Annotated in this window: 48 protein-coding genes and 1 tRNA gene (2 of these 49 cut by a window edge); 23 read left to right on the plus strand and 26 right to left on the minus strand. The window is 64.5% G+C overall.

Annotated features, from left to right (window positions below; translation table 11 throughout):
- The 3 genes in view from JJ918_RS07625 to JJ918_RS07635 are tightly spaced (at most 43 nt apart) and all read right to left on the minus strand, a layout consistent with a single transcriptional unit that may run on beyond the window.
- Nucleotides 1–299, minus strand: the start of a protein-coding gene (locus JJ918_RS07625; RefSeq protein WP_291885375.1) for an alpha/beta hydrolase. The gene continues 1054 nt to the left of window position 1, outside the view; 299 of the gene's 1353 nt are visible here — the first part of the coding sequence; its start codon is at nucleotides 297–299; the stop codon falls past the left edge of the window.
- A 43-nt stretch (nucleotides 300–342) separates the two neighbouring features.
- A complete protein-coding gene (locus JJ918_RS07630) occupies nucleotides 343–948 on the minus strand; it encodes a class GN sortase (RefSeq protein WP_291885378.1) in 606 nt (201 codons plus the stop codon).
- A complete protein-coding gene (locus JJ918_RS07635) occupies nucleotides 942–3167 on the minus strand; it encodes a marine proteobacterial sortase target protein (RefSeq protein ID WP_291885381.1) in 2226 nt (741 codons plus the stop codon). The genes JJ918_RS07630 and JJ918_RS07635 overlap by 7 nt, the downstream gene beginning before the upstream one ends.
- A gap of 285 nt (nucleotides 3168–3452) precedes the next feature.
- On the opposite strand from JJ918_RS07635, the gene JJ918_RS07640 reads away from it, so the two are divergent.
- Both JJ918_RS07640 and JJ918_RS07645 read left to right on the plus strand, forming a co-directional pair.
- Nucleotides 3453–4658, plus strand: a complete 1206-nt coding sequence (locus tag JJ918_RS07640) for a pyridoxal phosphate-dependent aminotransferase (RefSeq protein ID WP_291885384.1) — start codon at nucleotides 3453–3455, stop codon at nucleotides 4656–4658.
- Between the two features lie 118 nt (nucleotides 4659–4776).
- A complete protein-coding gene (locus JJ918_RS07645; protein WP_291885387.1) occupies nucleotides 4777–5244 on the plus strand; it encodes a Dps family protein in 468 nt (155 codons plus the stop codon).
- A gap of 401 nt (nucleotides 5245–5645) precedes the next feature.
- Here JJ918_RS07645 and JJ918_RS07650 read toward each other — a convergent pair whose 3' ends face one another.
- The 7 genes from JJ918_RS07650 to JJ918_RS07680 all read right to left on the minus strand — a co-directional run bounded on the left by JJ918_RS07650 (nucleotide 5646) and on the right by JJ918_RS07680 (nucleotide 12167).
- The gene (locus JJ918_RS07650; RefSeq protein ID WP_291885390.1) at nucleotides 5646–6539 is read right to left on the minus strand and encodes a LysR family transcriptional regulator; all 894 of its coding nucleotides are present in this window, start codon (nucleotides 6537–6539) and stop codon (nucleotides 5646–5648) included.
- A 69-nt stretch (nucleotides 6540–6608) separates the two neighbouring features.
- The gene (locus JJ918_RS07655) at nucleotides 6609–7793 is read right to left on the minus strand and encodes a DUF547 domain-containing protein (RefSeq protein ID WP_291885393.1); all 1185 of its coding nucleotides are present in this window, start codon (nucleotides 7791–7793) and stop codon (nucleotides 6609–6611) included.
- 148 nt (nucleotides 7794–7941) lie between these two features.
- Nucleotides 7942–8934 (minus strand): aldo/keto reductase, encoded by a 993-nt coding sequence (locus tag JJ918_RS07660; RefSeq protein ID WP_291885396.1) that lies wholly within the window; start codon nucleotides 8932–8934, stop codon nucleotides 7942–7944.
- Nucleotides 8935–9076: 142 nt separating this feature from the next.
- Complete coding sequence (locus tag JJ918_RS07665; protein ID WP_291885399.1) at nucleotides 9077–9652, minus strand: TetR/AcrR family transcriptional regulator; 576 nt, start codon at nucleotides 9650–9652, stop codon at nucleotides 9077–9079.
- Nucleotides 9653–9705: 53 nt separating this feature from the next.
- On the minus strand, nucleotides 9706–10650 hold the full coding sequence (gene trxB, locus JJ918_RS07670) for a thioredoxin-disulfide reductase (RefSeq protein WP_291885401.1): 945 nt from the start codon (nucleotides 10648–10650) through the stop codon (nucleotides 9706–9708).
- 126 nt (nucleotides 10651–10776) lie between these two features.
- Nucleotides 10777–11214 carry a sulfur transferase domain-containing protein gene (locus JJ918_RS07675; RefSeq protein WP_291885404.1) on the minus strand — a complete coding sequence of 146 codons (438 nt, stop codon included), beginning with the start codon at nucleotides 11212–11214 and terminating at the stop codon, nucleotides 10777–10779.
- A gap of 11 nt (nucleotides 11215–11225) precedes the next feature.
- The gene (locus tag JJ918_RS07680; protein ID WP_291885407.1) at nucleotides 11226–12167 is read right to left on the minus strand and encodes a mitochondrial fission ELM1 family protein; all 942 of its coding nucleotides are present in this window, start codon (nucleotides 12165–12167) and stop codon (nucleotides 11226–11228) included.
- 109 nt (nucleotides 12168–12276) lie between these two features.
- Here JJ918_RS07680 and JJ918_RS07685 point away from each other — a divergent pair, with 109 nt between their 5' ends.
- The 7 genes from JJ918_RS07685 to JJ918_RS07715 all read left to right on the plus strand — a co-directional run bounded on the left by JJ918_RS07685 (nucleotide 12277) and on the right by JJ918_RS07715 (nucleotide 21283).
- Entirely contained in the window at nucleotides 12277–12672 is a 396-nt protein-coding gene (locus JJ918_RS07685) for a BlaI/MecI/CopY family transcriptional regulator (protein ID WP_271188172.1), read from the plus strand.
- Nucleotides 12669–14807: a peptidoglycan DD-metalloendopeptidase family protein gene (locus JJ918_RS07690; protein ID WP_291885411.1), complete on the plus strand. Its 2139-nt coding sequence runs from the start codon at nucleotides 12669–12671 to the stop codon at nucleotides 14805–14807. Before JJ918_RS07685 ends, JJ918_RS07690 begins: the two co-directional genes overlap by 4 nt.
- A 72-nt stretch (nucleotides 14808–14879) precedes the next feature.
- Complete coding sequence (locus tag JJ918_RS07695; protein WP_291885413.1) at nucleotides 14880–15455, plus strand: murein hydrolase activator EnvC; 576 nt, start codon at nucleotides 14880–14882, stop codon at nucleotides 15453–15455.
- A 105-nt stretch (nucleotides 15456–15560) separates the two neighbouring features.
- Nucleotides 15561–16682 (plus strand): PepSY domain-containing protein, encoded by a 1122-nt coding sequence (locus JJ918_RS07700; protein WP_291885416.1) that lies wholly within the window; start codon nucleotides 15561–15563, stop codon nucleotides 16680–16682.
- Nucleotides 16679–16876: a hypothetical protein gene (locus JJ918_RS07705; protein WP_291885420.1), complete on the plus strand. Its 198-nt coding sequence runs from the start codon at nucleotides 16679–16681 to the stop codon at nucleotides 16874–16876. Before JJ918_RS07700 ends, JJ918_RS07705 begins: the two co-directional genes overlap by 4 nt.
- Before the next feature lie 52 nt (nucleotides 16877–16928).
- Nucleotides 16929–19049 (plus strand): TonB-dependent siderophore receptor, encoded by a 2121-nt coding sequence (locus tag JJ918_RS07710; protein ID WP_291885423.1) that lies wholly within the window; start codon nucleotides 16929–16931, stop codon nucleotides 19047–19049.
- 1154 nt (nucleotides 19050–20203) lie between these two features.
- The gene (locus JJ918_RS07715) at nucleotides 20204–21283 is read left to right on the plus strand and encodes a hypothetical protein (RefSeq protein WP_291885426.1); all 1080 of its coding nucleotides are present in this window, start codon (nucleotides 20204–20206) and stop codon (nucleotides 21281–21283) included.
- 61 nt (nucleotides 21284–21344) lie between these two features.
- Here the strand turns inward: JJ918_RS07715 and greA are convergent, their stop codons facing one another.
- Nucleotides 21345–21821 (minus strand): transcription elongation factor GreA, encoded by a 477-nt coding sequence (gene greA, locus JJ918_RS07720; RefSeq protein ID WP_291885429.1) that lies wholly within the window; start codon nucleotides 21819–21821, stop codon nucleotides 21345–21347.
- A 54-nt stretch (nucleotides 21822–21875) separates the two neighbouring features.
- On the minus strand, nucleotides 21876–25136 hold the full coding sequence (gene carB / locus JJ918_RS07725; RefSeq protein WP_291885431.1) for a carbamoyl-phosphate synthase large subunit: 3261 nt from the start codon (nucleotides 25134–25136) through the stop codon (nucleotides 21876–21878).
- Between the two features lie 411 nt (nucleotides 25137–25547).
- Here carB and JJ918_RS07730 point away from each other — a divergent pair, with 411 nt between their 5' ends.
- Nucleotides 25548–26117 carry a DUF2975 domain-containing protein gene (locus tag JJ918_RS07730; RefSeq protein WP_291885434.1) on the plus strand — a complete coding sequence of 190 codons (570 nt, stop codon included), beginning with the start codon at nucleotides 25548–25550 and terminating at the stop codon, nucleotides 26115–26117.
- Nucleotides 26114–26350 carry a helix-turn-helix transcriptional regulator gene (locus JJ918_RS07735; RefSeq protein ID WP_291885437.1) on the plus strand — a complete coding sequence of 79 codons (237 nt, stop codon included), beginning with the start codon at nucleotides 26114–26116 and terminating at the stop codon, nucleotides 26348–26350. Before JJ918_RS07730 ends, JJ918_RS07735 begins: the two co-directional genes overlap by 4 nt.
- Here JJ918_RS07735 and JJ918_RS07740 read toward each other — a convergent pair.
- Both JJ918_RS07740 and carA read right to left on the minus strand, forming a co-directional pair.
- Nucleotides 26324–27841: a peptide ABC transporter substrate-binding protein gene (locus JJ918_RS07740; protein ID WP_291885440.1), complete on the minus strand. Its 1518-nt coding sequence runs from the start codon at nucleotides 27839–27841 to the stop codon at nucleotides 26324–26326. The genes JJ918_RS07735 and JJ918_RS07740 overlap by 27 nt on opposite strands.
- 313 nt (nucleotides 27842–28154) lie before the next feature.
- Nucleotides 28155–29327 carry a glutamine-hydrolyzing carbamoyl-phosphate synthase small subunit gene (carA, locus tag JJ918_RS07745; RefSeq protein ID WP_291885443.1) on the minus strand — a complete coding sequence of 391 codons (1173 nt, stop codon included), beginning with the start codon at nucleotides 29325–29327 and terminating at the stop codon, nucleotides 28155–28157.
- Between the two features lie 380 nt (nucleotides 29328–29707).
- Here carA and JJ918_RS07750 point away from each other — a divergent pair, with 380 nt between their 5' ends.
- Complete coding sequence (locus JJ918_RS07750) at nucleotides 29708–30175, plus strand: GatB/YqeY domain-containing protein (RefSeq protein ID WP_291885446.1); 468 nt, start codon at nucleotides 29708–29710, stop codon at nucleotides 30173–30175.
- Nucleotides 30176–30177: 2 nt separating this feature from the next.
- Here the strand turns inward: JJ918_RS07750 and JJ918_RS17240 are convergent, their stop codons facing one another.
- A complete protein-coding gene (locus JJ918_RS17240) occupies nucleotides 30178–30909 on the minus strand; it encodes a DUF3800 domain-containing protein (protein ID WP_367277666.1) in 732 nt (243 codons plus the stop codon).
- 238 nt (nucleotides 30910–31147) lie between these two features.
- Between JJ918_RS17240 and dnaG the strand changes: the two genes are divergently transcribed.
- From dnaG to JJ918_RS07780, 6 genes are all read left to right on the plus strand, one after another.
- Nucleotides 31148–32986 carry a DNA primase gene (gene dnaG / locus JJ918_RS07755; RefSeq protein ID WP_291885447.1) on the plus strand — a complete coding sequence of 613 codons (1839 nt, stop codon included), beginning with the start codon at nucleotides 31148–31150 and terminating at the stop codon, nucleotides 32984–32986.
- 53 nt (nucleotides 32987–33039) lie between these two features.
- On the plus strand, nucleotides 33040–35142 hold the full coding sequence (gene rpoD, locus JJ918_RS07760) for an RNA polymerase sigma factor RpoD (protein ID WP_291885450.1): 2103 nt from the start codon (nucleotides 33040–33042) through the stop codon (nucleotides 35140–35142).
- A gap of 143 nt (nucleotides 35143–35285) precedes the next feature.
- Entirely contained in the window at nucleotides 35286–35606 is a 321-nt protein-coding gene (locus tag JJ918_RS07765) for a hypothetical protein (protein WP_291885452.1), read from the plus strand.
- The gene (locus tag JJ918_RS07770) at nucleotides 35603–35884 is read left to right on the plus strand and encodes a type II toxin-antitoxin system RelE/ParE family toxin (protein ID WP_291885455.1); all 282 of its coding nucleotides are present in this window, start codon (nucleotides 35603–35605) and stop codon (nucleotides 35882–35884) included. Before JJ918_RS07765 ends, JJ918_RS07770 begins: the two co-directional genes overlap by 4 nt.
- A gap of 272 nt (nucleotides 35885–36156) precedes the next feature.
- Nucleotides 36157–37101 (plus strand): S41 family peptidase, encoded by a 945-nt coding sequence (locus JJ918_RS07775; RefSeq protein WP_291885458.1) that lies wholly within the window; start codon nucleotides 36157–36159, stop codon nucleotides 37099–37101.
- Between the two features lie 56 nt (nucleotides 37102–37157).
- Nucleotides 37158–37580: a secondary thiamine-phosphate synthase enzyme YjbQ gene (locus JJ918_RS07780; RefSeq protein ID WP_291885461.1), complete on the plus strand. Its 423-nt coding sequence runs from the start codon at nucleotides 37158–37160 to the stop codon at nucleotides 37578–37580.
- A 51-nt stretch (nucleotides 37581–37631) separates the two neighbouring features.
- On the opposite strand, the gene JJ918_RS07785 is transcribed toward JJ918_RS07780, so the two are convergent.
- The 3 genes from JJ918_RS07785 to JJ918_RS07795 form a co-directional block, all read right to left on the minus strand.
- A complete protein-coding gene (locus tag JJ918_RS07785; RefSeq protein WP_291885464.1) occupies nucleotides 37632–38576 on the minus strand; it encodes a DUF4349 domain-containing protein in 945 nt (314 codons plus the stop codon).
- 115 nt (nucleotides 38577–38691) lie between these two features.
- Nucleotides 38692–39630, minus strand: a complete 939-nt coding sequence (locus JJ918_RS07790) for a peptidoglycan DD-metalloendopeptidase family protein (protein WP_291885467.1) — start codon at nucleotides 39628–39630, stop codon at nucleotides 38692–38694.
- Nucleotides 39630–40316 carry a hypothetical protein gene (locus tag JJ918_RS07795; RefSeq protein ID WP_291885470.1) on the minus strand — a complete coding sequence of 229 codons (687 nt, stop codon included), beginning with the start codon at nucleotides 40314–40316 and terminating at the stop codon, nucleotides 39630–39632. The genes JJ918_RS07790 and JJ918_RS07795 overlap by 1 nt, the downstream gene beginning before the upstream one ends.
- A gap of 327 nt (nucleotides 40317–40643) precedes the next feature.
- Between JJ918_RS07795 and panD the strand changes: the two genes are divergently transcribed.
- The gene (gene panD, locus JJ918_RS07800; protein WP_291885472.1) at nucleotides 40644–41009 is read left to right on the plus strand and encodes an aspartate 1-decarboxylase; all 366 of its coding nucleotides are present in this window, start codon (nucleotides 40644–40646) and stop codon (nucleotides 41007–41009) included.
- An 85-nt stretch (nucleotides 41010–41094) separates the two neighbouring features.
- On the plus strand, nucleotides 41095–41259 hold the full coding sequence (locus JJ918_RS07805; protein WP_291885475.1) for a hypothetical protein: 165 nt from the start codon (nucleotides 41095–41097) through the stop codon (nucleotides 41257–41259).
- 90 nt (nucleotides 41260–41349) lie between these two features.
- Here JJ918_RS07805 and JJ918_RS07810 read toward each other — a convergent pair whose 3' ends face one another.
- Nucleotides 41350–42057: an SIMPL domain-containing protein gene (locus JJ918_RS07810; RefSeq protein WP_291885477.1), complete on the minus strand. Its 708-nt coding sequence runs from the start codon at nucleotides 42055–42057 to the stop codon at nucleotides 41350–41352.
- Nucleotides 42058–42269: 212 nt separating this feature from the next.
- Here JJ918_RS07810 and JJ918_RS07815 point away from each other — a divergent pair.
- A tRNA-Ile gene (locus JJ918_RS07815) sits at nucleotides 42270–42346 on the plus strand.
- 136 nt (nucleotides 42347–42482) lie between these two features.
- On the opposite strand, the gene JJ918_RS07820 is transcribed toward JJ918_RS07815, so the two are convergent.
- Together JJ918_RS07820 and JJ918_RS07825 are read right to left on the minus strand one after the other, a co-directional pair.
- Nucleotides 42483–43256, minus strand: coding sequence for a LytTR family DNA-binding domain-containing protein (locus JJ918_RS07820; protein WP_291885480.1), 774 nt, complete (start codon nucleotides 43254–43256; stop codon nucleotides 42483–42485).
- Nucleotides 43253–44338: a sensor histidine kinase gene (locus tag JJ918_RS07825; protein ID WP_291885483.1), complete on the minus strand. Its 1086-nt coding sequence runs from the start codon at nucleotides 44336–44338 to the stop codon at nucleotides 43253–43255. Before JJ918_RS07825 ends, JJ918_RS07820 begins: the two co-directional genes overlap by 4 nt.
- A gap of 238 nt (nucleotides 44339–44576) precedes the next feature.
- On the opposite strand from JJ918_RS07825, the gene JJ918_RS07830 reads away from it, so the two are divergent.
- Nucleotides 44577–47609, plus strand: coding sequence for a TonB-dependent receptor (locus JJ918_RS07830; RefSeq protein ID WP_291885486.1), 3033 nt, complete (start codon nucleotides 44577–44579; stop codon nucleotides 47607–47609).
- A gap of 98 nt (nucleotides 47610–47707) precedes the next feature.
- On the opposite strand, the gene JJ918_RS07835 is transcribed toward JJ918_RS07830, so the two are convergent.
- Nucleotides 47708–48115, minus strand: coding sequence for a hypothetical protein (locus JJ918_RS07835; RefSeq protein ID WP_291885490.1), 408 nt, complete (start codon nucleotides 48113–48115; stop codon nucleotides 47708–47710).
- A 236-nt stretch (nucleotides 48116–48351) separates the two neighbouring features.
- Between JJ918_RS07835 and JJ918_RS07840 the strand changes: the two genes are divergently transcribed.
- A complete protein-coding gene (locus tag JJ918_RS07840; protein ID WP_291885493.1) occupies nucleotides 48352–50175 on the plus strand; it encodes an ATP-binding protein in 1824 nt (607 codons plus the stop codon).
- On the opposite strand, the gene JJ918_RS07845 is transcribed toward JJ918_RS07840, so the two are convergent.
- The 4 genes in view from JJ918_RS07845 to JJ918_RS07860 are tightly spaced (at most 43 nt apart) and all read right to left on the minus strand, a layout consistent with a single transcriptional unit that may run on beyond the window.
- A complete protein-coding gene (locus JJ918_RS07845; RefSeq protein ID WP_291885495.1) occupies nucleotides 50172–51722 on the minus strand; it encodes an acetolactate synthase large subunit in 1551 nt (516 codons plus the stop codon). The genes JJ918_RS07840 and JJ918_RS07845 overlap by 4 nt on opposite strands.
- Nucleotides 51723–51765: 43 nt before the next feature.
- Entirely contained in the window at nucleotides 51766–52911 is a 1146-nt protein-coding gene (locus tag JJ918_RS07850; RefSeq protein ID WP_291885496.1) for an alpha-hydroxy acid oxidase, read from the minus strand.
- Between the two features lie 32 nt (nucleotides 52912–52943).
- On the minus strand, nucleotides 52944–56054 hold the full coding sequence (locus JJ918_RS07855; RefSeq protein WP_291885498.1) for an efflux RND transporter permease subunit: 3111 nt from the start codon (nucleotides 56052–56054) through the stop codon (nucleotides 52944–52946).
- Nucleotides 56051–56890: the 3' portion of an efflux RND transporter periplasmic adaptor subunit gene (locus JJ918_RS07860; protein WP_291885501.1), read on the minus strand. Its footprint extends 240 nt past the window's final position; the window shows 840 of its 1080 coding nt (coding positions 241–1080); its start codon lies off the right edge, out of view; the stop codon is at nucleotides 56051–56053. Before JJ918_RS07860 ends, JJ918_RS07855 begins: the two co-directional genes overlap by 4 nt.

Raw genomic sequence — 56890 nt, forward strand, 5'->3', positions numbered from 1 at the left:
CGAAGCCAGTCCTCTCCGCATTCGCCTGTCCGCGCTTCCAGTTCGACCGGTTCGCGTGCGGCCCAGCCATGGCCTGAAACATAGTGGTTCTCGCCATCGCGATAGAGGCGTCCGCTGCGGCCACTCTCGAACCGGTAGCGCAGATTGGGATCGTCGCTGGGCGTCAGGATGAGGCGCGATCCGTCGGACATGGCGTAGGCGCCGGCGTGACAGAATCCTGACGGCGGAGTCCATTCAGCGGCCGCCGGTGCGGCAAACAGAAGGGTGATGGCGGGCAGAAGGGGGCGAAGGCCGGGCATGGTCTCTCCTCTGGAAGCCCGACCATGATGCGTCCGGTGGCGCTTATGGATGCAGACCGGCTGTTTGCAGGTCCCCGGCCGGTTCAGCCCAGACCACATAGCGCAGCGGGCCGGGGGTGACGGCATCGAAGGGCCAGCAGGTCACCAGGGCCAGCCGGGCTGGCCCGCCATTGCCGGTCTCGATGCCGGAGCGGGCCGCCTCGACGATCTCGCTGCCGGTGACCCGGAAGGCGAGCGGCGGTGCGTCCGTCCGTTCGATGATGACGGTCTGGCCCGGTTCGACATGCTGCAGGAAGCGGAAATGCGTATCGCGATGGGCGGCGATCACCGAGATGCCGGGTTCGCCGGGCGTGGCGGACGCCGTGAGCAAGGAGGGGCCGAAGGCCAGGGCTTCGCCTCCGGCCTCGGCCAGCACGATGGCGTGTTCGCCCAGATCCGGAACGGAGAGCCGCGCCACGGGCCAGGTATCGGCCCAGGGCCATGGTGTGGGCGCGGACTCTCCGTCGATCGCACGGGCCCAGGCTCTTGCGAGCAGGGCCTGTGCAATTTCAGCCTTGGCGCCGATCCAGACACCCTGCCCGACAAGGGCGGTGCCGGCGGCAATCAGGGCCAGCGAGGCGGTCTTGGCGAACAGGGTGGGGTTCAGCATGTGGACTGCCTCCGCTGCGCCACCCGCCAGGCCAGGCCGGCGAGGGCCAGCAGGAGGCCCAGCAGGATCAGCCATTCTCGCGGTGTGGCGGTCGCCGGCAGAGCCAGACCCTCGCGTGCCCGCGCATCGCCGGCTGCCGGCGGCGTGCCGGGGGCGAGGCGGTCGATGAGGGCGGGGTCGAGTGCGGCGCGGTGCTGCCGCTCCGGACTGCGGTTCATCACGGCCTCGAAGTCCCAGCCGTGCGGCACCATCAGGGGAACATCGCGTGCGGCCAGAGCCTCGTCCGCCGGCCGCGCGGGCGTCACATCGACGGCCACGAGGCTGGTCAGGCGGGAGACGAGATGAAAGTCGAGCGCGGTCTGGAGGACTTCGGCATTGATAGCTTCGGGGCTGGCGCCCTGGTAGCGGAGCTCCTCGATTGCGCGGATCCGGTTGCGGGCCCACAGCGTGGCGATTCCGTTCGCGGGCCGGGCATCGGACAGGGACAGATCCGCCTGCCACAGGGCCTCACCCATCCGGCCTTCCAGCCGCATGCTGCCGGCCGGATTGTCGAGGCGGGCCGTCATCAGCACCGGTTCGCCATAGTAGAGGTCCGGCAGCGGCGCAGGCCAGATCTCGCTCAGCGCGCCTTCGGGGAAGAGCGCGTCCAGGTCGGTCATCACCGGGCGTTCCAGTGCCGCAAAGAGCGCGTCCATCGCGCCGGCGACTTCAGAGATATCGCCGATATGGGTGAAAGTGCCGCGGCCGGCGCGCGCTGCGCGGCTCATGAAATAGGTGTTGGGGGCCGAACCGATGCCGACCGGGAAGAGCCGCGACCGGCCCAGCCCGTCATGGATGGCGGCGAACAGCGCATCCTCATTGCCGATAGCGCCGTCCGTCAGGAAGACCACCTGGCGCACGCGCGCCGTGTCCTGCGGCGTGGCATCGACCAGGGCGGCCTGCATGGCAGGCAGCATCTCGGTGCCGCCATTGGCGTCGAGGCCGCGAACGAAGCGCCGCGCCCGGTCGAGATTGTCCCGGCTTGCGTCGACCGGCGCAGGAAAGACCTGTTCCATCGTATTGTCGAAACGGATGACGTTGAACCGGTCGCCGGGCTGCATGCGGTCGAGTGCGCTCAGCAGGGCCTGCTTCGCCTGGCGCATGGAGGCGCCCGCCATCGATCCCGAATTGTCGATCACGAACACCGTCTCGCGCGGCCGGCGCTGCGTGTCCGCGCCGAGCATGGCCGGTGGCAGGACCTGGGCGAGAAGATAGGTTTCGCCATTCAGAGTCTGTGTGAAGAGGGCGGCGCTGGGGCGGTCTTCCTCGGCCGGGCGCCAGGTCAGGACGAAGTCGCGATTGGCCGGCACCGGACCGTCGGCGAGCGATATCCGCGCATCGCCATCGCCCAGGTGCTCGACCAGGGTGGCGTGATAGAGGCTGGCGATCTCTCCCGGCACGAAACCCGGCTGCAGGCGGGCGGTGATGGAGACGGGCAGGCGCAGGGCGTTTTCCGGTTCGCCATCGGGGTGCATCAAGGGCGGCGTGATGCGGTGGGCGTCCGGCACTGCGGCCGGACGGTTGCGGCCTTCGGCGACAAATTGCGGTGCATCGGCCGGGATGTAGCGCGGCGTGATCGCCAGCGGCACGCGCAGCTCGAATGTGCCATCGGCGAGGCGGGCCACGTCCTGGTATTCGATCTGGACGATGATGGTTTCGCCGGGGCCGATATTGGCGACCGATGTGGTGAACATGTTGGGGCGTTCCTGCTCGAGCAGGCTGGCGCGCTGGCCGTTCGCCCGGGCTTCCTCATAGATCCGCCGCGCCTGGCGCCGTTCATGGATCTCGCCTTCGATGAAACGGTCGCCGATCTGCATGCGCAGCCGGTCGACGCCGGCATCGGCGGGTAGGGGGAAGACGTAAATTCCCTCGACCCAGGCATCCGACGGGTTCTCGAATCGCTGGGTCACCGTGGCGCGCGCGACCGGGCCGGCAATATCGAGCGCGATATCGGTCGCGACCAGCGGGGCAGGGATGTAGAGCCCCGCATCGACGGTGCGGATCAGCAGCGCGCTTTCCTCCATCTCCGAAAGACGGACCAGGCCGGCGTCCGGCGGGGCCGGCGCGTCGGCCCGGGCTTCTGCCCACAGAAAGAGCGATACGATAAAGACGGCGGCGGCCAGAACGAGCGCGAAACCGCCCTGCGAACCGGACCCGCGGCTGCGGTGTGTGGATGTCATCTGGATACTCCCCGAAACGCGCCGGCCGCCCCGCCTCTGCGAGGGTGCGGCAGGGGGCGGCCGGCCTCCCTGTCCGAGCAAACGCTGGACTGCGATCACGGATGCGGCAGGGCGGGAATGCGGCGATCAGGGGGAAAAGTAGGGCGATTGCGGGGCGGCTGAGCGGCCCCGGCAGCCATGCAAAAACGCTGCGCGGTTTTGGCGATACTGCATGGCTGGGCTATTGGCGGGCCCGGCAAGCCCGACTAGGGTCGTGTCTTCGCATACACGATCCGGGACACTGTCATGACCTTTACGCCCTCCGCTGCGCTGCAGCGCGTGCAACCCTCCGCCACGCTCGCCGTGACCCAGAAGGCCCGCGACCTGAAGGCGAAGGGCATTGACGTCATTTCGCTGGGCGCCGGCGAGCCGGACTTCGATACGCCGGATCACATCAAGGACGCGGCGATCGACGCGATCCGCCGCGGCGAGACCAAATACACGGCGGTCGACGGCATTCCCGAACTCAAGGACGCCATCATCAAGAAGTTCCGCCGGGACAACGGCCTGGAATACACGGCGGCCCAGGTGCATGTGTCCACGGGCGGCAAGCCGGTGATCTACAACGCGCTGCTCGCCTCGGTGAATCCGGGCGATGAGGTGATCATTCCGGCACCCTACTGGGTGAGCTACCCGGAAATGGTGAACCTGGTCGGCGGCACGCCGGTGCCGATCCGCGCCGGCATCGAGAGCCGCTTCAAGATCACGCCGGAACAGCTCGAGGCGGCGATCACGCCGAAGACGCGCTGGCTGATCCTCAACTCGCCCTCCAACCCGACAGGTGTCGGCTATACCGCTGCCGAGCTGAAGGCGCTGGCCGATGTGCTGCTCAAGCACAGCCATGTCTGGGTCATGACCGACGACATGTATGAGCACATTGTCTACGAGGGCTATGAATTCGCGACCATCGCCCAGGTCGAGCCGAAACTTTACGACCGCACCCTGACGATGAATGGTGTGTCCAAGGCCTATTCCATGACCGGCTGGCGGATCGGCTATGCCGGCGGGCCGCAGGCGCTGATCAAGGAAATGGGCAAGGTCGCCTCGCAGACCACGTCCAACCCCTGCTCGATCAGCCAGTGGGCGTCGGTCGCGGCGCTGAACGGCGATCACGGCTTCCTGGAAGCACGCAATGCGGCCTTCCTGCGCCGCCGGGACTTGGTGCTGGAGGCGATCAATGCGTCAGACGGTCTCGTTGCGCCGACGCCGGAAGGCGCCTTCTATGTCTTTGCTGACTGTTCCGGCACGCTCGGAAAGACGGCACCGGACGGAACGCGCATCGAGAACGACACCGATTTCTGCTCGGCCCTGCTTGAGGCAGAAGCTGTGGCGGTTGTTCCGGGTGTGGCCTTTGGTCTGGAGCCGGGTTTCCGGATTTCCTACGCGACGGATGATGCGTCGCTGAAAGAAGCCGGCCTGCGGATCCAGCGCTTCTGCGCTTCGCTGAAATAGGTATAGGCGAAGTTTATGGATGACCCAATTAATCCTCATTTGAATTATGGAGGTCAGGGGCTCATATAAGTGTCGATGCCGCGGCCCGGCCGCACGCGAACCACAAATGGAGAACACAATGAGCATCAATATGGGTCTGTCCGAAACGCAACGCGAAACCATGGCCAAGGCCGTGACGGCCGTTCTGGCCGACACTTACGCGCTCTACTTCAAGACGCACGCCTATCACTGGAACGTCACGGGCCCGCGCTTCCACGATCTGCACGGCCTGTTCGAAGCCCAGTACAACGAGTTGTGGACCGCGACGGACGAAATCGCCGAACGCATCCGCGCCCTCGGCCTTGTCGCGCCGCGCACCTACAACGAGATGGCCGAAGCCGCCTCGATCAAGTCCGGCGGCGAGGAAACCCAGGCCAATGACATGCTGAAGGATCTGGTGAAGGGCCATGAGGCCGTCGTCGCCACGATCCGCAAGGCGCTGTCCCTGGCGGACGAGAATAATGACGAAGCGACGGCCGATCTGCTCGCGCCGCGCGTGACGGCGCACGAGAAGGCGGCGTGGATGTTGCGCTCCACCGTCGGCTGATACGCCAAACCCCATGCCATGGCGCCAGGTTCACTGGCGGAAGAGACACTCCGGAGGCCCCGCTTCCGGGGTGTTTTTTGTTTCGGGCACAAAAAAGCGCCCCGGTCCTGAAGAACCGGGGCGCCAGAGAAGTTTGCGGGCGGGGTAGCCCGAAAAGGGTAGGCGCCGGACCCGAAAGGGGAGGAGACGGGGTCCGGCGCGAAGTGCATACCGTATGGGGAGGAGACGGGTATGCAAAACTCAGATGGGGGATCTGAGAGCGCGACGTCGCCGCCGCGTTGGCAAGGCTTATGCCGCAGTTGCGAAATAGCGACCAGAGCCATGCAGGCATGTCGGCCATGCAGAAACGCGGCAAGAACACATTCTTGCCATGCATTCCGGCCGATTTGGTCACAGTGTGGTCAGCTCTGCCAGCGGCGGGCCTGTTCGATCAGGAAATCGCGGAAGGCGACAATGCGCCGGGAGCCGCGCAGCTCGCTGGGATAAACGAAATAGACTTCGAAATCGGGGCCGACCAGATCGGGCAGGACGCGCTCGAGGCGCGGATTTTCTCGCGCGACATAGTCGGGCAGGGCGGCTATCCCCATGCCGGCCTCGACGGTCTTCATGACGCCATAGATCGTGTTGACCTCAACGACGGCCGGGCGTGGCGGCGCGTCCGGTTCGCGGCCGGCCTTGGCGGCCCAGTCCAGTCCCGGGATCGGGGCCAGCTGTGGCGGGCCGTAGTGGATGATGGAATGATCGTCGAGGTCCTCGGGCGTCTGCGGCCGGCCATGACGTTCGAGATATTCGTGGCTGGCATAGAGGTGCTGGCGCACGGCCAGCAGCTTGCGCTGGACGAGATCGTTCTGCGTCGAAGCCCAGGGACGGATGCCGACTTCGGCCTCAAGCCCGGCGAGGTCGAGTTCGTGATCGTCCAGCATCAGCCGGATACGGATATTGGGATACTGGTCGTGGAATTCCGACAGGCGCGAGGCGAGCCAGATCGCGCCCAGCGCGGTCGGTGCCGTTACCTTGAGTTCGCCGGAAGGTTCGTCGCGGGCGTCATGAACGCGTGCCTCGGCGACGGCCACCTTGCCGTGGATCTCGCGGGCGGCCTCGTAAAGCAGATTGCCCGGCTCGGTCGGGATCAGACCGCGCGCATGGCGGTGGAAGAGGGTGACGCCGAGATCGTCCTCCAGTGCCGCGATCTGCCGGCTGACGGCCGATTGCGACAGGCCCAGTATTTCGGCGGCACGGGTCAGCGACCCGGCCTGTGCAGCGGCGTGGAAGGTTTTCAGCTTGTCCCAGTCCATGCCCTGCGTCTCCCCGGAATCGGCATCTCCCGGGGGCAGTCTATCTGTATGGGCACAAATCGCGAGGTGTTATTCGCTGTCGTCGGGGCTGTCGATCTCGGTTGGCTCAAGCCGGAGCTCATTGCCGTTCTCGTCGGTGGGAATATCGACCGTATAAACCTCGCCGTAGCGGCCCTCGCGCATCAGCTCGATCCGGCGTTCCTGAACGGCATTGAGAAGGACGAGTGCGTTCGACGGCAGTGCTGTGGAGCAGCTTGTGCCGGCAGCGACAATGCCTGATGACGGATCCGGGGAGCCAGAATACATCGTTGCAGCGCCGCCCGGACCGACGCACCGCGTCGAACCGTTGATCAGATCAGCGATGTGCCAGTCCTCGATTGTTGCGTAAACGGGGCGACCCGGGGCCAGTTGTTCGGCTGTATCCGCATTGGCAAATACCGACAGGTGGGCCCGCAGGTCATTGTCGAAGTCGGGAAAGAAGTGCGCAGCTTCCTCATAGAGATGCGAGACGCGCAGTTCGCGCCGGGCAACCTCGACACCGCGCAGTGAATTGATGAATTCCTCGGCATTCCGGTCGAGTTGGGTCCAGACGCTATCCCCATCGAAAGCCGTGCGCGAAATTTCCGGACCGCCGATTGCACCGTTGAAGAAACCGTAGATCACCCGCGGATCATCCCACTGCCGGTAGACGATTCTCAGGCGGATATCGTTGAGGCTGAGGGGGACGCCGGCGATATTGAGAATTTTGGCCTCGAACAAGTTCTCGTTGGTACCGTAGGCCTCCTGCCGATTAACTCGAGTGAGGGGATAGTTGAGCATGATCTGCTCAATCACTGCTACATTATGGAGGTTCAGCCAGTAGGCCAGCTGTTCATTGCTCGACAGCGTGGCCAGATCGACGTGGCCAGGTAGCGATTCGAGGTCCTGCCGGTAGGCCGAAATCGCCTCCTGATACTCATCGGACATCAGATGGTAGGCGACGCGGTTTGCCTCGAACCGATAGCGCGACTCGTTGGCGGTGGAGATCCGGGTGCCCGTATTGACCGCGCGGAGCCGCTCCGGCTCGCGATCCATCACCGGTACGTTCAGGACGATATCATACAGCAGATCAGTCCAGATTTCGTAGTCGACATGGCGGCTTGAGTTGTCATCGTATCGGGAAAACCGGGCCAGTTCGGACGATGAAACCTGCGCGGCAGCGCTTGTCGTTCCGAGCAGTACCGCAGACAGGCCGACCAGAAGTGCGCGTTTCATGTCGTAATCCTCCAAACTAGCGTACTGCATCCATAGGGTGTCGTGGTTTGGCGGGAGCTTACGTACTTATGACTCAATGTTAAGGGGGAAGCGTGACGCGCGCTTCCCCCTTTTTACACACGCGTGTGCAACCGTTAAGAGGGATGCGTCAGGCGTTGATATTCGCCATGCGGGCTTCGGGGTAACGGCCGCCTTTCACATCGTCCGCCAGGCGGTCGAGGCGTTCGGTCTGGGCCTCGCTCAGCTCCACGGCTCCTGCGCCGAGATTGATTTCCAGATTGGCAAGCTTCGTGGTGCCCGGGATGGACAGGATGTCGTCGCCGCGGGCGAGCACCCAGGCCAGTGCGACCTGCGAAGGATGCGCGCCGACTTCGCCGGCCACCGTCTTCACCTCCTCGACGAGGGCGAGATTCGCTTCGAATGCGCCTTCCGCAAAGCGCGGCTGGTGGGCGCCTTGGCGGAAGTCATGCTCGGCCGGTTTGTGGTCGCGGGTGTAACGGCCTGTCAGCAAGCCCCGGCCGAGTGGCGAATAGGCGACAAGCGAGGCGCCGATCTCCCGCACGGCCGGCAGCGGCCCGTCCTCGATATCGCGGCTGAAGATGGAATATTCCGACTGCAGCGCGCTGATCGGATGGACCGCATTGGCCCGGCGCAGCGTCTCGGCAGACGCTTCGGACAGGCCGAGCGCTCGGACCTTGCCTTCCTCGACCAGTTTCGCCATCGCGCCGACGGTTTCCTCAATCGGGCGCTTGAGATCGATCCGGTGCAGGTAGTAGAGATCGACATGATCGGTCTTGAGGAATTGCAGCGACTCCTCGATGGCGCTGCGCATATTGGCTTCAGACCCGTCGACATCCAGGAAGGCGCCGGTTTCCTTGTCGCGCACGGGGCCGAACTTGGTGGCGATCACCACCTTGTCGCGGCGATCGTGGAAGGCTTCGCCCAGCAGGCGTTCATTGGCACCCATGCCGTAAAGCTGGGCGGTGTCGAAGTGATTGACGCCGGCGTCGATGGCAGCGTGCAGCAGGGCAACGCCGTCGCGCGTGTTGACGGCGGGGCCGTAGAATTCCGACAGGCCCATACAGCCAAGGCCGATCGGGTTTACGAAAATGCCGGAATGTCCGATTTCGCGTGTCTGCATGATGGTCTCCCCTGGTGGAGATGAGGTTTGATGGATCGTGAGGCAGCGCAAGTGCGTGTAAATGACGTGAGCGCTCACTCACATATGGGGCGCCCGATGAGAACGCGCAAGCCCTGCCGGTCGTCATAACGGTTCAGGTAGTCTAGCGGTTCAGGCGCCAGGAGTCCCAGGCGGTCTCGATTGCCATGTCGATTTCGGAGGCCGTCCAGTCGCGACCGGCATTGGCCTGTTTGAGCATCGAAACCATGGGCGGGAAGAAGAAGGCGGTCAGCACGGTACCGGGAATATCCTTGATCTCGCCGTGGGCCTGGCCGTCCTCGATCAGCGTGCGGATATGGCGCACGAAACCGTCATGGATCGGCGTGCTGTCGCGGTCCGACAGCGGATATTCCGAAAAGCGCTGGCCATAGGTGAAGGCGGCCGGATCGGCCCGGTAGGCATTCCAGACGCCGCGCCACAATTGCCGGAACCGGTCCCGGAAACTTCCCGAATCATCGGTCTCCGCCATGACGCTGCGGTAGACGGCTTCCTTGATGCCCGAATAGACCGCGACGAACAGGGCGTCCTTGCTGTCGAAATGCCGGTAGAGCGTGCCCTCGGCCACGCCCGCACGTTTCGCGATGGCCGCTGTTGTCGCAGCGGAGAAACCGTCTTCGGCGACGAGTTCCAGCGCCGACCGCATCAGCTTGTCGCGAGTGGAGGCGAGCGGAGCGTTCATGGAGGCAGCAGGCGCGATCGGGGCTCAAAAGTCCAGAGCCCCGACAGGGCGGCCTATTCCTGCGAGGCCAGATAGCGTTCCGCCTCGAGTGCCGCCATGCAGCCCATACCGGCCGCCGTGACGGCCTGGCGATAGACGTCGTCGGTCACGTCGCCGGCGGCAAACACGCCCGGAATGGAGGTTTTCGGTGTGCCCGGCTCGACGACGAGATAGCCGCCATCCTTGGTTTCCAGCTGATCGACGAACAGCTCGGTGGCGGGCGCGTGACCGATCGCCACGAAGAAGCCGTGCGCGGGGATGTCGGTCGTCTCGCCGGTATTGACGTTCTTCACGCGAACGGCCGTGACGCCCAGCGGATCCTCGTCGCCCAGCACTTCCTCGACCACTGAATCCCACACCACCTCGATCTTCTCGTGCTTGAACAGCCGGTCCTGCATCACCTTTTCGGCGCGCAGGCTGTCGCGGCGGTGTACCAGGGTGACCTTGGAGGCGAAATTGGTCAGGAACAGCGCTTCCTCGACCGCCGTATTGCCACCGCCCACGACCACGACTTCCTTGCCGCGATAGAAGAAACCGTCGCAGGTTGCACAGGCCGACACGCCGAAGCCCTGGAATTTCTGCTCGCTCTCAATGCCCAGCCACTTGGCCTGGGCGCCGGTCGCGATGATGACGCTGTCTGCGGTATAGGTCGTGCCGCTATCGCCCTTGAGCACGAAGGGACGGGTTTTCAGGTCGGCCTCGACGATGATGTCGGAAATCATCTCTGTGCCGACCTTCTCGGCCTGCTCGCGCATCTGCTCCATCAGCCAGGGGCCCTGGATGACATCGGCGAAGCCCGGATAGTTCTCAACATCCGTGGTGATGGTCAGCTGGCCGCCCGGCTGCAGGCCCGCGATCAGGACCGGTTTCAGCATGGCGCGGGCAGCATAGATGGCAGCCGTATAACCGGCGGCGCCGGAGCCGATGATGATCAGGCGTTCGTGACGCGTGTCGGACATGGAAAAACCTCTGGTCAGTCTTGCGGGCAGGCCAGTGCCGCTGTGTCTCTTGGATGTAATCGGACCCCTATATAGAGAGTCCCGCCGGACGTGCACGCCTCTCCTGCTGCAGACCGGCCATGCAGGTCAAAGCGGAAGCAGGGCCTGCACCAGCGCCATGTCGCGGCTGCCCGGCCAGCCCATTGTCTCGAATACGGTTTCCGGCGCCTCATCGGTCTGGATCAGCCAGGCGGCATAGAGGTGGGCCGAGCGGGTGCCGCTGCGGCAATGCAGGACGATCCCGCTATCCGGATGGGCTGCCAGCAGGGCGCCCAGCCGCACGGTCAGTTCCGGCGACGCGCCCCAGGGGCCGCCGATCGGCAGCTCGACATATTGCATGCCCCGGCTCGCGACAGCGTCGGCGAGGTCGAAGGGCAGGGCGGCAGTCTCTTCCGGCGTGCGCGAATTGACGACCAGCGCCACACCGTCTTCGGCCCAGTTGTCGAGATCGGCTTCGCGGGGCTGGCTGGCCAGCGCGATATGGCCGTGCCGGCACACGACCGGGTCGTTGGAAAGGAAAGACATGAAAGGGAACCTCATTGCGGTGCGGGCTGCCACCGGTCGATGACGGCGTGCGCCATGCGGCGCGTCTCGTCCAGGGGCGGGTAGGTCCAGGTTTCAAGTGTGCCGAGGAAGGGACGCAGCGCGCCCTGTGCGGCCAACGCTGCGTGCAGACGCGAGAACTTGCCCGGTTTGCCGTCCATCGCCAGCAGGTAGACCGGCTTTCCGGTCGTGGCCGCTTCCAGGATCATGTTGGTGGATTCTTCGGTGACGAAGATCCAGTCGGCGGCGGCCAGGAAGGCGAAATAGGGATTGTCGCCCTCGCCATCGAAGAACCAGACACGCGGATCGGTGCCGAAGCGTTCGGCGAGCCGTTTGCGGATCGCGTCGGGCGTGCGCCGCGACACGGTCGCCATGACGCCGACGCCCTGGTCCAGCAGGCCGGCGATCCGCTCTTCCAGATAGCGGCCGATCTTCGGTGTCATGCGGTAGCGCTTGGAGGCGCCGCCGATCAGCACGGCGGCCCGCGGTGCCGGCAGCGCATCGATCTCGTTTGTGAACCAGGCTCTGGCTTCGTCGAGCTGTGACGCTGCGATGCGGTTGGGCGAGCCGATCATCGACAGCGCATTGTCCCGGCGCAGCCGGTCATGCGCGGGCGCCACGATCAGGTCGAAGCTCGAATAGCGGCCGCGCGGATCCTGGACGTAAACAAAGAAGCAGTCCGGAAAGACACGGCGATGGCGCCGCGCCTCGGCGATGGCAGCGCGTCCGCAACCGATCCACAGATCGGGGTGCGAGTTGGCGGGCAGGGTGACGAAACCGTCCTTGCGTACCGTCACGCGCTCGATCCGCGTCGGTGTGCCCAGTTCGCGCGCGACGGCTTCGGCCAGGCCGAGTGCCTGGTTCTCGATGCCGCGGCGGCCGTCCGAGACGACCCAGATGGTCAATGGCGCAAGTGTGGAAGACGGTTCGGACATGTTCCGACTTAGACGGCGCAGGCGGGATCGCGTCAAGGCCGGTTGACGGGCTGCGCTACACGTGTAACAACGTGCGACATATGTAGCGCGACAAGGCTGGAGTAACCGCATGTCTGCATCACCGCCCTCCCAGGCCGAGCTGGCCGTTCTCAAGCATCTCTGGAATGCCGGGCCGCAGAGCGCCCGCGAGGTGCAGGACGCAATCTCGGCCGATACCGGCTGGTCCTACTCCACCACGCGCACGCTGCTGACACGGATGACCGAGAAGGGGCTCATCCGTCGCAAGGACGTGCACGGCCTGTCGGTGTTCACGGCGAAGGTCGAGAAGGTCTCGATGATGAGCCGGATGATCCGCGAGTTCGCGGCTAATGTCCTGGACATGGACGGCCCGCTGCCCGGTACCGCTTTCGCGTCGAGCCGCCTGTTCAGCGAGGAGGAGGCCGCCGCGCTGACCCGCCTGCTCGAACAGGCCGATGAAGCGGAGCGCGGGGAGGACGAGGCATGATCGGCGGATTGATTGATGCGCTCCTCATCGGCGGTGCTCTGTCGCTGGTTGCCGGCGGCGCGGCTTGGGTGCTGGCCCGCCTGCAGCGGCGCGGTGAGGCGGATACAGACATCGCACTATGGCGCACGGCACGGCTTGTAGCCCTGCTGCCGGTACCGCTGGCGGCCATGATCTATGCTGTGCCGCAGACCGTGACCACCGGCGGCGCAGCGCTGGTTTTCGAGCCGCAATTTACCGAAGTGACAGGTCCGTTGCCGCTTGCGGTCGAGGCGGGCGGGTTGGTACTTCCGGCGCTGCCATCGCTGACGCAAACCGTTCTGGCGCTCTATCTGGCGGGTCTGTTGGTCAGCCTGGGACTGGCGGGCCTGCGCCACCTGGCGCGGCGTCGCATGATCGCGGCCAGCCGCCCGGCCAGCCGCGAGGAACGCCGGCCGCTCGAGGCGCTTGCCGAGGACATCGGCGTGCGTGCGCCGGAGATGCGGGTCGGGCCCGACACGGCTTCGCCCATCCTGACCGGCTGGCGCGGTGTCGTGCTGGTTCCGGCGGCGATGCTGGCGCGCGCCGACGCGCTGCGCTTTGCCCTGGCCCACGAGCTGACCCATCTGCGCCGCGGCGACGAGCGGGATCGCCTGGTCGGTGCCGCGCTGATTGCACTCTTCTGGTTCAACCTGCCGCTCCGCTGGATCGAGCGGGAGCTTAATGCGGCGCGGGAAATCGCCTGCGACCGCGACACGCTGGAGGCGCTGGGGGGCGCACGGCGCAAGGCCTATGCGGCCGCGCTGATCGAAACCATGCGGATCGCGGCGCCGCCGGCGTCTGCTTTCGGCCCTCACGACAGGAGACATCGTGAAATGCGGATCAAGGCCATCATGACTTCAACCGCCAGCCGGCGCGGCCGCGCGGCCTGGCTGGCTGCCACAATCCTCGCTGCCGGACTGCCGGTCGCCGGTGCCCAGGCGCTGATCACCGAACGGCGCGTCGTCGCCGAGCCGGCCGAGCATGTCGCGCCCGAACAGGACGCGCAGGCGCCGATACAGACCGCCTTCGCGGCCCAGCAGGACGAGGACTGGCAGGCCTCCATCGGCCAGCTCTCTGCAATCGTCGATGCGCCCGAGAGTTCAGCTCATGACCGGGCGACTGCGCTGCAGATGCGCGGCCGGGCGCACTATGAACTCGGGCAGGTCGAGGCGGCGATTGCCGATTGGCAAAGCGCGATCGACACGGGCGCCATGGATGAAGATGGCAACCGTAATATGCGCATCAATATCAGCCAGCTGATGATCGCCAATGGCGATGCCGAGGCCGGCGCGGAAGCGCTTGAGGCTGCGCTCGGCGAGGATGAGCCCGATCTGCGCTTCATGCGGATGTTGGCCCAGGCCTATGGCCAGGCCGGCCGCTTCGAGGACGGTCTGGGTTATGCCCGGGCGGTCTATTCCGACGATCCGGCCGAGGGCAATTTCCACCTGCTCTACTATTATCTCCAGGAATTGGGGATGGAACAGGACCTGGCTGAACTGACGGCGTTGCAGGAAGAGCGCGGGACGTCCGGCGAACCCAAGATCAATCGCCGCGAGGCCCCGGTCGCACCGGTGGTGGCCGAGCCCTCGCCCGAGCCGCATCCGGCGCCGCGTGTAGAGCCGGCCTCCGAGCCCAGCCCGGTGCGCCAGGTCCGTCCGGCCCCGCAGGCCGAACCCCGCGCCGAGCCGCGTCCTGTCATGGCCCCGGCCCCGTCGCTGACCCACCGCGTTGCCCATGGCCGGATCAGCAGCCGCTATGGCGATCGTCCGGCCCGTCCGGCGGGCGCCCAGCAATTCCATCATGGCGTCGATATCGCGGCCGAGCGCGGCACGCCGATCGTGGCACCGGGACCGGGCGTTGTCGTTCATGCCGCGGCCGGGTTCAACGGTGAGGCCGCCTGGGGCAATACCGTCGCGATCGATCACGGCAATGGCTGGCAGACGGTCTATGCCCATATGGAAGGGTTTGACGTCTCGGTCGGCGACCGCGTGTCGTCCGGCCAGCAGATCGGCCGTGTCGGCTCCACCGGCCGCTCGACCGGACCCCACGTCCATGTCGAGCTGCACCAGAACGGCCAGCGGATCGATCCGGCCGAGTATCTTCCGGGCTTGCGCTAGCGTCCGGTCTGCACGCCGTGCTGTCATGGTGTAGGATGTGCTACATCATGGCAGCATGGATAGGACATAGGGATGCCATTGGCGCATCATTCATGTCACACAGTTTTACTCGGCACGCTGGGCCTGCTGGCGGCCTGCGCGCAGACACCGCGGCCCAATGAGACAGAGGCGACGTTTCCGGCCGGGATCGCCGTGCCCGGCGCGGAAACCGGGGAAGCCGCGCCCGCGGCAGCGGCGGGGAGTGTCCTGTTCAGCTATCCCGTCGTGTCCGGCATCGTCTATTCCGGGTTCGGCGCCGCGCGCAGCAGCGGTCGGTATCATTCCGGCATCGACATCTCCACGCAGTACGGAACCCCGGTCCGGGCGGCCGGCGCCGGCGAGGTGATCCATGCCGGTTTCGGCTATCAGGGATCGGCAGCCTGGGGGCGTACGGTCGTGATCGATCACGGCCAGGGCTGGGTTACGCTCTATGCCCATCTCTCGGCCGTCCATGTAGCAACCGGCGACCATCTCGACGGTGGCGAGCATATCGGCGATGTCGGCACGAGCGGCAATGCGACCGGACCCCATCTGCATATCGAAGTGCGGCAGGACGGGATTGCCCGCGATCCCTCGCGGCATATTCCGGGCATTGGCAGCGGTTCCTGAAGCCCTGCGACAGGATGGCGCTGTGCGCGCTTGCTTGCTGCGCGGGCCTGAGTACAGTATGCGGAATGCGACTTAGTTGCATTCTCCGGCGGTGCCCAGGCGCGTATGTCCCAATCCACCATCCAGATCTGGTCCTGGCTGCACAAATGGTCGAGCCTGGTGTGCACGCTCTTCCTGCTGATGCTGTGCGTCACCGGTCTGCCGCTGATCTTCCATCACGAGATCGAACACCTCACAGGTGAGGAGTACGTCATGCCGGACCTGCCCGGCGATGACGGGCTGGAAAGTCTCGACACGGTGCTTGCCGAAGCGCTGGCCTCGCGGCCCGGCGAGGTCGGCCTGTTCATGAGTTTCGACGAGGACCGGCCGGTGGTGAATGTCACCTCGGGCCCGGCCTATGACGCGCCGGAACGGCAGATGACGCTGATGTCGCTGGACTGGCGCTCGGCGGATTTTGTGCCGCCGCCGGTGGAAGAGGGGATCATGGCGGTGATCCTCCAGCTGCATATCGACATGTTCCTGGGCCTGCCGGGAAAGTTCTTCCTGGGAGCGATGGGCGCGCTCTTTGTCGTCGCCATCGCGTCCGGCGTGGTGCTCTACGCCCCCTTCATGCGCAAGCATGATTTCGGCACGCTGCGGGTGTCCAGAAGCCGCCGGGTGAAATGGCTCGACTGGCACAATCTCCTCGGCATCGTCACCCTGGCCTGGGCGAGCGTGGTCGGGCTGACGGGCGTCATCAATGCCTTCTCCGAACCGATTACCGCGACATGGCAGGCGACCCAGCTGGGCGAGATGACGGCAGGCTATCGCGAAGCCGAACCGCCAGCCGAGCTGGGCTCGATCCAGGGCGCGATCGATGCGGTGACGACAGCGGCGCCGGGCATGCGGGTGCAGTTCGTGGCCTTCCCGGGCGGGCTCTACTCAACCGATCATCACTATGCCGTCTTCCTGCAGGGCGCGACGCCGCTGACCAAGCGCCTGCTGACGGTCGGCCTGGTGGACGCGGTGACCGGCGAGCTGACCGATATCCGCCCCATGCCCTGGTACATGCAGGCGCTGTTGCTCTCCCAGCCGCTGCATTTCGGCGATTATGGCGGGCTGCCGATGAAAATCCTCTGGGCGCTGCTCGATCTGGTGACGATCGTCGTGCTCGGCTCGGGCGTCTATCTGTGGCTTGCCCGCCGCAAGCGGCCGGTGCGCACGCTGATGGCGGAGGCCGAGGCATGAGCCGCGCTGCCGCCCCGCCCCGCCGCCGCAGCCTCGGCGCGATCTTTGTCATGCCTGCGCTGATCGGCCTGTTGAGCCTGATCGGTCTTGTCAGTGCGCTGGCCGGTGACGGTTTCAGCGACGTCCTCTCCTGGGCCGGCCTCGCCATGCCCCTGATCGCCATCGTCTGGGCCCGGGCCCGGCGGCGGCAATGACCTCTCCAAAGCAAACAACCTCCCCCAAGAAGAAGACAGAAAGCTCACACCCATGACCTTCCGCTCCCTCTGCCTCGCCGCGACCGCCATCGGTGCCGTTGCCGCAGCGCCCGCTTTCGCCCAGACCGCCGATGAGGATGTCATCGTCGTCACGGCGCCGGACTATGTGCCGCTCGGCTCGGAAGAAGCCAACAAGACCGGCATGCCGCTGATCGAGACGCCGCAATCGGTCTCGCTGATCTCGCGCGACCAGATCGACCTGCTCGACTGGAACAATCTCTCCCAGACCGTGCGCTATGTGGCCGGTGTGACGGGCGAGAATTACGGCCCGGACATGCGCGTCGACTGGCTGACCATGCGCGGCTTCGAACCGGTGCAATTCCTGGACGGCACGCGCGGCTCGATCGGCTCGATCGCCAATACCGGCCTCGATCTCTATGGCGCGGAAGACGTGCGCATCCTGCGCGGCCCGTCGGCAGCGCTCTACGGCCTCACCCCGCCGGGCGGCCTGGTCGATATCGTCTCGCGCCGTCCGCGTGAGGAATTCGGCGGCGAGATCGGTGTGGAAGTCGGCAATCAGGATCTCTGGCAGATCAATGGCGACGTCACCGGCGCCCTGTCGGACACGGTCTCGGCGCGCCTGACGGGTCTCTACCGCGAAGGCGGCAGCCAGACGCGCGGTGTCGATACCGACCGCACCTATATCGCGCCGGCCCTGACCTGGCAGGCCTCGCCGCGCACCACGCTGACCCTGCTGGCCTATTATCAGGATGACGGCATCTATGGCGACGGCATGGGCTTTTTCCCGTCCCAGGGCACGCTGACGCCCAATCCGAACGGGCCGATCCCAGTCGACGCCAATCTGGGCGAGACCAGCTATAACCGTTTCGAGCGCGAGCATTACGGCGTCGGCTACGAGTTCTCCCACGAATTCGAGGGCGGCATCACGCTCACCCAGAACCTGAAATACACGGATCTGGAATCCATCCAGCGCGGCATTGGCGGCAATGGTTTTGTCGATGCCGACTTCGACGGCACGCCGGACGATTACCGCACGGTGAGCCGCTATTCCTTCTCCTTCGACGAGGATGTCGACACGCTGTCGGTGGATACGCGGCTGGCGGGCACCTTCACCACCGGCGCGATCGAGCACGATCTGACCGGCGGTCTGGACTGGCGCGAATACGACTATATCGGCGCCTCGGCCTTCTCCTTCGCCGGCATCCCGACCATCGACATCTATAATCCGGTCTACGGCCACACCATCGCCGACCTGCCGACCGCGCCCTTCGACAGCACCCTGCAGCAGCAGACCGGTCTCTACCTCGTCGACCAGGCGCGGCTGGACAACTGGATCGCCACGCTGACCGTGCGCCATGACTGGGTGAAGACCGAACAGCGCCTGGCCGGTATCGACCATGACGATGACGACACGTCCTGGACGGCGGGCCTGGCCTACCGGTTCGACAATGGTCTCGTGCCCTACGTCTCCTGGGCGAGCAGCTTCCAGCCGGCGGCCGGTTCCGACCGCAATGGCGTGGCCTTCGACCCGACGCGCGGCGAACAGGTGGAAGCCGGTGTGAAATACCAGCCGGATCTGGGGCCGGACACGCGTGTCCTCGCGACGGCGGCGGTCTATCGCCTGGTGCAGGACAATGTGCTGACGCCGGATCCGCAGAACGCCGCGGGCGAGAGCTTCCAGGTGCAGACCGGTGAAGTGGAAGTCTCCGGCTTCGAGGTCGAATTCGTCGGCCGCTTCCGCGAGCGTCTGAGCCTCAATGCCGCCCTGACCTGGACTGACAGCGAAGTCACCCGCTCCAACGGTCCGGACCTGGGCGCCGAACTGCCGGTCGTGCCCAGCTTCCAGGCCTCCGCCCTGGCCGACTACACGATCCAGGAAGGCCGGCTTGCCGGTCTCGGCGCCTCGCTGGGCGCGCGCTTCATGGCTGAAAGCGCCGGCAATCTGCCGTCCGCCTTCACGCCGGAAGTCTACACCAACCCGTCCGTCACCCTGTTCGACGGTTCGGTGCATTATGACTATGCCGACTGGCGTGTGGCGGTCTCCGGCTCGAACTTGTTCGACGAGACCTATGTCGCGCGCTGCTATTCTGCCGTGAACTGCTTCTACGGCGCTCCGCGCACCGTGCGCGCCAGCGTGACGCGGCGGTTCTGACAAGACGTTGCTGCAAGCGCGTCACCTCTCGCCGTGTGCGTGAGGTGACGCGCACCGGACCGTCATTCCGGCGAAAGCCCGGCCTTGTGATCTGGGTCCTGACTTTCGTCAGGATGACGGTTTGTGGGGGAGGCTTTCTTCCCCATTTCTTGAGGAAGTGGGGCGATGCGGCGTCCGGCTGAGCCCCTGAGGTGGAATTCCGGCATGTGGTTGTAAGGGGGTGGAGCGGGAGGGCCCGCGTCTTTCACCAACCGCGCGTTTCTCCCGGCACGCTCCGAACCGTCATTCCGGCGAAAGCCGGAACCCAGGTCGCAGAGCGAGGCGGGGCCTTTCCTGGAAGAGGCAGGCCATATGATCTGGGTCCTGACTTTCGTCAGGATGACGGTTTGTGGGGTGGCGTCTTTCTTTCCCATTTCATGGGGAAGTGGGTCGATGCGGTACCCCTGGTCCGGCTGAACCCCTGAGGCGGAATTCCGGCATGTGGTTCAAGGGGGTGGAGCGGGAGGGCCCGCGTCTTTCACCAACCGCGCGTTTTTCCCGGCAGGCACCGAACCGTCATTCCGGCGAAAGCCGGAACCCAGGTCGCAGAGCGAGGCGGGGCCTTTCCTGGAAGAAGCGGGCCATATGATCTGGGTCCTGACTTTCGTCAGGATGACGGTTTGTAGGGGTGGCGCTTTTTCTTTCCCATTTCATGAGGACGTGGGGCGATGCGGCGCCCTTGACCCGGCTGAACCTCTGAGGCGGAATTCCGGCATGTGGTTGTAAGGTGATGGAGCGGGAGGGCCCGCGTCTTTCACCAACCGCGCGTTGCTCCCGGCACGCTCCGAACCGTCATTCCGGCGAAAGCCGGAACCCAGATCGCAGAGCGAGGCGGGGCCTTTCCTGGAAGAAGCGGGCCATATGATCTGGGTCCTGACTTTCGTCAGGATGACGGTTTGAGGGGTGGCGTCCTTCTTCCCCATATCGTGGGGAAGTGGGCCGATGCGCAGCATCGGGTCGATGGGGGCCGCCGCAGGCGGCATTCCGCTTTCGCTGCGCGCCAGTGCTCTGTGACCAATGACTTCCGCGGCAGCGGCACTTCTAGCGGCAATCAAGGTCTTTCGACGAGACGGTAGGTGAAGGCATGATTGGTTTCGCGCTCACCGTTGGTGTGTATGCGTTTGCAACGAAAGGGTGCTTTGTTGCATGGTTTACCAAGTCGGCATCCGATGCGGGGTGCCAATAATTTCCATTCAGCTACGCTGGGTGAAGTGCGAGGTGCTGTTGTGGGTGAATCTGTTGAATGTCCTATCTGCGAAGGTCGCTTCTTTGGACGTTGTTACGAGCACTCCTCGGATATTGATGGAAGAGCGTTCGAGTGTGATGCCTGTGGACGGTTTACTCTATCGCGAACAGCTTTGAGCGTGCGTGTGAGGAGTCTGAATTCAGTTGAAAGAGCTGCGATATCGCACCGTATTCAGATCGCGCAGTCTGAAAACTATATTCCCAGAATAACAACGAGTTGGTTTGACGACGATAGTGTGGAACTTCGTCTACCTTCTCCGATCGAAAGGGCTAGGAATTTAATTGAAGTTGTGGGTTTGCACGTTCTTTCAAACGGTAGCCATCTATCTGAATTGAGCCCAAGAGACTTTTCAAAAATTGGTTTCTTCGATTTCTTAGATGCAGAAAATATTTTTCGAGAAACTAGTTCAAGGAATCTTTTAAAAGGCCAACTAGTACCTGATTCAGATGGAGATTTTTATCATCTATCAGAGTTGAATTTAACTCTAGATGGTTGGGAGGAATTTGAAGAATTGCGCTCGGGGCTTCGAGCTGGGAAATACGCGTTTGTAGCAATGAAATTTGGAGATCTAGAACTTGAAGTCCTTGTGTCTACGTTTGTAAAACCGAAGGTTCTTTCAGAATTGGGATACCAAGTCGTAGACCTACGGGACGTTGCTAGAGCGGGTATAATTGACAATTTGCTCAGAGAACAAATTCGTGATGCGGCATTTGTGATTGTCGACTTAACGCACGACAATTCTGGGGCCTATTGGGAGGCTGGTTATGCTGAGGGGTTGGGAAAACCAGTAGTGTACATTTGCGAAAGTGCAAAATTTGATGCCGCCAAGACACATTTTGACACCAATCACTGTATGACAGTTGTGTGGTCGAAAGGAAAAGAGGAGGAATTCTCGAGATCGCTAATCGCGACCATTCGAAGATCCCTCGGGTTGTTTCCGACACAATAGCTTGAACAAAGAACGATGTAATCAGGGGCGGGCTACGTCTTAAAATGGTGACGCGAAACGCCTAGCCGCCCCAGCTCACATTCATGATCTCGTAGCTCTTCAGGCCGCCCGGGGCGTTGACCTCGATGACGTCGCCCACCTCCTTGTTTATCATCGCGCGGGCGATGGGGGAGGAGATGGAGATCTTGCCGGACTTCACGTCGGATTCGTCGTCGCCGACGATCTGGTACGTGGCTTCCTCTTCGGTGTCCTCGTCCAGCACCGTGACGGTCGCACCGAACTTCACCGTGTCACCCGACATCTTGGCGATATCGATCACCTGGGCGCGCGCCAGCTTGTCCTCGAGTTCCTGGACCCGGCCCTCGATATAGCCCTGGCGTTCCTTGGCCGCGTGATACTCGGCGTTTTCCGACAGGTCGCCGTGCTCGCGCGCTTCGGAAATCGCGGCGATCACCGCCGGACGTTCGACGGATTTGAGATGTTTCAGCTCTTCGTCGAGGGCTTTATGCCCGGCGACGGTCATCGGGATCTTGTTCATACGACCACTTATCTTCGGGAGTGGAAGGCAGGCTAGCCTCCACGAAGTTGACCATCAAGAGTAGGTCTGCAGGGCCACAGGTTCAAGCGCTCCTTCATCGATCCGGCGCAAGGACAGGATTGCGGCGCGTGCGGCCGAGGCTGTCGTGTAGCACGGGATGCGCATGTCCAGGGCCGTACGGCGGATCGAATAGCTGTCCAGATGCGACTGGCGGCCCTCGGTGGTGTTGAAGATCAGCTGGACTTCGCCGTTCTTCATCAGGTCGACAATATGCGGCCGGCCCTCGAACACCTTGTTGACGCGGGTCACCGGCACGCCGGCATCCTCGAACACGGTGGCGGTGCCCGCGGTGGCGAGAATCTTGAAGCCGAGCATCACCAGAACGCGCGCCGGCTCGACCATCGCGGCCTTGTCGCCCTCGCGCAGCGAGATGAAGACGCCGCCCGAGCGCGGCAGTTTCACACCGGCACCCAGCTCGGCCTTGGCGAAGGCGGCCTCGAACATGGTGTCGATGCCCATCACCTCGCCGGTGGAACGCATTTCCGGGCCCAGAACCGGGTCGACGCCGGGGAAGCGGGCCCAGGGCATCACCGCTTCCTTGACGGAGATGTGTTTCGGTGCCGGATCCTTCAGGCCGAAATCCTTCAGCTTGGCGCCGGCCATCACCTTGGCGGCGATCTTGGCGACCGGCTGGCCGATGGCCTTGGCCACGAAGGGCACGGTGCGCGAGGCGCGCGGATTGACTTCGAGCACGTAGATCTCGCCGCCCTTTACCGCGAACTGCACGTTCATCAGGCCTTTCACGCCGATGGCCTTGGCCATGGCGACGGCTTCCGCCTTCAGCTCGTCGACCATTTCTTTCGAGAGCGAGTAGGGCGGCAGCGAGCAGGCGCTGTCGCCGGAGTGGACGCCGGCTTCCTCGATATGCTGCATCACGCCGGCCACCCACACATCCTCGCCGTCGCAGATCGCGTCGACATCGACCTCGTCGGCATCGGTGAGATAGCGGTCCAAGAGGAGCGGGGACTTGCCGGAGACGTGCACGGCTTCACGCAGATAGCGGTCGAAACTGTCGATCTCGCGGATAATCTCCATCGCCCGGCCGCCCAGCACATAGGAGGGGCGCAGCACCAGCGGGAAGCCGAGCTTCTCGGCTTCGGCGCGCGCCTGTTCTTCGGAGGAGGCGATGGCGTTGGGCGGCTGTTTCAGGTTCAGCCGGTCCAGGAGGTCCTTGAAGCGCCAGCGGTCTTCGGCCAGGTCGATGGCGTCCGGCGCGGTGCCGAGGATCGGCACGCCTTCCGCTTCCAGCTCGCCGGCGATCTTCAGCGGGGTCTGGCCGCCATACTGCACGACCACGCCCAGCAGCTCGCCCTTTTCCTGTTCCTTGGCGATCAGTTCGAGCGTGTCCTCGAGGGTCAGCGGCTCGAAATACAGGCGGTCGGCGGTGTCATAATCGGTCGAGACGGTTTCCGGATTGCAGTTCACCATGATCGACTCGATGCCCATCTCGCCGAAGGCGAAAGCGGCATGGCAGCAGCAATAGTCGAACTCGATGCCTTGGCCGATCCGGTTCGGGCCGCCGCCGAGGATGATGGCTTTCTTCGCATCCGAAGGATCGCTTTCGCAATCCGCCGTCTCGCTGCCGAAGGCCGGCATCTCGTAGGTGGAATACATGTAGGGCGTCGCGGCGAAGAATTCGGCGGCGCAGGTGTCGACCCGCTTGAAGACCGGGCGCACGCCCAGGGCGCGGCGCGCCTTGCGCACATCGGCTTCCTCGCGCTTGACCAGCTTGGCCAGACGGGCGTCCGAGAAGCCCATGGCTTTGAGATTGCGGAAGCCTTCGGCGGTTTCCGGCAGCCCCATTGTGGCAATGTCTTCCTCGGCGTGAACGATCGCCTCGATCTGGCGCAGGAACCAGGGCTCGTACAGCGAGGCCGCGCGCACTTCCTCGACGCTCAGGCCTTCGCGGAACGCCTGGGCAATCACGCGCAGACGGTCCGGCGTGGCCACCGACAGGGCGGCGCGCACGGCTTCCTTGCGGGCATCCTCGCTGGCGGCTTCCTCGACACCGGGGATATCGACCTCGTCGAAACCGGTCAGGCCGGTTTCCATCGAGCGCAGAGCCTTCTGCACGCTTTCATGGAAGGTGCGGCCGATCGACATGGCTTCGCCGACCGACTTCATCGACGTGGTCAGGCGGTTGTCGGCGCCGGGATATTTCTCGAAGGCAAAGCGCGGGATCTTCGTGACGACATAGTCGATCGTCGGCTCGAAGGAGGCCGGGGTGGCGCCGTCGGTGATGTCGTTGGCGATCTCGTCCAGCGTGTAGCCGACGGCCAGTTTGGCGGCGACCTTGGCGATCGGGAAGCCGGTGGCCTTGGAGGCCAGCGCCGAGGAGCGCGACACGCGCGGGTTCATCTCGATGACGACCATGCGGCCGTCTTCCGGATTGACGGCGAACTGTACGTTCGAGCCGCCGGTCTCCACACCGATCTCGCGCAGCACGGCCAGCGAGGCCGAGCGCATGATCTGGTATTCCTTGTCGGTCAGCGTCAGGGCCGGCGCCACGGTGATCGAGTCGCCGGTGTGCACGCCCATCGGATCGATATTCTCGATCGAGCAGATGATGATGCAATTGTCCGCCCGGTCGCGGACGACTTCCATCTCGAATTCCTTCCAGCCGACAATGCTCTCCTCGACGAGGATTTCATCGACCGGCGAGGCATCGAGACCGGTTTTGCAGATCGCCTCGTATTCCTCGACATTGTAGGCGATGCCACCGCCCGTGCCGCCCAGGGTGAAGGAGGGGCGGATGATCGCCGGCAGGCCGATCTCCGGCAGCACGGCCTCGGCCTCGGCCATGGTGTGCACGGTGCGCGAGCGCGGGCTTTCCAGGCCGATCTTGTCCATCGCGGCGCGGAAGCGTTCGCGGTTCTCCGCCTTGTCGATCACGTCCGCCTTGGCGCCGATCATCTCGACCCCGAACAGGTCCAGCACGCCGCGCTTGTTCAGCTCCAGCGCGCAGTTGAGCGCGGTCTGGCCGCCCATGGTCGGCAGCAGCGCGTCGGGGCGTTCCTTCTCGATCACCTTGGCGACCATTTCCGGCGTGATCGGCTCGATATAGGTCGCGTCCGCCAACTCCGGATCGGTCATGATCGTGGCCGGGTTGGAATTGACCAGGATGACCCGGTAGCCCTCGGATTTCAGCGCCTTCACCGCCTGAACGCCGGAGTAGTCGAACTCGCAGGCCTGGCCGATCACGATGGGACCGGCGCCGATGATCAGGATGGATTTGATGTCGGTGCGTTTGGGCATCAGCGCGGGCCTTCTTTGTCGTGCGCGCGCGCCCGTCGCGGCGTTCCCGGTCGGGATGCCGTGCAGGCGCGTCGGTTTTGGTGCTGAAGCGGGTACCTAACGCGGAATCGGAGCGAAGGCGAGGGGGAAACTGAGGGATTCGGTGCGTTAGGTGGTAACGGACTGAATTAAATATGAAATAGCCCGCATTTTGGGGCGGACAACCGCCGCGGCCGGCGGGTATCGGCAATCGGGAGAAACTGGTCCGGCCGGGCTCTGGTGTGTGAGAGAAGGCGAGACCCGGTCAGTCAGGCACGAACCGCAACGGCTGGGGGTATGGGTTGATACGGTGGTGCTCCCGATTGCCGATATCTGACGATTCAACTAATATCGGAAAAAATTCAAGTGAAACTTTAATTCAGGATGCAGTTCGTGACCGATAATGCGCCCGCCGCACACCGCAATGATGCCCGTATCCGCGGGCTGAGCCGCTTTCTCGCCATCGCCACGCTGGTGCTCATGGCCCTGCAGCCGCTGGTGGTCTGGGGGGCATGGATGCTGCCCGACCTGTCCGGCATGCTGGAGCGGCCGGTGCCCGGCAACGGGCTGGGCGGGCCGTCGCTGGACTGGTTCATCCTGCCTGTACGCCTCGGTGCTGCGGGCATTGCCACCGTCCCGGTCGTGATCACGCTGTACGGGCTGTGGGGCTTGCGCGGCCTGTTCACCGAGTGTGCGCAGGGGCGGTATTTCTCGGCCGAAGCCGTGACGGGCTTCCGGCAGTTCGCCCTGGCAAGCCTGGTGAATGCGCTGTGGTCGCCCGTCGGTCATACGGTGATGGGCGTCTATCTCTCGGTCGCCAACCCGCATGTGCCGAACGCGCTGGAAATCGCCTTCTCCTCGCGCGATGTCCAGGCCATCGGCCTGGCGCTGCTCTTCTTCCTGGTGGCGCATATCCTGGCAGAGGGCCGCCGCAAGCAGGAGGAGCTGGAGCTGATCCTGTGAGCGATGAGGACGAGACCCTGCCCGGCGAGATCATCGTCCATCTCGATGTCTGGCTGGCGCGCCGCAAGATCCGCTCGAAGGACCTGGCCGACCGGATCGGTGTCAGCGAACAGGCCCTGTCGATGATCAAGACGGGCAAGATCAAGGGCGTGCGCTTCTCCACCCTGATCGCCCTGTGCGACGCCCTCGACTGCCAGCCGGGCGATCTATTCGAGTTCCGGCGCAAGCAGTGACAATTCCCGCCACAGCATGGGCTGGATGTCGCTGCGGGTTCCTGCGACCCGGTCCGACACCATCCAGTGCGCGCGTTCGTGCAGCAGCGGGATGATGGCGGTCTCCTCGAACAGGCGCGCTTCGGCCTGCTGGTAGGCGAGGGCGCGGGCGGCCGGGTCGGTCTCGCGCCGGGCGCGGGCCATGGCGTCGGCGAACGCCGAGTCCTGCCAGTTGAAATTGTCGGCAAACCCGCCGGGCGCGAACGGGTCCAGCATGAAGAAGGGATCGGCCTTCAGGCCGCGATTGAAGCTGGCGACGGCGACATCGTAATCGCCGGCATCGACGGCCTGGTAGAGATCGGTGGCATAGGTCACGAAGATCTCGGTCTCCACACCGGCGCGCTGCCAGTCGTCCGCCACGGCAAGGGCGATGCGCTCATTGTCGCCCGGCGTGGTGCGGATCTGCAGCGGTCGGCCGATCTCCAGCGCCGGGCTTGCGCCCGCGGCTCCGGCTTCCGGATCGATCACCGGCACGACATGGCGCGTCGGACTGGCCGTGCCGGCAAAGAATTCCTCGGCGATGAAGCCGCGATCGATCGCCCCGGACAAGGCGCGGCGCGTTTCGGCCGCGGCCAGCGGTGCGCGGGCGTGATTGAGCTTGAGATAGCGCAGGATCGGTGCGTCGAAACTGCGGAAACGTTCGCCCAGCCGGTCGCGCAGGAAGCCGATCTGGTTGGCCGGCGGCTGGTCGGCCAGGTCGTAATCGCCGGCCCGGAACAGGCGCACCCGTGTGGCGGCATCCTGCACCGCATCCAGCCGGATGGCCGGGATCGCCACCCGCGCGGCGTCGTAATAGGCGGGGTTGCGGGCGAGGGCGAGATGCAGCTGGCTTTCGCCGGTCAGCGTGTAGGCGCCGGCCGTGACCAGGTTTTCCGGCCGCACCCAGTCGGCGCCATGGCGTTCGATGACGTGGCGCGGGAAGGGATAGAATTCACGCATCAGGACGGGCAGCAGGCCCAGCGGATCGGTGAGACGGAACTCGACGCTCCGTTCGTTCAGCGCGGTGACCCCCATCGCCTCGGGCGGCATCTCGCCGGCCAGCACCGCGCGGGCGTTTTCGATGGCGAAGAAGTCGCCCAGCCGGGCAAAACTCTGGGCGGGATCGACCAGACGCCGGGCCGACCAGACGACATCCTCGGCAGTCAGCGGATGCCCGTCCGACCAGGTCAGCCCGTCGCGCAGATGGAAATACCAGAGCCGCCCGTCTTCGCGGAAGGTCCAGCTTTCCGCCAGCCCCGGCGCGACGGAGCCGTCCGGCGCATACTCGGTCAGTCCGGCGTGCAGCTGCTTGTAGGCAAGGGCCGCCGAGGCGAATTCGCCCCGCGCCGGGTCGAGACTGTCGGGCAGGTTCGTCGTCGCGACGCGCAGCAGCCCGTCCGGCGGTGCCGAGCGGCTGCAGCCGGTCAGACCTGCAGCAACGGAGGCAGCGAGAAGTGTACGTCGGTTGAGCATCACAGGATGATGCTGTGATGCGCGCCGGGCAGCCAGCCCTTTTTGAACCTGCGCTCAGCCGGCGGCGTCGATGCTGTTTGCTCGCTTCCCTACGCCGCCGTCACCCTGGCGAAGGTCAGGGCCCAGTTCGAAAACCTGGATTGAGCCAGACTTGGCGCAAAAGCGTCCTGAGACCTGGATCCTGACTTTCGTCAGGATGACGGGTTGTGGTCGGGGTCAGGAATATGACCGGGGGAATTTTCGAACTTCGCCGGGGTGAGCGCTCCGCCGCCTTGCACGCGGTGGCGCCTTCACCCGGTCGTGGGGAGAAGGCTCAGGCTTCAGCCTTTGCCTTCAGCTCGCCGACAAACCGGTCGAACACGCCGAAACTGTCTTGCGGGCCCGGGCTGGCTTCCGGGTGGTGCTGAACGGCCCAGACGGGCTTGTCGGTCAGCTTGAAGCCGGAATTGGAACCGTCGAACAGCGAGACATGGGTTTCAACCGCGTTGGACGGCAGGGTCGAACCATCGACCGCGAAACCGTGATTCATGGAGACAATCTCCACCTGGCCGGTCTCGTGGTTCTTCACCGGGTGATTGGCGCCGTGATGGCCCTGGGGCATTTTTGCGGTCTTGGCACCGAGCGCGAGCGCCAGCATCTGGTGGCCCAGGCAGATGCCCAGGGCCGGGATGCCGGCCTCGATGACGGCCTTGATGGTCGGCAGGGCATACTTGCCCGTCTCCGCCGGGTCGCCCGGACCGTTGGAAAAGACCACACCATCGGGATTGAGGGCTTTCACCTCGTCGATGCCCGCCTTGCCCGGCAGCACCGTGACGCGGGCGCCCGCGCCGGTGAGCAGGCGCAGGATGTTGGCCTTCACGCCATAGTCGAGCACCACGACGCGCGGACCGTCTTCCGGTCCGGCGGCATAGCCCTCGCCGAGTACCCAATTGCCTTCGCTCCACTCGCCGGCGGCTTCGCGGGTGACGTCGGCGGCAAGCTCGCGGCCTTCCATGGTCGGCGCGGCAGCAGCAGCGGCCTTGAGCGCCTCGATATCGATATTGCCGGAGGGATCATGGGCGATGGCGCACATGGCCATGCCCTTCTCGCGGATGCGGCGGGTGAGGGCGCGCGTGTCGATCCCGGTCACCGAGACGATGCCGCGCGTGCGCAGCCATTCCTCGAAAGAGGTCTCGGCGCGCCAGTTGGCCGGCGGGGTGATCGCAGCGCGGGACACCATGCCGACGGCGGCCTTGCGGGCCGGATCGCTGGCGGCTTCCTCGTCTTCCGCATTGGCGCCGACATTGCCGACATGCGGGAAGGTGAAGCAGACGACCTGTCCGGCATAGGACGGGTCGGCCAGGATTTCCTGGTGGCCGGTCATCGCCGTGTTGAAGCACAGCTCGCCGATCGCGGTTCCGCTTGCGCCGGTCCCGTGGCCCAGGAAGACCTGTCCGTCTGCAAGGGCGATAGCGCCTGTGGCCTGCGTCGGATCGGGCTGCGACATGGGGCTCTCCTGCCTTGCGGGGACGCGGGTCGGGCGGCCGGGGAATCGGCTGCATCCTGACGTCCGGATAAACGGGCGCTTCGCTAGTCTCTTCGCTCCGCCGGGTCAATACCGCAAGTCCGGTTCCCGGCCGGATCGATCAATCTTTATGACTGCGGGTCGATGAGGGGTTGATTATTATGCGGCGAGGGCATATTCCCCCGGCCCTTGTTTCAGAGGCTGCAAGGCCGAGGATGAGCAGACAGTCAGGAACGCATCTGCGGACAACGGACCCGGACGCTCGAAACAAATGGCGCTTCCCGGAGGCGCGCGAACACTTTTTCACACCGGAGATTTCGTGACGGGTTGCCAAAGGGCACCCAGAATGGACCAGTTACATCATGTCTCTTCGTGACCGTATCACCGACGAACTGAAATCCGCCCTCAAGGCTGGCGACAAGACGCGTCTGTCGACGCTCCGCCTGATCTCTGCGGCGATCAAGGACCGTGACATCGCGGCGCGCGCGGAAGACCGCTGCGCCGGCTGCGAGGACACGGAAATCATGGCCATCCTGCAAAAGCTGGCCAAGCAGCGCGACGAAAGCGCCGAGACCTATGAAAAGGCCGGCCGCCTGGATCTCGCCGAGGCCGAGCGCGGCGAAGCGGAGATTGTCCGCGAATTCCTGCCCAAGCCGATGGACAGCACCGAAATCGAGCACGCGGCCCAGATCGTCGTCAGCGAACTCGATGCCTCCGGCCTGAAGGATATGGGCCGTGTGATGGGCGAGCTGAAGACCCGCTATGCCGGCCGCATGGATTTCGGCCAGGCGGGCGCCAAGGTGAAGACGCTGCTCGCCGGCGCGGCCTGAGTTCATCTTTGCCTGCACGCATGGCAGTTACATACGGCGTCTTTGGGGGTGTGGTGCACCAGACCGTGTACCACACCGCCCTCAGCGTCAAATTTACCTGAAATACAATCGAAGTACTGGGACTCGCCATTCTCGTAGTAGCGCCGCATCGCGTGCGCGATCAAATCGGCAAACTGGATCATCCGTGTAGATTTGCTATCTACGAACATAGGAACGTCACACAAGTTGTAGAGTTGTCCCCACTTGTGTCCTATGGATCGAAAGTCCCGCGCCAGAGATTGCAGGGATGTTTCGTATGAAGACTTATCAAGAACTATAAGTCCGCGTTGTGTATCCCCTTTTTTGTGCAGCCGACCCAGATACCTGTCAAAACGGTTGCACATATGTTCAAAGGCAAATTCCATGGGGTCGTCCGGCGAGACTGCGGCTTTGTGTATCGCCGCGGCAAAAATGCGGACGTTATTTGACGATCCCAATATGTTCAGGGCGTCCTTGTAGGCGCTAATGCGAGGTTCTTTGTTGATCCCTCGCCAGTGTCGCTTTCCGCTGAGTATGTCTGTCCCTCGAAATTCAATTGACTGAGGGGAGTCGGGCCAAATGCGCTCTGCCAGCATATCCAGTCGCTGCGAGAGCCAGTGAGGCATCCGCTCGAAGACGGTCAGCCCGGCCAGAATGATGTGAGTGTCGCTCGGATTACCGACCGACCCTGAATCATCCAGATATAATATGTGCATATGAAGAAAAAGGCGGCCGAGCGCAGCAAGCGCTGCAACGATCTGCTAAGGCAAATCTCTCAACCGCACCTCCTAGTTAGACCCGGAGTGAGTAAATATCAAGTTGCTCGAATATGCGTGTTTATTGCTGAAAATGCAAGCTTGGGTAGAATTTCGATGAAACGAAGAGTGACGCCGGAAGCTTTCGGGCGCATCATGTCCGGCTGTGACAACGGACGGGTGAGGCAAACGCTTTCAGATGCGGCTGGGTGAGGATTTCATCGACGAGATCAAGGCGCGGGTCCGCCCGTCGGACCTGATCGGCCGCACCGTGCAGCTGAAACGCCAGGGCCGCGAATTCGTCGGCCTGTCGCCCTTCAAGAAAGAACGTACGCCGTCGTTTTTCGTCAATGACGACAAGCGCTTCTACCATTGCTTTGCCAGTGGCAAGCATGGCGACGTCTTCACCTGGCTCGAGGAAATGGAAGGCCTCTCCTTCATGGAGGCGGCGGAGCGGCTGGCCGGCGAGGCCGGGCTGCGCCTGCCAGAGCCGGATCCGGAAGCTCACGAGAAGACCGTCCACCGCAAATCCCTCGTGGAATGGATGGAGGTGGCCCAGGCTTTTTATCTGCGGGCCCTGCGCCAGCCGGAAGGCGAGGCGGCGCGGACCTATCTCAAGGGGCGCGGCCTGACCGGTCAGGACTGTGTGCGTTTCGGTATCGGCTTCGCCCCTGACGGGCGGACGGCGCTGAAGGACGAGCTGGTGACGGCCGGGGCGCCGGTCGAGGACCTGGTCGAGTGCGGCCTGCTGATCCAGCCCGATCACGGTTCGCCCTATGACCGGTTCCGCGACCGCATCATGTTCCCGATCCACGATCCGCGCGGCCGGCTGGTCGCCTTTGGCGGCCGGGCGCTGAACAAGGACGCGCGGGCGAAGTATCTCAACTCGCCCGAGACGCCGATCTTCCACAAGGGTTCGGTGCTCTATCGCTATCCCGAAGCGCGCAAGGCGGCCTCCGATCCCAAGCAGACGATCCGCGGCCTGATCGTAGCAGAAGGCTATCTCGACGTGATCGCCCTGGCGCGCGCCGGGCTGGACCATGGCGTGGCCCCGCTGGGCACGGCCGTCACCGAGGACCAGATCCAGCTCTTGTGGCGCGCCGGTGGCGAGCCGGTGATGTGCCTGGACGGCGACAGTGCCGGCCGTGGGGCGGCCTTCAAGGCGGCCGACCGGGCGCTGCCGCTGCTGCAGCCGGGCAAGACGCTGCGCTTTGCCTTCATGCCTGAGGGCAAGGATCCGGACGATCTCCTGCGCGAGGAGGGCGCCAATGCGCTGCGCGCGGTGTTCACCGAGACCCGTTCGCTGGCCGATCTCCTGTGGGAGCGCGAGGTTCATGCCGAACCGCTCGACGATCCGGATCGCCGGGCCGGCTTCCGCAGGCGGATCCGGGGGCTTGTTTCCCAGATCGCCGATACCGATATACGCGAAGAATACCGGCGTGAGTTCGACCAGCGCATGGACGCGCTGTTCGGCGGCCGGCCGCAGCAGACGCGGCGGACCTCCGGAGCTTACGGGCGGAAAATGCCGCCCATGCGGGCCAGCGCCGAACTGAAACGCAAGACGCAGGCTGCAGGCCGGCAACCGGCCGATCATCTGGCGCGTCACCTGCTTCTCGCCGCGATCGATTACCCCGATATCGCGGTCGACCAGGTGGAGACATTGGCGCTTTTGCGCCTCGGTTCGCTTGACTCACTGCGCGACGCCGTTTTAGACGCCTGCTCTTCTGGGCAGTCTGTGCAAACCGACACGCTTAGGGCCAGATTGGCCGAAGCCGGATATGCGGCAACGATGAAGCGGTTGGACGGAGAGCGCGGCCCCATGCAGGCGGCACTGGGCGGAACGGAGGCGTCCTTCAAGGCACGAACACAGGCTTGGACGCGCCTGGCAGCAGCCTATATGGAACGAAGCGAGGCACAGCGCCGGCGCGACGAGATACGCGCACGGCTGAACGAAGAAATTGGCAGGGACGATTCCGAGAGTGTGCGGCGGCTGGTCGAGGCCTGGCGCCGGGAAACCTCGCGATCGGAACCGTCCTGACACGGAACACATTCCAATTGTGCGCACTGGGCAGCGCGACAAGGGACGAATAAATGAGCAAAACGGCCGAAGCCAACGACGCATCGGAACCCCAGGACGGTCCGCTTCTGGACCTGACGGACCAGTCGGTCAAGAACATGATCAAAACCGCGAAGAAGCGCGGTTATGTGACCCATGACGAGCTGAACGCCGTTCTGCCGAGCGAGGAATTTTCCTCCGAGCAGATCGAGGACGTGCTCGCGCAGCTGTCCGAGATGGGCATCAATGTCGTCGACAGCGAGACCGACGTCGACGATGACGGCGACAACGCCAAGGCGAATGCCTCCGGCGATGACGATGACAGCGACGATGACGAGGACGAGAGCGACAGCCGCTCCGTCGCGGCCGCCAGCGGCAAGGCCGCCGTGGTGGGCCAGAATACCGGCTCGTCCGCCGACCGTACCGACGACCCCGTGCGCATGTATCTGCGCGAGATGGGCTCGGTCGAGCTTCTCTCCCGCGAGGGCGAGATCGCGATCGCGAAGCGCATCGAGGCCGGCCGCAATGCGATGATCCGCGGCCTGTGCGAAAGCCCGCTGACCTTCGAAGCCATCATGGTCTGGCGCGACGAGCTGCAGGAAGGCCAGGTCCTGCTGCGCGACATCATCGACCTCGACGCCACCTATGGCGGCCAGCAGGCCGAGGGTGAAGAGGGCGAGGACGGTGAGGGCGAAGCCGAGGGCGCAGCCCCCGCGGCAGCGCCGGCCGACCCGCAGGACAAGTCCGGCGACGAAGACGAGACGTCTGCCAAGAAGTCCTCCCGCGACGATGACGACGAGGATGAGGACGACGAGGACTCTGAAGGCTCCGGCGATGACGACGAGGATGATGATGACGAGGACGACGGTGCCTCGCTCTCCCTGTCGGCGATGGAAGCCGAGCTGCGCGACGGCGTCATGGAGACGCTGGACTCGATCGCGTCCGACTTCGCCGCTTTCCGCAAGCTGCAGGACAAGCTGGTTGCCGCCCGTATCGAGGGCAAGGACCTGACCAAGCAGAGCCGGGAAAAATACGAGGGGCTGCAGAACTCCATCGTCACCCAGCTCAATACGATGCACCTCAACAATGCGCGTATCGAGGCTCTGGTCGAACAGCTCTATGCGATCAACAAGGAACGCATGTCGCTGGAAGGCAAGCTCTTGCGCATGGCCGACGCCCATGGCGTGCCGCGCGCGCAGTTCATGGACAGCTATTTCGGCAATGAGCTCAATCCGGACTGGCCGGGCTCCATGGGCGGCACGTCCAAGGCCTGGGACCGCTTCATCGATCGCGAAGCGACCGATGCGGGCAAGATCCGTGATGAGCTGGCCGATCTGACCCAGCGCGCCGGCGTGCCGATCGAGGATCTGCGCCGCATCGTGCGCACCGTTCAGAAGGGCGAGCGCGAGGCCCGCGTGGCCAAGAAGGAGATGGTCGAGGCGAACCTGCGCCTGGTGATCTCCATCGCCAAGAAATACACCAATCGCGGCCTGCAATTCCTGGATCTGATCCAGGAAGGCAATATCGGTCTGATGAAGGCTGTCGACAAATTCGAATACCGCCGCGGCTACAAGTTCTCGACCTATGCCACCTGGTGGATCCGGCAGGCGATCACCCGCTCGATCGCCGACCAGGCGCGCACCATCCGTATCCCGGTGCACATGATCGAGACGATCAACAAGATCGTCCGCACCTCGCGCCAGATGCTGCACGAGATCGGCCGCGAGCCGACCCCGGAAGAACTGGCCGAAAAGCTCGCCATGCCGCTGGAAAAAGTGCGCAAGGTGATGAAGATCGCCAAGGAGCCGATCTCCCTGGAAACGCCGATCGGCGATGAGGAAGACAGCCATCTGGGCGATTTCATCGAGGACAAGAATGCCGTCCTGCCGATCGATGCCGCCATCCAGGCCAATCTGCGCGAAACCACGACCCGCGTGCTCGCCTCGCTCACCCCGCGTGAGGAGCGCGTGCTGCGCATGCGTTTCGGCATCGGCATGAACACCGACCACACGCTGGAAGAAGTCGGACAGCAATTCTCGGTGACCCGCGAACGGATCCGCCAGATCGAGGCCAAGGCCTTGCGCAAGCTCAAGCATCCGAGCCGTTCGCGCAAACTCCGCAGCTTCCTGGACAATTGATCCGCCGAAGGCGGATCATCCCGGACCCGTTCCGGGATCCGGACGCAACACGCTCAACGAAAAGCCGGCCTTCGGGCCGGCTTTTTTTGTTGGCGCCGGCCTGTCCAATCGACTTCCCGGGACTTCGGCCCTAGAGTTTAGCGATGAACGCCAAACTCCGTGCGATTGAGGTCGATGAGACGACGGCGGCGCTGCTCGAGGCCCGAGCCGCGGCACGCAATCTCACCGTGGCAGAGCTATTGGCTGACCTGGCCGCCAGCGAAGCAGGTTTGCCGGCAGACCTGGCTGAGCAGCGGGCGGCCGGAACAGGACCCTGGTCGCCGGAAGTGCTGGCCGAGGATGAGCGCAGACTGCTGGCCTTCCGCGAGGTGCGCAGCGGTGCTGACTGGAGCGATGTCCGGGACTGGATGGAGAGCTGGGGGCGTCCGTCTGAAGACCCTGCTCCGAAGGCTCGCAAGCTTTGAAGGTCAGGGTCTCAGGGGCCGCGCTGCAGGATATAGCGCGCCTGAGGACCTTCCTCTCCGACCAGGCCGCACCCGCGGCCCCGCGAGTGGCGGCAGTGATCGTGTCGGCGATCGAAAACCTGTCGACCTTCCCGCGACTGGGGCGAACATCGTCCGGGAATATCCGCGAACTCTTCATCCCCTTCGGACAGGCCGGCTATATCGTCCGCTATGCCATCTTTGAGAATGCGGAAGAGATCGTGATCCTTCGCGTGTGGCACGGCCGGGAGGCGCGCTGACTTGGCTGCAGGGGCAGAGGAGCAATTCCGGCGTCTCTAGTCCTGTTCCGCCTGTATGCGCGATCTGTCGACCTGCCTGTCTGTGATCGTGCTGACCAATCGCGAGGAAAGCCCTGAGGCCCTGTCGCCCATGGCGATCGCCTGGGCTGCCGCTCATGCCGTGGATGAATAACTGCCGGGAATAGCCCGACCTCTCCAATCCGTAAGTCCGCCGTCACTGCCCGGACGGGTGTCCGTCTGCCAAATGGACACAGGCTGAGGGAGGACATGTGATGCCGGATATCCGGGCAGTTTTGCTGGCAGTGAGCACTGCGAGCGTTCAGGTGGCGGCGGCGCAGGCGGAGGAGCCTGTTGCGTATCGCTGGTCTGCGGCGCTCGAGGAAGTCGCGGTCTATCTGGAAGACGATTACATCTACGCGCAGACCGGTGCGGCCATGGCGCGCCATCTTCGCGAGAATGGCGGCGAATACGATCAGGCCGCCGATCTGGACGCGCTTGCGCAAGCGCTGACGGGAGATCTCTACGATATCGCTCAGGACCACCATTTACGCCTGTGGACCCAGGGCAGCCGTGCCGCACCGTCGCGAGCGCCGATGTCCCGCGAACAGATCGAGCATTGCCGCACGGCCTCGATCGAGCACCGCTGGCTGGCGCCGGATATCGGCTATATCCAGTTTCCGCGCTTCCGGTCCGAGCCGGAGTATCTGGCCGGTTTCGATGCCGCGATGGAGACGCTGGACGGGGCGGATGCGATCATTCTCGATCTGCGCGCCAATTGCGGTGGTGACGAGATGGCGGTGCGCCATCTCTCGACCTATTTCTTCGATCAGCCGACCCATCTGGTGAGTTCGCAGATCGGCGATGGCGAGCCGCGCGAGCGCTGGACGCTGGATACCGTCCCCGGACCGCGCCAGCCCGCGGCCGCGCTCTACATCCTGGTCGACAATGGCACGTTCTCGGCCGCTGAATCCTTCAGCTTCGGCATGCGTGCGACGGGCCGTGCGACACTGGCCGGCATCCCCACAGGCGGTGGTGGACATTTCGGCGCAACGGTCGAGCTGGACAGCGGCATGCGGATGTTCCTGCCGATCGGCCGTACTTTCGATCCGCGCACAGGCGAGGGCTGGGAGGCGACGGGGATCATGCCGGACGTCCGGACAGACACGTCGGATGCAGCGCTCGATGCGGCGGTGGCGGACTTCAGGGCCGCACATTGAAGACTGGTGCCGGGGGCGGGCTTGCTCTTGTGGCGTGAGCGCGCGACAAACAGGCCATGCCCCTGCACCGCATCGCCATTCCCACCACCGGTCCCGGCCTCTACGAATTCTCCGGCGAGGTCGATAATTTCGTACGCAAAGTAAATCCCGCGGAAGGGGTGTTGACGGCCTATGTTCGGCATACTTCCTGCTCGCTGGTGATCCAGGAAAACGCAGACAGCGACGTGCAGCGCGACCTCGCCGAATTCTTCCGGCGGCTGGTGCCCGATGCCGACGATCCGTCCATGTCCTGGCTGTGGCACACCACGGAAGGGCCGGACGACATGCCGGCCCATATCAAGGCCGCGCTGACCCAGACCTCGCTGGGCATCCCGGTCGAGGATGGCCGCCTGCTGCTGGGTACATGGCAGGGGATCTATCTGTTCGAACACCGTCACCGCCCCCACCGCCGCGAAGTGGTTCTTCACCTCGCAGCGTAAGGGATGCGGGGAGGGCGAGGGACATGTACCTCCGGTACGTGTCCCTCCTAGCTAGCCTGCCGCCTGTTCGGCCTTGCGCTTGCGCCACAGGCTGCGCAGCCAGCGGCCCAGCAGCCAGAAGACCGGCACGATCACGATCAGCCAGGGCAGGGCCGAGGCGATGAAGGTGATGACATTGGCCAGGCCCGAGGCAAAGTTGCCGGCCAGATTGCGCAGCGCCCGGCCCAGCGGCTCGAAGGCGCCGCGGCTGACCGGCTCGATGAGTGAGGTGTAGTTCAGCGTCAGGTCCGACATGGAGACGCGGCCCCGCATGACACGCAATTGCGCCTCGGCACCCTCGATCTCGCCCTGCAGACGAGCCAGTTCGCGCTCGACACTGACGAGTTCCTCCACGCTGGCGCCGGGACGTTCCAGGAGGGCGGTGAGGCGGGTGCGCAGGGTGCGTTTGGCGGTCAGACGCGCTTCGGCGTCATAGATCGAGGCGGTCAGATCGTCGGCCGACTGGGACTGGTGCATGATGCGGCCGCCGGCGGCGTCGATCTCGCCGGCCAGCCCGTCGCGGAAATCCTCGATCCAGTCCGGCACGGCCCGCAGGGAGAGCGAGCCCGCCGAGCCGCGATCGCCCTGGGCATAGATATTGGCATTGACGACCTGGCAGGCTGCTGGTCCGGCATCGAGACAGGCCTGGCGATGCGCCTCGATCAGCGGCTCGGTCGCCTCGCGCGGGGTCTCCAGCTGGTAGTTGTAGCGATAGGCGATCAGGCGCTCGGTAATCGCATCTGCACCGCCGCCGGCAGGCTGGGGCTCGGCCTCCATCATGGCGGGCGGTGGTGCTGCGCGCTCGCGGGTGATCCGGTTGCCGGAAACGGTGATGGCGTCCTCGTCGTACAAGCCCAGTTCACTGACGGCATAGCCGTCGTTTTCGTATCGATCGGCCCCCTCGCACGCTGTCAGTGCCAGACCGACAGCGAGAACTGCCCAAACGCGTGATGTCATGATCCTGTCCTTTTCTCCCCAAGGGCGCCTCGCCCGCGGGACATGATGAGAGAAAACGGGGCCGAATTCAGGCGCGTAGCCTTCGCGCCGCTTCCCACTTTTTGCTGAAAATGCTTCAGCCACCATTCGCGGTGAGGAGGCGCTCATAACTGTCCACCAGCGCCAGATAGGGCGGCACATTCGTGTTCTGGATCTCGCCGCCGGTATCGACCGCCATCTTGATCTCGAAATGCAGGTGGATGGTGGTCGCCGTGCCGCCGAACTCGTTGGACACATAGCCGATCCGCTCGCCCTGGCTGACCCGGTCGCCGGCCTCGACCAGCAGCGTGTCCTTTTCCAGGTGGAGATAGGTGTAGCGCACGCCGTCATCGCTCATCAGGCGCACCGAATAGGAGCCGATCGAGGTGATGGTGCCGTCGGCGACGGCAACGGCCCAGTGGATCGCATCCTGGCAGGTGGCGGGGCGGATATCCTGGCCCTGATGGCCGGTGCCGGACGGGCACATGGGCGTGCCATAGCCGCGGGTCTCGCAGAAATTGTCGCGCCAGGCATAGGCGTAGTTATTGGCATTGCACTGTCCGCCGCCCGGGCCGAGATAGCCGCCATGTCCGTAGACCTGGCTGTTGGCATAGGCCTGGCCGGCCTCCATGGGAAAGCGCATGGCCGGGGAATAATTGATCTGCAGCGTCTGGCCGGTGCCGCTGTCGGCCACGAGATCGCCGGCGGGCATCCAGCTGAATTCGATGCCGGCCTCATCCTCCGGACCGGGCGGGAGTTCGGGATAGGGATCGGGTTCGGCGGGCGGGATGTCCTCACCGGGCGCCGGCGGGTCTTCGGGCTGGGGCAATTCGTCCGGCGGATCGGCCGGTTCGGGATCGGTCGGGACCGGTTCTTCCGGTTGCGGATCGGTTTCCGGGTCAGCCATGGGCGTCTCCTCTGCCATCGGGTCCGGGGCCGGCGGGGGCAGGCTGGCCTCCCGGGGCCACCAGATCATCGCCGCGACCCCTGCGGTTGCAACGGCAGCGGCGAGCGTGAGTTCCGCAGCGCGCGACATCACTCCTCTCCCGGTTCGGGGCTGCCGGCGGCGATCATCAGCGCGTCGGCGAGCTGGCGGACATAGGTTTCGGAGGTGCAGCGCGTGTCGGTCCCGGGCTCCGCGCATTCCACGGTGACGGAATAGGCGGCGCCATAGCGGTTGAAGGACAGTTCCCGGCCATACTCGGTCTGGCTGACGCGGTAGCCCGCCGGGTCGGCAGCGCGCAGCCGGCGGCGGCTGGCCGCGTCCGGTGTCACGGCATGGGCGAGGCGGGTGCCGAACACCTCAATGAGAATGTCCGGCCCGGTAATCGACAGGGTGTAGAAATCGGCCTGCGGGAAGAGGCGGGTCACGGCGCTCTCGCCTAGGCCGAGTGCGGCAGATGTGGGAATGAGGACCGGCAGGCGGGTCGCCGTCACATTGGCGGCGCCGTCATTGACCGGCTGGGGGAAGCGCTGAACCTGCCGCACGGCAACGGTCTGGGTATTGAATTGCGTCTGGGTGCGGGCATCTTCGCGCGCCGCGGTCCAGTTGATGGGCATGGTGCGCGGTGCATCCGGGGCGGCCGGCTGTTGCTGCTGTTGCACGGCGGCGAGGCTGGCCGTGCGTACGGGTTCGGCAGGCGGCCGGGTCTGTGCCGACAGGCCGAGCGAAGCGGCCGCCAGTGTCGCGATACCGGCAATACGTCCCAGGCGAGGTTCCATATCCAGCTCCCCTTTGGCGGAGTATAGCGCAGTTTTGCAGCCTGTGCATGAACCTTCGATGAGGGGCGCCCCGGTCGGAGACGGTTGTCGCGACGGTTATCACGAATGAGCGGGTTTCATGGCTTATGAGTGCCCTTGCGCCGGGCCGACCGGTATGATGGAGCCAGTTGATCGAGCGCCAGCATGTTGGGTGAAATCCGGTCCCGGGCACAACCGGTGGCGGTTCCGCGCAGGCCTGAATGCCGCAAATCCGGTTTTCGCCGTTGAAATTCCGGCCCGGCGCACGTATGTGCAGTGCAGCAACCTCTGTGTAGTCAGGAGAGCGCGATGCGCCTCACCATGATGAAATGCAAGCTTCACCGTGCGGTCGTCACCCAGGCGGACCTGCACTATGAAGGCTCCATCTCCATCGACCGCGATTATCTGGAAGCCGCCGGCATCCTGCCCTACGAGCAGGTCGATGTGCTGAACATCAATAATGGCGAGCGGTTCACGACCTATGCCATCGAGGCGCCGCGCGGCAGCCGCACCTTCGGCATCAATGGCGCTGCGGCCCGTCTGGCCCAGCCGGGCGACCGGATCATTGTCGTCGCCTATGCCGGCATGGATGCGGCCGAGGCCGAGAATTACGTGCCGACCGTGGTGTTGTTCGACGAACACAACCAGGTCGTCTCCAAGCCGAAAGCGGCCTGATCGCGCGGTCCTGAATACAACCTTCGGAACCGCACGGCCGACTGCACGTTTCTCTTTCGTCACTAACGGACGGAAGGAGCCAGTCATGCGTGCATTGAAAAGCCGGAATATCCTGCTCTACGGCGCGGTCGCCGGTCTCCTGATCCTGTCGGCAGGTCTCGCCTATGCGCTGTGGCAGGAGCAGCAGAGCGAGACGATCACCTTCGAATTCGGCGGCGAACGCATTTCCGTGGAAGCCGAGGGCGGCTAGGCGCACCAGCGCCGACCCTGCACCGGAACACAATAAAGCCCGGGCATCGTGCCGATGCCCGGGCTTTTCATGTCTGGCGGCAGGCCGTGCCTATTCGGCGATGCAGAAGTCGGCATTCACCGAGGCGTTGAGCGTCAGCTGGCCGGCGGCGACCGGCGTTGCGGCCATGTCCTCGGCAAAGCTGGCGCGCATCATCACCGGCTGCGGCGAACCCATATGCGCCTCGCCCATGCGGCGGATACCGCACAGTTCGAAACCGGCCGCGTCGGCAAACAGTTCGGCCTTGGCCAGCAGGTTGGCGATCGCCTGGCGGCGCGCCTCGTCCATGGCGTCCTCGGTATTGTCCGAGCCGAAGGTGACATTGTTGATATTGTTTGCACCGGCCTCGACCATGGCGTCGATCACGGCGCCGGTCCGGTCGGTGTCCGTCACCTTCGCGGTGACCGTGTTGCGCGCTTCATAGCCGATGATGTTCAGCTCGATCTGGCCCGGTTCACGGCGGTCCGAATAGACCGGCGAGACCGAGAGCTGCGAGGTCTGCATGTCGTTTTCGGCAACCCCGGCCTCGCGCAGCGCGGCGAAGACCGCGGCCATCGCCTGGGAATTGGCGCGCATGGCGGCCTGGGCGGTATCGGCGCGGCTGACCACGCCGGAGCTGACCTGGGCATAGTCTGGCGCGAGCTGGACTTCCGCCGTTGCCGACAGCGACAAGGTGGGTTGCGGCTCCTGGATCTGGGCGAAGGCCGAACCGGCCGTCAGGGCGGTCAGGGCGGTGGTGGCGATAAGTGCGCGGAACATGGGTGTCCTCCTGTGATTTCGATGTCTGGCGCCAGACTAACACTGCCGCAGCTGAGTGAAGCCTGAATGGCATCGGCCCAATTCGGCCATCAAGATTGCAACGTCTTAATGCGCACGCGGTTTCCCGGAAACGACATCCAGATGCGACCGCCTGCGGCCACATCTTGGCGAGACACGCACAACCCGGTATCGAGAGACTACGCCGATACGGCGGGCCTGTAGCTCAATTGGTTAGAGCCGGCGGCTCATAACCGCTTGGTTGGGGGTTCGAGTCCCTCCGGGCCCACCACCCTTCGCCCTGCGGGCTTCGGGTGGCAAGCCACCCGAAGCCCGCACTTGGGGCGAAGAGGTGCCCCGCCGAAGCCTTGGCGAAGGCGGGCTTGCTTGCAACACGCTCCACACCACCCGCTGGCAGAACCCTGTTTTCAGGATGATGCCGCGACATCGATCGCGTCGACGAGCCGGCCGTAGAAGCGGCGGCCGACGGGGATTTCCTCGCCGCTGTCGAGTGTGACGAGACGCAGCCCGGTATCGCGGGAGACGGCCTGGATGCGGTCGAGATTGACGATGTGCGAGCGATGGATGCGTTGCAGGGCGGTGCCTTCGAACGCGGTTTCAAGCCGTGCCATGGTTTCTCGCACCATGTGACGGTCGCGGCCGGTATGGATGAAGGCATAGTCGCGGCAGGCTTCCACGTGCCGGATGTCGGAAATGGGAATCCGGATCGTGCGCCCGCCGACATTGGCCCAGTAGACCGGCTGTTCCGGCGTTTCCGGCGGATGCGGCGTAACGGAATGCAGCCGCAGGGCGGCGCTCTCCACCGCCTGCATCAGCGGGCGCAGGGACAGCCGTGAACGGGCCCGTTCTATGGCGCCGCGCAGGCGGTCGGGATCGACCGGTTTGAGGACATAGTCGATCGCCTCGATATCGAAGGCGTCGACGGCGAACTGGTCGTAGGCGGTAATGAAGATGATCAGCGGGTTTCCCGCCTGTTTCAGTTCGCGCGCGAAGGTCATGCCGTCCATCTGCGGCATTTCGATATCCAGGAGTACCAGGTCGGGCTGGCGCGCTTCGCACAGATGCATCGCCGAGGCGGCCGACCGCGCACTGCCCACGATTGCAGTTGCCGGAATGGTTTCGATCATGCGGCGCAAGCTGGAGATGGCGAGCGGTTCGTCGTCAATGATGGCGATCTTCATTCTGCGGCCTCCCTCAGGACCGGAAACGGAAGTGTCAGGCGGCATTCGAACGTGCCGGCTTCCGGGCGGTCCGTTTCCAGCGATGCTTCTCCGGCGAACAACAGATGCAGGCGTTGTTTGAGATTGCGCAGACCGACGCCGGAATGGCGTTGCGGATCGGCCGGGCGCGGCGCGTCCGGCAATCCGTCATTCCAGATGCAGATCATGACGCCCTGCAGCATGCTGTTGATCCTGATGCGGGCGCTGACCGGAGCGAGGGCGTGCGCCACGCCGTGCTTGACGATGTTCTCGACGAGCGGCTGAAGCGAGAAGCGCGGCAGGGTTACGTCGCCCAGCCCCGGCTCCACGGACCAGTCCACATTCAGACGATCGGAGAAGCGCAGTTTCTCGATGGCCAGATAGGCCTTGGCCGCGTCGATCTCGTCGTTCAGCGTCGCCAGGGGTGAGCCTTCACCGTTCAGGCTGCGCCGCAGGAGATGGCCGAGATGGATCACGGCATGGCGGGCATCCGGCGCCCGGTCCAGCACGATCAGCGAAGCGACCGTGTTGAGCGCGTTGAACAGGAAGTGCGGATTGATCTGGCTTTCCAGAAAGGACAGGCGCGTCTCGAACTGGGCGCGTTCCAGCATCAGGTTTTTCTGCCGCTCCTCGGCGACCTGGTGCTGTGACAGCATGAACAGGCTGGCGCCCAGCCAGATGCCATAAGTCCAGATGGTGTTGCCTGTCAGGCTGAGGCTGAAATAGAGCAGGACGAGTTCGAGCGTGAGCGGCTCGGTTTCCTTGGTCAGGAAACTCACGATCGAGTCGAAACCGGCATAGGCCAGCAGGGCCGCGGCCGCGGCCAGCCAGGCCAGCTTGCTCTTCAGCCCGCGGCGCACGAACACCGTGAAACAGGCCTGCTCCACGACAATTCCGAACGAGACGCTGGCAATGATCTTCAGATAGGTGACCCGTGTGATGTAGACGTCGAGCAGATGGGGCAGCACCACCAGCGACAGAAGCTGGGCCAGCCCGAGGACGACAACGAGGATCACCCCGAATATGCGGATCCTCAAGACAGGGTTGGACAGGCTCTGGGGCACTCAGGCGCTCCGGTAAGCGGATAACATCCTGAGATTATTTGACCCGGCGAACCTTACGGATGCCATTCGTCGCGGTTTTCATTCGTTCATCGCAAACACGGAGCCGTGATCGACCGGATCGTATTCGCGGTCGCATCCCCCGCTGCGCGCGTCGCAGACCCCGCGATATCCGTCGCATCTCCCGCCCGGGCCGTGATGCCCGAAAACCGAACCGGCGGGGCATGAAGAGGGGATAATAATGAAGAGTTTCAAGCGAGCCTGTCTGGGCTCAACCGCCTATGCGCTGGCCGTCGTGATGGGGGCAGCTGTTGCTGTTCCCGGCGTCGCGACCGTCGCGAGCGCACAGGACTATACCAGCGGCGGTGTCGTCGGCACGGTGGTTGACGCGAATGGCAATCCGGTCTCGGGCGCGAGCGTGACGCTGCGTTCGCAGGCCCAGGGCTTCAGCCGTGAGCTGTCCACCGACGCCAGCGGGTCTTTCCGCGCCACCCTGCTGCCGCAGGGCAGCTATGATGTGACGATCAGCGCGCCCGGCTTTGCCGATATGGCGGACACGGTCGTGATCCGGGTCGGTGGCCTGTCGAACTATACCTTCAACGCCGTGGAAGCGAGCGACACCGAAACCATCGTGGTGACGGGCACGGCCGTGCAGCAGCTGCAGTTCCAGCAGACCACCTCGGGTCTGAATGTCGATGTGGAAGACCTGGTCGCCACGCTGCCGGTCGGCCGGAATATCGAGTCCATCATCCAGTTCGCACCGACCGTCGTGGCCAGCGATAACGACTTCCGCAGTGTTGGCGGCGGCGGAGCCGGTGCGACGGCCGTCGGTGGCGCCTCGGCGGCGGAGAACGCCTTCTACGTCAACGGTCTGAACATCACCAATTTCGACACCTATCTGGGTGGTGCGACGGTGCCGTTCGATTTCTACCAGACGGTTGAAGTGAAGAATGGCGGCTATCCGGCCGAGTTCGGCCGCGCGACGGGCGGCGTCATCAACGCCGTGACCAAGTCGGGTACGAACGAGTTCGAATTCGGCATTCACGGCAACTGGTCGCCGGACGCCCTGCGTTCCGACAGCCCGGACACCTATCTGTCCCGCAACTCGCTGGATGAGAACGAGGCGATGGATCTGATCCTGGAAGCCGGCGGGCCGATCATCCCGGATCGCCTGTTCTTCTACGGCCTCTATCAGCTCCGCGACACGAGCAACTCGAATGCATCGATCGCCAACGGGACTTTCGACGTCGTCGAATCCGACGATCCGTTCTTCGGCCTGAAGCTGGACGGGTATCTGACCGATAACCATCACTTCGAGTTCACCTATTTTGACACGACGCGGGAGACGACGATGAGCTCCTACGCCTTCGACGGTGTCGATACGGTGGGAACGGATGTCATCGGCACCACGGTCTATGAAAATGGCGGTCCGAGTTATGTTGCCAAGTATACCGGCAACCTCACCGACAATTTCACCATCTCGGCCGCCTATGGCGTCAGCGAAGATCGTCACTCCGAACTCGCATCGAACCCGGATGCGCCCTATGTCGTCGACCAGCGTTCCGGCACCGCCGTGCGTGTTGGCCCGCAAACTTCGGGCAATAACGACTTCAACGAAACCCGGCGGGAATTCTACCGGATCGACGGCGATGTCTTCTTCGACTTCATGGGGGCGCACCACCTGCGCATCGGCTACGAGAATGAACGTCTGTCGCTGGAGCACCTGCTGGCTCGGACGGGCGGTGCCGACTGGCGCGCTTACACCGTGTCTGCGAGTACAGCCAGTATCTACGGCCTGCCTGAGGGTTCCGAGATCATCCGTTCGACCGTCGGCCGGTTCGGTGGATCGGTGGAAGGCGAGAACCAGGCCTTCTACATCCAGGACTCCTGGGACGTCACCGATCGCCTGAACCTGCAGATCGGTGTCCGTAACGACCACTTCCTGCTCGAGAACCTGATCGGCGAAGTGCCGGTCGATCTCGACAATAACTGGGGTGCGCGGGTCGGTTTCAACTATGACGTCTTCGGCGACAGCGGAACGCGTCTCTACGGTTCCTACGGCCGCTACTACATCCCGCCGGCGCTCAATATGAGCTTCCGCGGGGCCGACCTGTTCGTGCGCGAGTACTTCGAGCTCCTGTCGCTCGATACCACGACGGGTGAATTCGTGCTCGGCGATGTTCGCACGACCGACAATTCCGGTGTCGCGGCTCTGGGCGCGAGTGCCTGTCCGGACGGCGCGATCTCGCCGGCGGGAACGACGTCCTGTCTTGTTTATGGCAATGGTTCGCAGGAACCGGCGATCTCCAAGACGTCGCGTGACCTGCGGGCAACCTATGAGGACGAGTTCTCGATCGGTATCGATCACGACCTCAATGACGACTGGACCATCGGTGCCCGTGCCACCTGGCGGACCCTGGGCGATGTGTCCGAAGACGTTGCCATCGACGATGCCATCATCCGCTACTGCCAGGACAACGGCATCGCCGGTTGTGAGGACATCTGGTTCGGCGACTACCAGTACGTCATCATGAATCCGGGCGAGGCGATCGACGTCTACACCCGCGATCCGCTGCCGGGTCAGTCCGAACGCACGATCATCCACCTCACGGAAGAACAGCTCAACCTGCCGACCGCCGAACGCGATTATGCGGCGCTCGAGCTGAGCTTCGAGCGGGCGTTTGACGGCGTGTGGGGTCTGCGCGGCTCCTACGTCTGGTCGACATCCTATGGCAATTACGAGGGCACGGTTTTGTCCGATAATGGCCAGGACGATGCCGGTACGACGATCCTGTACGACCACCCGGGTCTGACGGATAACGCCTATGGCTACCTGCCGAACCATCGCCGTCACCAGTTCAAGGTCTGGGGCAGCTACCAGCTCTTCGACGACCTGCTGGTCGGTGGCAATCTGTCGGTAACCTCGCCGCGCCTGTACGGGTGCCGCGGTCTTCACCCGACAGAAGCCTCTTCGGCCGCCTACGGTGCTGCGTCCTGGTATTGCCAGGGTGTTGCCTCCCGCCGCAGCTCGGAGTTCGAAAGCGACTGGGAAACCCGGCTGGACCTGTCTGCGCGCTATGCCGTGCCGATGGGGGACAACCGGGGCGATCTGGTGCTGCGGGCGGACGTTTTCAACGTGCTCGGCCTGGAAGCGGGCGTCGACTACAACGAGAACGGCGATACTGCGGCGGGCACGCCGGATCCGAACTATGGCGCTGTGCGGTACTATCAGGCACCGCGTTCTGTCCGGATCGGTTTCGACTGGACCTTCTGACGGGTCTTGGGGGAGCTGACGGGAAAGGCGGGCTTTTCGGAGCCCGCCTTTTTCATGTGCGGCGATGGCACTGCCGCCGTTCCGGGAGCGGAAACCGTCTAGATTGCCGTGACCGCTTTCGCATCGTTGCGGCAGCCATCCCTGCCGGACAGCCATTCGCGCGCGGCGCCCTTGCTGGAGAAAAGTTCGGCGGTGCCGCCCTGACTGCGGATATTGCTGGCCGTCCGCTCCATCAATTCGTGCTGGTTCGCCAGGCAGACCAGGGCCGTGCGGTAGCCGGCCAGCGCACGGGCCGTCGCGCGGGCCCGCATCTCCAGCTCGGTCGGATCGAGTATGTATGCCGCCAGGCGGACATCGCAGAGGACTTTGGTGACGGGCATGCGGGATGTCAGCGCCTGGAAGGCGGCAATCACCGGCGGACGGGTTTCGTGGAATTGTTCGCCCGACGCATAGATCTCCATGGTGTCGCCGATCGGGCGGAGTTCGAAACCGTCCTCGGTATACATCCATCCTCCAATGCCCTGGCTCGCGTTCCCGGAGCAGATCGAATACCTGAAACCTCCCCGACAGCGTCGGCGGACAATCTTGCCGAGGCGTTAAGCCGGCCTTTATAGGATATGAACCTTCCGGCGCTCCGGCGGTCTGCGTCAAGGCCGGGTGTGTCCGCGCAGCGGTCCAGCGTCGGGTTGTATGCCTCTTGTTAACGCCAGCCGGGCTAGTACGGCGGCAAGGAGGCGCTTGCATGTCTTGGCAATGGATAGACAGGCTGGTCGGAGCCGATCCGCGCCTGGATCTGGAACACGCGGTGCGCTGCCGCGTGGCCGCCGCCTTCACGGTCGTTTTCTGCCTGATGGGGCTGGTCAATGCCGCCATGCTGGCGCTGATCGTCGACGGCCGTCCGGGCATGGCGCAGCTGGCTGTCGGTACGGCCTTTCTGGCCGCGATCGTGGGCGGTGTCGGCCTGCGGCTGCGCCGGCCGAACCTGACCATCGCGATGATGCTGGGTCTGTGCGCGCTCGCGCTCGGGGCTGCGGCCTTCGCCAATCGCGGGTCCTTTCCGCCGGCTTCGCTCTATCTGCCCGGCATTATCCTCGGTGCCTACATCGCCTGGGGACGCCAGGCCGTCTTCATCGCAGTACTGCCGGTGGCCGCCTATTTCGGCTACGTGCTGTGGGAGGCCGGTCGCAATGATGGCAGCCTGCTGGCGTTCAGCCCTGGCGAAATGCTGCACATTCTCGTCGCCGCGTCGGCTTTCTCCTGCGGCTGGATCGTCCTGTTCGGCACGAGTTTCCGCTCTGCAGCCCACGATGCGCAGCAGGCGCTGGAAGAATACAATGCCAAGCTGGAAGCCGCCCTGGCGACCGCACGCGAAGCGAACCGGGCCAAATCCGAATTCATCGCGAACATGAGCCATGAGGTGCGTACGCCGCTCAATGGCGTACTCGGCATGACCAGTGTCATGCTGCAGGATGCGCGCCTCTCCGAGGAGCAGAAGCACTCGCTGAAACTCATCGATGCGTCGGGCAAGTCGCTTCTGGAACTGCTCAATGACGTGCTGGACCTGTCCAAGATCGAAGCCGGCGGGCTTGATCTGGAGGAAGGCGATTTCGATCTGGTTGCGCTGGTGCGCAGCACGGTCGAGCACTGGCGCCTGCAGGCGGGCGCGAAGGGCGTCGATCTGGTGTTCAGCAAGGACGGTATCGGCGAGCGTTTCAACGTGCGCGGCGATGCGATGCGGGTGCGCCAGGTTGTCAACAATCTGCTCTCGAATGCGGTGAAGTTCACGCATCGTGGCGGTATCACCGTCGTGCTGTCGCGACCGGACAGCGAGAACGGTGCTGTGATCCCGGTGCGGATCAGCGTGCGCGATACCGGTGTGGGCATTCCGCGGGACAAGCACGATCTCATCTTCGAGGCCTTCACCCAGGTCGACGCCTCGACGACCCGGCAATATGGCGGTACCGGGCTGGGCCTGGCGATCTGCCGCCGCCTGGTGCGCCAGATGGGGGGCGATATCGGTGTGGCGAGCGATCCGGGACGCGGCGCGACCTTCACCGTCGACCTGCCTTTTTCCGCCGGCAGCCAGCCCGTGCCGAAAGTCGTCTCGGCGCCGGCCGAACCGATCTATCTCGACAAGCCTGTCCGTATCCTCGTGGTCGACGACGTCCTCACCAACCAGCTGGTGCTGCGCGCCATGGTGCAGCAGGTCGCCAGCGGCGACGGGCTGGTCATCGAATGCGCGTCCAGCGGCCGCGAAGCGGTCAACAAGGCAACGTCCGAGGCCTATGATATCGTGCTGATGGATATCCAGATGCCCGAAATGGACGGCGTCAGCGCCATGCGCTGTATCCGCGAAACGCGCAAGTCCGGCCGCGCGAGCATTGTCGCCGTCACGGCGCTGGCGTCCGAGGATCATCGCCGCGAGTTCGAGGCCGACGGTTTCGCCGCCTACCTGCCCAAACCGGTCGAGCTGGGAACGCTGCGCTCGGTCCTCGCCCGCCTGCTGGCAGCGGCGGAAGAGGACGAGGCGGCGGAGAAGCCCGGTGCAGCCGCCCCGAAACGCTAGATTTCCGCTACGATCAGCTGCGGTCCGCCTTCGGCGAGCGCGGCTTGCAGGGCGTCGTCGAATTCGCCGGCGGTCGCAGCCTGGCGAGCCGGAACGCCGAAGCCTTCTGCCAGTTTGACCCAGTCCATCTTTGGATTGTCGAGCGACAGCATCTGCTGTGCTGCCGGCCCCGGTTCACCGGCGCCGACCCGGGCCAGCTCCACATTCAGCACCAGATAGGAGTGGTTGGCGAAAACGACATTGACGATGTTCTGCTTCTCCCGCGCCTGGGTCCACAGCGCCTGCAGCGTATAGGCCGCCGCCCCGTCGCCGCACAGGGCGAAGACCTGGCGGTCCGGACAGGCCATCGCTGCACCGACCGCCTGCGGCATGCCCGAGCCGATGGCGCCGCCGGTCAGGCACAGCCAGTCGTGACGCGGCCCGTGTTCGATCCATGGGAAAACGCCCATGCCCGACGTCGTCGCATCGTCGCAGATCACCGAGTCTTCCGGCATGTGCCGCAGGAGCGAAATGCCGACATAGCCCGGATTGAGCGGCGCTGCCGGATCAACATCGGGAGCACCGGATTGCGGCGGCAGCTCCGGTTGGGCGGTCGCCGCGAGCTGGTCGGCAAGGCTCACCAACGCTTCCTGAATGTCACTGGACGCGTCGCCCAGTGTGACGGTTCTGGCGCCAGGAGGTGTCAGTTCGCCCGGCTGGTCGGGATAAGCGAAGAAGGCGACCGGCGGTTTGGAGCCGGCGATCACGAGAAGGTCGGTGCCGGCCAGTTCCTCAAGCGCCTGCTCGCCGAAATAGGCCAGCCGTTTCGGTGACACCCGGCCATGCCCGCGGGCGATACGGGGCACGAATGTGTCCATGAATAGTTTCGCACCGGTCGCCTCGGCAATCCGGCCGGCGGCTTCCAGCCCGGCATCCAGACAGGCATCATTGCCCAGCAGGATGACCGGTGCCTTTGCGGCTTTCAGGGCATCCGCGATTTCAGCGACGGTATCGGCAGGCACCGGTATCGCTGCGGGCGGTTCGATGGCGGGCAGGACGTCCGGCTCGGCGTCCGACCAGGCGCAGTCGGCCGGCAGGATCAGACTGGCGACCCCGCGCGCAGGACCATAGGCCTGACGCACGGCTTCGACGGCCATGGCGGATACTTGGGACGGTTCGCGCACCGTGCCGACCCAGCGTGACATGGGGCGGCAGACGCCCTCGACATCGCTGGTCAGGGGGGCATCGAGTTCCAGGTGATGGCGGGCATGGTCGCCGACAATGTTGACCACGGGCGCATGGCCGCGCTGGGCATTGTGCAGATTGGCGAGGCCATTGCCGACGCCGGGGCCAAGATGCAGCAGGGTGCAGGCCGGCTTTCCGGCCATGCGGGCATAACCGTCGGCGGCGCCGGTGGCCACGCCCTCGAAGAGACACAGGACCGACCGCATCCCCTCGATCCGGTCGAGCGCCGCGACCATGTGCATTTCCGAGGTGCCGGGATTGGTGAAACATACGTCCACGCCCTGATTGATCAGGGTGCGCACCAGGCTTTCCGCTGCAAACATCGAGACTTCCTCCAACCGTATATCGTCTTGTCTTTTGATCGTTTTAGCGCGGCTTGCGCACAAAGTCCGGGGTCAGCGCGTCCAGCCTTGTGACGCCGGTCAGCGCCATGTCGCGCCGCAGGGCGCTGGTCAGAATGTCCAGCGCGCGGGTGACACCGGCTTCGCCGGCGGCGCCGAGACCGTAGAGATAGGGCCGCCCCACCGCGACGGCGCGCGCGCCCAGCGCCAGGGCCTTCACGATGTCGGTGCCTCGCCGGATACCGCCGTCGAGAATGACCTCGGCCTGGCCGCTGACGGCGGCCACGATATCGGCCAGCGTATCGATGGTCGCCGGTGCCGTATCCAGCTGGCGTCCGCCATGATTGGAAATCCACACGGCGTCCGCCCCAGCATCGACGCAACGCCGGGCGTCATCGGCCCGGCAGATGCCCTTGATCGCGAACGGACCACCCCAGGCTTCCTTCATCCAGGCCGCGTCCTTCCAGGTCACCGAGCGGTCGAACTGGGTGTCGAGAAACTCGGCAATGCCCATGTCGCGGGTTTCCAGATCGACCCAGTTGGCCGTGGAGATTTTCGATGTCGTAGCGATGTCCCAGAGATAGCCGGGCCGGGCGAGGACCTGGCTGACGGTCTTGGCATTGATTTCCGGCGGAACGGAAAAGGCGTTGACCAGATCGCGCTCGCGATTGCCGGCAACGGGCACATCGACGGTGAGGATCAGGCCGGTAAAGCCGGCCTTGCGCGCGCGTTCCAGGGCCTGTTCGACCAGGCCGCGATCCTTCCAGACATAGACCTGGAACCATTTCGGTCCGTCATTGAAGCGGGCGATGTCCTCGATCGTGGTCGAGGCGAGGGTGGAGAGGCAATGGATCAGCCCGGCCTTCTTCGCCGCACGCGCGACCGCAGCTTCGCCCTCGCGCGGATGGAAAAGGCGTTGCACCGCGGTCGGGGTGACGATGATCGGGGCTGAGCAGGCATCGCCCATCACCGTGGTCGCCGTGTCGATCTCGGAGATATCGACGAGCGATTTGAACAGAAGTTCGTAGTCGGCAAAGCGGCGGTTGTTGGCGCCGAGGGTGAACTCGTCGTCCGCCCCGCCATCGATATAGTCGAAGACCATGCGGGGCAGGCGGCGCTGGGCCTCTCGGCGCAGCGCCGCGATATTGTGGGCGTTTTCTATCCGGCTCATGGGCGGGAGCGTTGTCCCGCCCGCACCGGCCGTCAAGCGGGCTGTTCGTCGCGCCTTGTCCGGCGAATGCCGAAGAAGAGGGCGTAGAGCACCGGCACCGCGATCATGGTCAGGATCGAAGCGAAGGTCAGGCCGCCGATAATGGTCACCGCCATGCCCTGGAAGAAGGCGTCGGCCAGAAGCGGTGTCATGCCCAGGATGGTTGTGGCGGCCGCCAGCAGGACAGGCCGCAGGCGGCTGACCGAGCCGTCACGGACAGCTTCGAACCGGTCGGCACCGGCGGCGATCCGCATGTCGATCTCGTCCACCAGCACGATGGCGTTCTTGATCAGCATGCCCGACAGGGAGAGGAGGCCCAGCAGCGCGGTGAAGGAAAAGGCGACATTCGTGGCCAGCAGGCCGATCACCACGCCGTTCACCGCCATCGGCACGACGGCCCAGATGATCAGCGGCTGGCGCACCTTGGCGAACAGCATGAAGGAGATGGTCAGCATGGCGATGAAGGTCAGTGGCAGCTGGCTGCCGAGCGACTGGTTCGCCTCCATGGCGCTTTCATACTCACCGCCCCATTCCAGGGTGTAGCCGGGCGGCAATTCGATCGATTCCACGATCTCGCTGAAGCGGACAAAGCCCTCCGCTGCCGTTTCGTGCGGCTGGGGATTGGCGCGCACCGAGATCGCCCGTGTCCGGTCGCGCCGCTGAATGAGGACATCCTCGAAATCGACGTCGAAACGCGACACGACCTGGTCGATCGGGACATAGGCCGATTGCTGCGAACTCCAGACAAGCCGGTCGCCCAGATAGGTCTCGCCGGCACGCTCCACAGCAGGAGCGCGGGCAATGATCGGGATGAGTTCCTCGCCCTCGCGATAGACGCCGACCTGCGAGCCTTCGGTCGCGAACAGCATGGCATTGGCGACATTTTCGCGGGTCACGCCGATGGTGCGGGCGCGTTCCTCGATGATGACCGGATTGATCACCGGTGCCCGGCTGCGCCAGTCGGTGCGCAGGTCAATCACATTGCCGCGGACATGCAGTTCCTCGACGATCCGGTCAGCGATGGTGCGCAGCATGCCGGCATCCGGGCCGAGGATGCGGGCTTCCAGCTTGGCACCGGACGGCGGACCGAAGACGATGCGGTCGATCCGGATCTGCACGTTCGGATGGGTATCGCGGACATGGGCCAGAATACGGTCGGCCAGGGCCGGGATCTCGTCGCGATGCTCGGTGCGCACAATGACCTGGCCGTAAGCCGTATTCGGCTGTTCGGAGTTATAGGTGAGCATGAAGCGCGTCGCGCCTGAGCCGACGAACGTGTCGTAGGCCAGGGTTTCCGGCTGCTCGCCGATGAAGGCGCCGATATCGCGCATCGTCGCGGCCGTCGAGAGAATGTCGGTGCCTTCCGGTTCCTCGACATTCACATAGAACATCGGCGTGTTGGAATCCGGGAAGAAGGAGTTCTTCACGGAGCCGAAGCCGGCATAGCACACGACCGTCACCACGATCAGGCCGGCCAGGACCAGCCAGCGCCGTGCAAGGGCCGGTTCCAGGACACCGCGATAGAAGCGGTACATCCGGCCGGAATAGAGCTCGGCGTCGGTTTCGGGAGCGTCGCCGCGCGCCAGTGCTTTCTGGCGCTGGGCATGGAAGAGGTGGAAGCCGATCATCGGCACCACGGTGACCGCGATGACCCAGCTCAAGAGAAGCGAAATCGCGATGACGGCGAAGAGGGAGAAGAGGAATTCCCCGGTCGCGTCCGGCGACAGGCCGATGCCGGCAAAAGCGAGGATGCCGATCACGGTCGCGCCCAGCAGCGGCCATTGCGTTGACTGCACCGCCTCCTCGGCGGCATCGAGGCGTGGCTTGCCGCGCATCACGCCGGTCAGCATGCCCTCGGCCACGACGATCGCATTGTCGACCAGCATGCCCATGGCGATGATCAGCGCGCCCAGCGAGATACGCTCCATCTCGATGGCGAACATGTTCATGAAGAAGATGGTGCCGGCAACGGTCAGGAAGAGGGCCGACCCCACGGTCAGCCCGGCGCGCCAGCCCATGAAGACGCACAACACGCCGACCACGATGGCAATCGACAGGCCGAGGCTGAACAGGAAGCTGTTGATCGCCTCATCGACCACGATGTGCTGCTGGTAGATCGGATGCAGCTCGACGCCGACCGGCAATTGCGATTCCAGCTCGGCAAGGCGCGCTTCCACGGCATGACCGACATCGACGATATTCGCCGTCGACAAGCCTGCGACGCCCAGCGTGAAGGCACGGGTATTGTTGTGATAGATCAGCTGTTGCGGCCGTTCCTCACGGGCGCGGGACACCTCGGCGATGTCGGACAGGCGGATCGCCTCGCTGCCATTGCCGGGCGTGATCAGAAGATTGCTGATGGCATCGACCCCGCCCAGCGTCTGGGGAATGGCGATACGCACATAGTTTTCGCCGATCGGCGTGGCGCCGGCGGAGACGACGGTATTTTGCTGGTTCAGCTCGCTCAGCAGGCTTTCATAGGACAGACCCAGCTGGGACAGGCTTTCCTGCGGGATCTCGATATAGATCCGCTCCTCCGGCTCGCCCTCGACCGAGACCTTGGCGACATTGGCGACCGTCAGAAGCTCGCGGCGCAGCATGCGCGCGATGTCGCGCACCCGGTCGTCCGAATACCCGTCGGCGGTCACGGCGTAGAAAATGCCGTAGGTGTCGCCGAAATCATCATAGACAATGGGGGTGCTGGCGCCCGGCGGCAGGCCCGCCGTGGCGTCGCGGATACGCGCGCGCAGCTCGGTCCAGACGGCGGGGATCTCGTCGCCGCCGATCGTATCGAGCATCTCGACATGGATCTCGGACATGCCGGGGGAGGATTCCGACAGGATCTCCTTCACCTCGCCCATCTGCTGGATGGCGATCTCGAGGTGCTCGGTGACCTCCAGCTCGACCTCTTCGGCCGTCGCGCCGGGATAGGGCGTGAAGATGATCGCCTGCTTGATGGTGAAGGACGGGTCTTCCAGACGGCCGACATTGAGAAAGCCGTACAGACCGCCGAGCACACAGAACAGGATGACGAGCCAGGTCAGGACCGGTTTTTCGATCGACAGCCGGGCGAGCGACAGGGCGCTTTGGGACTGGATGCTCATTGTGCGGTTCCGAAACGCGGCTGCGTGTCGTCGAGCGGGCGGACTTCCATGCCCTCATGCAGGGCCGAAACGCCGGCGGTGACGATCAGGTCACCGGCCTGGACGCCATCGGTCACGACGACGCTGCTTCCCCGCAGGCCCGCCGTCTCCACCATGCGCGGCGATACCGTGCCGGTGTCGGCGTCGTAGACCCAGACCGAATTGCTGCCGTCGGGCCGTTCTGAGACGGCCGCCAGCGGCACCATGACATCGGTGGTCACAGGGCCGTTGCGTTCGACCTCGGCCCACACGGTGGCAGTCATGCCGGGCAGGATATTGGCCGGGATGTCGTCGGGCAGGGCCGCGATGGCGCGATAGGTGTTGGAGGTATCGTCCGGCTCGCTGACCAGTTCGCGCGGGATCAGTGAAAAGGTCTGACCCGGCAGGAAAGAGAAAGCCGCTTCCAGCGCGACCAGATTGTTCTGGTCGAAGGTGGCGACCATGTCCTCGGAGACCGGGATCGACACCCGGAGCTCGCCCACATCCTGGATGCGCACGATCGGCTGTCCCGGCGAGACGATGGTGAAATTGTCGACCAGGCGGCGGCTGACAAGCCCGTCAAACGGGGCGGTCAGCGTGGCGTATTGCAGATTCCGCTGGGCGTTTTCCAGCGCGACGAGGCGCAGATCATACTGGGTCTGGGCGCTGTCCAGGGCGGCCTGCGAGGCGATGCCGCGTTCGTGCAGGGTGCGCTGGCGCTCCAGGTCTGTGCGCGCTTGCTGCAGCTGGACCCGCGCTTCCTGGCGGGCGAGCTCGAAGTCTTCCAGATCGAGCCGAGCGACGAGGTCGCCCTCGGC

This window comes from Maricaulis sp. (assembly GCF_017642925.1).
In the GTDB taxonomy this organism is placed as follows: domain Bacteria; phylum Pseudomonadota; class Alphaproteobacteria; order Caulobacterales; family Maricaulaceae; genus Maricaulis.

Excerpts from the sequence above, each read along its gene's own strand:
- JJ918_RS07630 (WP_291885378.1), bottom strand. The coding sequence starts at position 948 with ATGCTGAACCCCACCCTGTTCGCCAAGACCGCCTCGCTGGCCCTGATT.
- JJ918_RS07635 (WP_291885381.1), bottom strand. The coding sequence starts at position 3,167 with ATGACATCCACACACCGCAGCCGCGGGTCCGGTTCGCAGGGCGGTTTC.
- JJ918_RS07640 (WP_291885384.1), top strand. The coding sequence starts at position 3,453 with ATGACCTTTACGCCCTCCGCTGCGCTGCAGCGCGTGCAACCCTCCGCC.
- JJ918_RS07645 (WP_291885387.1), top strand. The coding sequence starts at position 4,777 with ATGAGCATCAATATGGGTCTGTCCGAAACGCAACGCGAAACCATGGCC.
- JJ918_RS07650 (WP_291885390.1), bottom strand. The coding sequence starts at position 6,539 with ATGGACTGGGACAAGCTGAAAACCTTCCACGCCGCTGCACAGGCCGGG.
- JJ918_RS07655 (WP_291885393.1), bottom strand. The coding sequence starts at position 7,793 with ATGAAACGCGCACTTCTGGTCGGCCTGTCTGCGGTACTGCTCGGAACG.
- JJ918_RS07660 (WP_291885396.1), bottom strand. The coding sequence starts at position 8,934 with ATGCAGACACGCGAAATCGGACATTCCGGCATTTTCGTAAACCCGATC.
- JJ918_RS07665 (WP_291885399.1), bottom strand. The coding sequence starts at position 9,652 with ATGAACGCTCCGCTCGCCTCCACTCGCGACAAGCTGATGCGGTCGGCG.
- trxB (WP_291885401.1), bottom strand. The coding sequence starts at position 10,650 with ATGTCCGACACGCGTCACGAACGCCTGATCATCATCGGCTCCGGCGCC.
- JJ918_RS07675 (WP_291885404.1), bottom strand. The coding sequence starts at position 11,214 with ATGTCTTTCCTTTCCAACGACCCGGTCGTGTGCCGGCACGGCCATATC.
- JJ918_RS07680 (WP_291885407.1), bottom strand. The coding sequence starts at position 12,167 with ATGTCCGAACCGTCTTCCACACTTGCGCCATTGACCATCTGGGTCGTC.
- JJ918_RS07685 (WP_271188172.1), top strand. The coding sequence starts at position 12,277 with ATGTCTGCATCACCGCCCTCCCAGGCCGAGCTGGCCGTTCTCAAGCAT.
- JJ918_RS07690 (WP_291885411.1), top strand. The coding sequence starts at position 12,669 with ATGATCGGCGGATTGATTGATGCGCTCCTCATCGGCGGTGCTCTGTCG.
- JJ918_RS07695 (WP_291885413.1), top strand. The coding sequence starts at position 14,880 with ATGCCATTGGCGCATCATTCATGTCACACAGTTTTACTCGGCACGCTG.
- JJ918_RS07700 (WP_291885416.1), top strand. The coding sequence starts at position 15,561 with ATGTCCCAATCCACCATCCAGATCTGGTCCTGGCTGCACAAATGGTCG.
- JJ918_RS07705 (WP_291885420.1), top strand. The coding sequence starts at position 16,679 with ATGAGCCGCGCTGCCGCCCCGCCCCGCCGCCGCAGCCTCGGCGCGATC.
- JJ918_RS07710 (WP_291885423.1), top strand. The coding sequence starts at position 16,929 with ATGACCTTCCGCTCCCTCTGCCTCGCCGCGACCGCCATCGGTGCCGTT.
- JJ918_RS07715 (WP_291885426.1), top strand. The coding sequence starts at position 20,204 with ATGCGTTTGCAACGAAAGGGTGCTTTGTTGCATGGTTTACCAAGTCGG.
- greA (WP_291885429.1), bottom strand. The coding sequence starts at position 21,821 with ATGAACAAGATCCCGATGACCGTCGCCGGGCATAAAGCCCTCGACGAA.
- carB (WP_291885431.1), bottom strand. The coding sequence starts at position 25,136 with ATGCCCAAACGCACCGACATCAAATCCATCCTGATCATCGGCGCCGGT.
- JJ918_RS07740 (WP_291885440.1), bottom strand. The coding sequence starts at position 27,841 with ATGCTCAACCGACGTACACTTCTCGCTGCCTCCGTTGCTGCAGGTCTG.
- carA (WP_291885443.1), bottom strand. The coding sequence starts at position 29,327 with ATGTCGCAGCCCGATCCGACGCAGGCCACAGGCGCTATCGCCCTTGCA.
- JJ918_RS07750 (WP_291885446.1), top strand. The coding sequence starts at position 29,708 with ATGTCTCTTCGTGACCGTATCACCGACGAACTGAAATCCGCCCTCAAG.
- JJ918_RS17240 (WP_367277666.1), bottom strand. The coding sequence starts at position 30,909 with ATGCACATATTATATCTGGATGATTCAGGGTCGGTCGGTAATCCGAGC.
- dnaG (WP_291885447.1), top strand. The coding sequence starts at position 31,148 with ATGCGGCTGGGTGAGGATTTCATCGACGAGATCAAGGCGCGGGTCCGC.
- rpoD (WP_291885450.1), top strand. The coding sequence starts at position 33,040 with ATGAGCAAAACGGCCGAAGCCAACGACGCATCGGAACCCCAGGACGGT.
- JJ918_RS07765 (WP_291885452.1), top strand. The coding sequence starts at position 35,286 with ATGAACGCCAAACTCCGTGCGATTGAGGTCGATGAGACGACGGCGGCG.
- JJ918_RS07775 (WP_291885458.1), top strand. The coding sequence starts at position 36,157 with ATGCCGGATATCCGGGCAGTTTTGCTGGCAGTGAGCACTGCGAGCGTT.
- JJ918_RS07780 (WP_291885461.1), top strand. The coding sequence starts at position 37,158 with ATGCCCCTGCACCGCATCGCCATTCCCACCACCGGTCCCGGCCTCTAC.
- JJ918_RS07785 (WP_291885464.1), bottom strand. The coding sequence starts at position 38,576 with ATGACATCACGCGTTTGGGCAGTTCTCGCTGTCGGTCTGGCACTGACA.
- JJ918_RS07790 (WP_291885467.1), bottom strand. The coding sequence starts at position 39,630 with ATGTCGCGCGCTGCGGAACTCACGCTCGCCGCTGCCGTTGCAACCGCA.
- JJ918_RS07795 (WP_291885470.1), bottom strand. The coding sequence starts at position 40,316 with ATGGAACCTCGCCTGGGACGTATTGCCGGTATCGCGACACTGGCGGCC.
- panD (WP_291885472.1), top strand. The coding sequence starts at position 40,644 with ATGCGCCTCACCATGATGAAATGCAAGCTTCACCGTGCGGTCGTCACC.
- JJ918_RS07805 (WP_291885475.1), top strand. The coding sequence starts at position 41,095 with ATGCGTGCATTGAAAAGCCGGAATATCCTGCTCTACGGCGCGGTCGCC.
- JJ918_RS07810 (WP_291885477.1), bottom strand. The coding sequence starts at position 42,057 with ATGTTCCGCGCACTTATCGCCACCACCGCCCTGACCGCCCTGACGGCC.
- JJ918_RS07820 (WP_291885480.1), bottom strand. The coding sequence starts at position 43,256 with ATGAAGATCGCCATCATTGACGACGAACCGCTCGCCATCTCCAGCTTG.
- JJ918_RS07830 (WP_291885486.1), top strand. The coding sequence starts at position 44,577 with ATGAAGAGTTTCAAGCGAGCCTGTCTGGGCTCAACCGCCTATGCGCTG.
- JJ918_RS07835 (WP_291885490.1), bottom strand. The coding sequence starts at position 48,115 with ATGTATACCGAGGACGGTTTCGAACTCCGCCCGATCGGCGACACCATG.
- JJ918_RS07840 (WP_291885493.1), top strand. The coding sequence starts at position 48,352 with ATGTCTTGGCAATGGATAGACAGGCTGGTCGGAGCCGATCCGCGCCTG.
- JJ918_RS07845 (WP_291885495.1), bottom strand. The coding sequence starts at position 51,722 with ATGTTTGCAGCGGAAAGCCTGGTGCGCACCCTGATCAATCAGGGCGTG.
- JJ918_RS07850 (WP_291885496.1), bottom strand. The coding sequence starts at position 52,911 with ATGAGCCGGATAGAAAACGCCCACAATATCGCGGCGCTGCGCCGAGAG.
- JJ918_RS07855 (WP_291885498.1), bottom strand. The coding sequence starts at position 56,054 with ATGAGCATCCAGTCCCAAAGCGCCCTGTCGCTCGCCCGGCTGTCGATC.